Consider the following 57,484-nt stretch of genomic DNA (forward strand, 5'->3'; position numbering starts at 1 on the left):
TGAACGGGCTGAAGGCGACGGTCGCGGAATTCGCGCGGATCGCGGAAGGCTATGACGCCGGGCTCCGCGCCAAGGCCGACCTGATGATCTGCCCGCCCGCCACGCTGCTCTCCACCCTCGCGGTGGTTGCGCTCGGCTCGCATGTCGGCATCGGCGCGCAGGATTGCCATGCCAAGGCGAGCGGGGCCCACACCGGGGATATTTCCGCCGAGATGATCGCCGATACCGGCGCCAGCGCCGTCATTGTCGGGCACTCGGAGCGCCGCGCCGACCATCATGAGAGCGACGCCATGGTGCACGCCAAGGCCGAGGCCGCCTGGCGGGCCGGGCTGCTCGCGGTGATCTGCGTCGGCGAGACCCGCACTGAACGCGAGGCGGGCGCGGCGCTCGACGTGGTGCGCGGCCAGCTCGCCGGCTCGCTGCCCGCCGGCGCCACGGCGGCGAACACCGTCATTGCCTATGAGCCGGTCTGGGCCATCGGCACCGGCCTCACCCCCACCCTTGCCGATATCGCGCAGATGCATGGCGACATGCGCGCCGTGCTGCTCGCGCGGTTCGGCGCGGAAGGGGCGGGGATGCGCCTGCTCTATGGCGGCTCGGTCAAGCCGGACAATGCGCGCGAGATTCTGGGCGTCGCCGATGTGGATGGCGCGCTGGTCGGCGGGGCCAGTCTGACGGCGGATACTTTTCTCCCAATCGCGCGCGCTTATCTGTAAGCGTGAACACGTTGTCCCGCACGGCACGCGCATGGCTGGAAACGCCGGGCGCAATCGTGTAGGAACGCGCCAACATTCGCGGCGGGCCTCTTTGCAGGTCCCGCCGCCGCAGGATTTTTGAAGGCGTCAGATGCAAACGGTACTCATCGTCATCCATCTCATGGTGGTGCTCGCCCTGATCGGCGTGGTGCTGATCCAGCGTTCCGAAGGCGGTGGGCTCGGCATTGGCGGCGGCGGTGGTGGCGGCGGCGGTTTCTTCAGCGCGCGCGGCACCGCCAACGTGCTCACCCGCGCCACGGCGATTCTCGCGGGCCTGTTCTTCGTCACCAGCCTCAGCCTGACCGTTCTGGCCGGCTGGGGTCGCGGCCCGACCACCATCTTCAACGCGCCGGCGACCACGGCTCCGGGCGCGCCCGTGCCGGGCGGCTCGGTGCTCGATCAGCTTCAGGGCGCCCAGCCCGCCCCGTCGGCGCCGGCCGCTCCCGCGGTGCCGCAGGTTCCGCAGTCGCAGTGATCGCCGCTGGCCGCTTCCCATGGGCTTCCATGGGGGCGGCTGACGGTCACTTTCCCGCAGGCGGGAGTTCGTTCGTGAAACGAGCTCTCGTCGAATCGCGTTTTTGCAGCTAGAAACCGAATTCCATGGCGCGCTACATCTTCATCACCGGCGGCGTCGTGTCCTCGCTCGGCAAGGGCCTCGCTTCCGCCGCTCTCGGTGCATTGCTGCAGGCCCGTGGTTACAAGACCCGGCTGCGCAAGCTCGACCCCTATCTGAACGTCGATCCGGGCACGATGAGCCCGTATCAGCACGGCGAAGTCTTCGTCACCGACGACGGGGCCGAGACCGATCTCGACCTCGGCCATTACGAGCGGTTCACCGGTCGTCCGGCCTCGCGGGCCGACAACATCACCACCGGCCGCATCTATCAGGACATCCTCGCCAAGGAGCGGCGCGGTGACTATCTGGGCGCGACCATCCAGGTCATTCCCCACGTCACCAACGCCATCAAGGACTTCGTCCTGACCGGCAATGAGGGCTACGATTTCGTGCTGGTGGAAATCGGCGGCACGGTCGGCGACATCGAGGCGATGCCGTTCCTGGAGGCGATCCGCCAGATCGGCCACGAGCTGCCGCGCAAGCACTGCATCTATGTGCATCTGACGCTGCTGCCCTTCATCCCCTCGGCCGGTGAGCTCAAGACCAAGCCGACCCAGCATTCGGTGAAGGAGCTGCGCTCCATCGGCATCGCGCCGGACATCCTGCTGTGCCGCACCGACCGCGAGATTCCGCGCGAGGAGCGCCGCAAGCTCGGCCTGTTCTGCAATGTGCGCGAGAGCGCCGTGATCGAGGCGCGCGACGCCGACAGCATCTATGCCGTGCCCTCCGCCTATCACGAGGCGGGGCTGGACACGGAAGTGCTGGCCGCCTTCGGCATCGAGCCGGCGCCCGAGCCCGATCTGTCCCGCTGGAAGAAGGTCGAGGCCGGCATCCGCAACCCGGAAGGGGCGGTGACGATCGCCATCGTCGGCAAGTACACGGGCATGAAGGACGCCTACAAGTCCCTCATCGAGGCGCTCACCCATGGCGGCCTCGCCAATAATGTCCGGGTGAATTTCGACTGGATCGAGAGCGAGATCTTCGAGCGCGAGGACCCCTCGCCGTTCCTCGAACATGTCCACGGCATCCTCGTGCCGGGCGGCTTCGGCCAGCGTGGCGCCGAGGGCAAGATTCGTGCGGCGCAATTCGCCCGCGAGCGGCGCGTGCCCTATCTCGGCATCTGCTTCGGCATGCAGATGGCGGTGATCGAGGCGACCCGCAATCTCGCCGGCGTCGGCCATGCCAACTCGACCGAGTTCGGCCCGACCGACGAGCCCGTCGTCGGCCTGCTCACCGAATGGCTGCGTGGCAATGAGCTGGAGCGCCGTGGCATCAATGGCGATCTCGGCGGCACGATGCGCCTCGGCGCCTATCCCGCCGCGCTTGCCGAGGGCAGCCGCGTCGCGGACATCTATGGCGCCAGCACCATCTCCGAGCGCCACCGCCACCGCTACGAGGTGAACCTCGCCTATCGCGAGCGGCTGGAGGCCTGCGGCATGCGCTTCTCGGGCATGTCGCCGGACGGGCTGCTGCCGGAGATCATCGAGTACCCGGACCATCCCTGGTTCGTCGGTGTGCAGTTCCACCCGGAGCTGAAGTCGCGCCCCTTCGAGCCGCACCCGCTATTCGCCTCCTTCATCGGCGCGGCGGCGGTACAAAGCCGGCTGTTCTGATCGCGGTTGCTGCTGCGTCATCTGTTCCGAATTAGTCGCACCCGCCGGGGTAATCACCCCCCGGCGGCATTCGGCTGTGGATCGCGTCGGACCCACGTGCTGTCATGGGCAGGCCATCCGTGCCCGAGCGGGTAGGGTGGTCCCTGGCGCCGCAGCGGTGCCCGCGATGCTGAGAAGGAGTGTGCCGGTGATCCGTGGCCTTGATCATGTCGTCCACGTCGTTCGCGATCTCGAAGCTGCCGGCGAATTCTACGACATGCTCGGATTCACCGTGGGGGCGCGCAACCGCCATCCCTGGGGCACGCATAACCGGCTGATCCAGCTTCCCGGCTTCTTCATCGAGATTCTGGAAGTCGCCGAGCCCGATTCCATCCCGGACTCGGCCGACGGCATTTTTTCGTTCGGCGGCTTCAACCGCGATTTCCTGGCGTCGGTCGGGCAGGGGCTCTCCATGCTGGTGCTGGAGGGCAACGACCCGGCGGCGGAAAAGGCCGAGTTCGATGCCGCCGGCTTTGGCGGGTTCGAGCTGTTCGACTTCTCCCGCGAGGGCAAGCGGCCGGACGGTTCCGATGTCGAGGTCTCCTTCAGCCTTGCCTTTGCCCGCGATCCCGCCTCGTCCCATGCCGGCTTCTTCACCTGCCTTCAGCGCAAGCCGGAGAATTTCTGGGCACCGGATCTCCAGCGGCACATGAATGGCAGCGCCGGGGTCGCCGGCGTCGTCCTGGTGGCGCCCGAGCCCGAGCCGCATCTGGCCTTTCTGGAAACCTTCATCGGCGCGCCGCTGCGCCGGGCGGTGGATGGCTGGTACATCGCCAAGACCCCGCGCGGCGATGTGGACCTGATGAGCCCGGCCCTGTTCACCGAACGCTTCGCCATCGCCCCGCCCACGGATGAGGGGATGCGCATTGCCGCCCTGCGGTTCGGCGTGGCGGATATCGACAAGACCCGCAAGCGGGTCTCCTCGTCCCGCATGTCGGCGGAGGAGATCGAGGGGCTGATCGTGATCGGGCCGGGCGCGGGCCTCGGCGCGACACTGCTGTTCGAGCAGGTCGGCTGATCCGATCAGGCCGAGCGGTCTACTTGAAAACAAAAGCCCCGGAATCACTTCCGGGGCTTTTTTCATGTCGCCCGTGAGGCTGTTCGCTCACAGAATCAAGTTCTGGCGAACAGCATCAGGGATCAGGAACTGGCGTTCTCCGGCAGGGCGCGGCTCTCGGCAACCGTGCGGCCGGGCAGCAGCGCCAGGGCGCGGCTGCGCAGGCTCGCCCAGGTGGCGAAGGCGTTGAGCGTAGAGCCTTCCAGCCAGCCGATGATGGCGGCGGCGAGGAAGGGCAGGCTCTGCACCGCCAGCGCGAAGGCGAACAGGTCGATCTCCAGCACCGCGTGCCAGTTGGTCATGCGCAGGCCGATGGCGGACAGCATCAGCCCGCCGCCGATCACCGCTTCCGGCAGCGCCGGGAAGGCGCGGGCCGCATCGGCCAGCCAGCTTCCCTTGGCGGTGCGGGCGAAGGCGAGGTCCTTGTAGCGGAACCCGTCATAGACCGCCTTGGCGACGGTGAACTGCACCGCCATGGCGGCGATGGCGGCGCCGACCATGCGCAGCGGCGTGGTGGCGACGCGCAGCCGGTACAGGGCGATGAAGTGCAGCACATAGATGCCGAAGCAGAACAGGATCGGCACGGTGAGGATGCGCTGCGGCACGGCGATGCCGAGGCCGAGCACGAAGGGCACGAACAGCAGCGAGAGGATCGCCACCAGCGCGCCGATGCTCTCCGAGCCGAGCCAGCTCACCCAGCCGATGGTGAATTCGCGGCGCTGCGAGGTGGTGAGGCGCGTGCCGCCATTGGGCAGCATGCGGGCCCAGTGCTTCTTGATGATCTGCATGCCGCCATAGGCCCAGCGGTGGCGCTGCTTCTTGAACGAGGCGAAATCGTCCGGCAGCAGGCCCCAGCCATAGCGGGTGTTGGTGTAGTGGCTTTTCCAGCCGCGCTCGACGATGCACAGGCCGAGATCGGTATCCTCGCAGATCGTGTCGCTCGACCAGTCGCCGGCCTCGACCATGGCGGCGCGGCGGATCAGGCACATGGTGCCGTGCACGACGATGGCGTCATGCTCGTTGCGCTGGACCATGCCGATGTCGAAGAAGCCGGCATATTCGGTGTTCATCGCCTCGTGCATGAGGCTGCGATCGGCGTCGCGGTGGTCCTGCGGCGCCTGCACGATGCCGACGGTCGGGTCCTCGAAGGTCGGCACCAGGTCGCGCAGCCAGTTCGGCGCCACGACATAGTCGGCGTCGATCACGCCGATGATCTCGGCGTCCGGCGCGGTCTGCTGCATGGCGACACGCAGCGCGCCGGCCTTGAAGCCCTCGACCTTGGGCAGGTTGATGAACTTGAAACGGTCGCCGAGCTCGCGGCAATAGGCCTCGATCGGCTCCCAGAAGGCCGGGTCCGGCGTGTTGTTGATGATGACCAGGCATTCGAAGTTCGGCCAGTCGAGCCGCGCCACGCTGTCCAGCGTCTCCTTCAGCATCTCCGGCGGCTCTTTATAGGCCGGAATATGGATGGAGACCTTGGGCGTGCGGGCCGGCAGGGCGGTCGGCGCGTCGCGCAGCAGGCGGCGCGGGGTGCGGCCAAATGCAATGGTCGCGAGTTCCTCGACCCGGTACAGCATGACGATGACCAGCGGCACCAGCAGCACGATGCTGATGACGAAGGTCACCTTGTTGCCGCCGACGACATAATGCGTCAGCCAGTGGTCGATCACAGTGGCGAGCCAGGCGCCGACCAGCGCGGCGGCGCCGGTCATGACGCTCGCCTGGGTGAAGGTCAGCCGGCCCATGCGGAAGACGGGGATCGAGAAGGCGATGCCGAGCAGCAGCGCGATCGCCGCCGTCGCGGTGTAGGTCGCCGGGACCAGCGGGCCGGAGAGCGGGAATTTCAGCTCGCGATTGGCGTCGAGCACGCCCCAGTACTGGCCGACGCTGCCCTCGAAGCTTTTCCACGGCGCGTCGAACGCCTCGATCAGATTATATTCGATGCCGAGCGCGTCGGCCCGCGAGGCGAAGCCGCGGATGATCTGCGCCTGCTCCAGCTCGCCGGGCACGGCGCCGTCGCGATTATAGCCGGCGCTGGGCCAGCCGAACTCGGCAACGACGATGCGCTTGCCGGGATAGGCGGCGCGCAGCCGCTCATAGATGCCGATCGAACGCTCGACGACCTGATCGGCCGGAACGCCTTCCCAATAGGGCAGGATATGCGCGGCGATATAGTCCACCGCCGAGACGAGTTCCGGGTGATCGAGCCACACGTCCCAGGTCTCGCCGGTGGTGACCGGAACGCTGGTCTGGCTCTTTACCTTGCGGATGATCTCGATCAGTTCTTCGGGGGTCTTTTCCGCGCGCAGGATCGACTCGTTGCCGACCACAATGCCGACCACGTTCGGGTTCTTGCGCGCCGCGTCGAGCGCGTTGGCGATCTCGCGGGCGTTGCGCTTCTCGTCGGTGTCGATCCATGCGCCGACGGTGGCCTTCAGCCCGTCCTCGGCGGCGATCTTGGCCACCAGTTCAAGCCCGCCGGTCGAGGCGTAGGTACGCACCGCCTTGGTATAGGGCGCCACCGCGTCGACGTCGGCGCGAACCTGCGCCTCCGTCGTCGGCTCGCCCTTATCGGGGTTCGCATCGCGGCCATAAGGCGCGAAGGACATGCTCTGGAATCGATCCGCGACGGAGGGGGCGGATACCTCCTCGCGCATGGCCAACCATACAAAAGCATGCACGGACGTGACTACCGCAAGCGCAGCGGCAGCGACACGAACAGCGGGACGCATGAGACAACCCACGGATGGAGTGAGATACCGGCGATATATAGTCCAAATTTAACGCGGTTGCAGCACATTCGTCGTGGCACTGCGGGAGGCTGATTCGCCTCCCTTTGTGTCAGAGCGCCACTGCAACGCATCGCGTCGTATAATTGTTCCGCTCTATGGCGGCGCCATGTCGCAGCCGGGGCTGCGCCATGATTTTATTGCGCTGCGGCAGGGGCGGCCGGAGCCGCCGGGGCGGGCGCCGGCGCGTCGGGATTGACCCAGCAGGAATGCACGCGCTCGGAGAGGCGCTCGGGCGACTTGGGATCGATATTGCCCTGCCGCACCAGGCAGCGGAACGCAATCTTGAGGTGCTCGGTCGGGCAGCCGAACCGCTCATAGAGGTCCATATGGCGGCGCGCCGTGTCGATGTCGTCGCGCCACAGCAGCATGGTGATGCGCCGGCCGCTCCACACGCATTCGGGCAGGCCGGCATTGCCGGGAAGCTTGGCCGCCTCGGCATATTCCTCGACCGAGCGGCGCTGGGCCTCTTCCTTGGCCTGATCCTCCGGCGACTTCTGTTCGGCCGGCTTCGGCTCGGGCGCGCTGCTCTGCGCCAGTGCTCCGCCATGAAGGGCGGCCGTCAGGATAACGCCGCCAACAAGGGCGGCGGCAAGGGTACGAACTGAGCACAACATGGCGGAAAGTGTCACACCGTAAACGAGAGACTGCGGGAGCCGACGGACAGTAGGTGAAGACGTGGAATTTGTCAGCATGACGACACAGCGCCACCCATGTGACGAACCACGTGACGAATAGGCTTAACGGGCGACTTTTCCCCGCCTCTTGCGAAAGCTACAAAGCCCCGCTACCCGCCTGCCGCAGCTTGCCCATCCGCCCGCCGGAGATTTCCCATGCGTCTTCCCATCGCCCTTGCGCTCGCCGTCGGTGCGGCGATCGTCGCCATCTGGGCCTGGCTGGGGCACCCGGTGCCGGCGCCGTCCTCGCCGCTGGCCGCCGGCGAGAAGCTGCCCTGCGTCTCCTACGCGCCGTTCCGGCCGGGCCAGTCGCCCTTCATGACGGGGCTGGTGATCCCGCCCGAGCAGATCGACGACGATTTCGAGCGCCTCGCCAAGATCACCCACTGCGTGCGCACCTATTCCACCGAGATGGGCCTCGACGTGGTGCCGGAACTCGCCCGCAAGCACGGGCTCACCGTGCTTCAGGGCATCTGGATCGGCCGCAACCCGGCCGACAACCGGATCGAGATCGACGAGGCGGTGAAGGCGGCGCAGCAGAACCCGGACGTCATCAAGGCGGTCATCGTCGGCAATGAAGTGCTGCTGCGCGGCGAGCAGACAGCCATCGACCTCGCGGCGATGATCAAGGAAGTGCGCGCCAAGGTGCCGGCGCAGGTGCAGGTCACCTATGCCGATGTGTGGGAGTTCTGGGAACGCAACCGCGACCTCGCCAACTCGGTCGATTTCGTCACCGTCCACATCCTGCCCTTCTGGGAGGACCTGCCGGTCGCGGCCGAGGAATCCGTCGCCCATCTCGGCGAGATCCGCGAGCATGTCGGGCAGATCTTCGCCGGCAAGGAGATCCTCATCGGCGAGACCGGCTGGCCGAGCGAGGGGCGGATGCGCGAGGGCGCGCTGCCCTCGCCCTCCAATCAGGCCCGCGTCATTCAAGAACTGCTGGCGCTGGCCAAGGCGAAGAACTACCGGCTCAATGTCATCGAAGCGTTCGACCAGCCGTGGAAGCGCGCTTCCGAGGGCACGGTCGGCGGCCATTGGGGCTTCCTCGACGCCTATACGCGCGATTTCAAATTCGCCTGGGGACAGGCGGTGTCGGATCACCCGAACTGGATCGCGCAGGCGCTGGGCGGGGTGATCTTCGCTTTCGCGGTGTTCGGCGCGGCGCTTCAGGGCCGGCGCGCCGCCGGGGTCGCGCCGCCGCACCCGCGTCACTGGTTCGCGGTGGCCGGCATCGCCTTCTTCGGCGGCCTGCTTTATCCGCGCCTCGTCGTCACCGTGCCGGTGGAGAGCCTCGCGGTCGGCGGCTGGGTCCGCGCCATCGCCATGCTGGTTCTGGCGCTCGCCGCCCCGCTCGCCTGCGCCGCCGCCATTGGCGCACGCACCCGCCTCGTCACGCTGGCGGTGGCGCTAAACCCGTCCTCCGTGCCCGGCACGTCGCGGCTGGAAAAGCTGGTCGCCTTCCTGCTTGCCGCCTCGCTGGTGCTGGTGGTGCAGATCGCCTTCGGGCTGGTGTTCGACCCGCGCTACAAGGATTTCCAGTTCGCCGGCCTGACCCCGATCGTCGCCGCCTTCGCCTTCTATGCGCTGGTGGCGCCGGCGCCCCGGCAGGAGAACGGCCGGCAGGCGGAAATGCTGGCGGCGGCCATCCTGTTCGGCAGCGGCCTCTACATCCCGATCAACGAGACCGTCGCCAACTGGCAGGCGCTGTGGACCGGCGGGCTGGTTCTCGCCCTCGCGCTCACGCTGTGGCGCCTCGCCACGGCCGGGCGAACGAGATGAGCAGCAGCCCGGCGGCCAGCGCCGAGAGGTTGTTGTTGTACATCACGACGCCGATCGACGTGGCCATCAGGGCAAGGGTGAAGACCAGCAGCGACGGGCGGATGAACTGGATCACCGCGAGGCTGATCGCGGCGATGCCGAAGACCGAATAGCCATAGAGCGTGATGACCATCTCGCGGGTTTCGCAGGTCATGGTCTCCATGCCCCGGCAGGCGAGGCCGATGGCCGACTGTTCCACCAGCGCGTAGCGCATATAGATCGCCCAGCCGAGCGCGAAGGCGCCCAGGGCAATGATGACATTGGCGGCGCGGGAGCTGGGCAGGAAGTTGCGGTAAGCCACGATCGGTCCTCCTCGAACGGGGATTCCATCGCATGGCGGGCGGCAACGATCAATTCGTCCCGATGGGGACGGCTACCGGGGCGCGCCATGGTGCGCTAAACAGCGGCCCTCTTCAGTCCAGGAGATCCACGCGGATGCGCAGCCTGCTCGTCATCGTCCTTGCCGCCGGGGAGGGCACCCGCATGCGCTCCACCAAGCCGAAGGTGCTGCACGCTGTGGCGAACCGGCCGATGCTGGCCCATGTGCTCGACGCGGCGCTGCACGCGGGCGCCAGCCGGCTCGCCGTGGTGATCGGGCCGGACCATGACGCGGTGGCGGCGCAGGTGCGTCAGGCGGCGCCGCAGGCCGCCACTTTCGTTCAGGCCGAGCGCCGGGGCACCGCCCATGCCGTGCTGGCGGCGCGGCAGGCGCTGGCGGAGGGCGTCGACGATGTCGTCGTCATGTATGGCGACACGCCGCTGGTCCGTCCCGAGACTATCGCCGCCCTGCGCGCGCCCCTTGCCGAGGGCGCGGCCGTGGCTGTGCTCGGATTCCGCCCGGCGGACCCGTTCGGTTATGGGCGGCTGGTGACCGACAAGGGCGAACTCCTCGCCATTCGCGAGGAGAAGGAGGCGAGCGAGGCAGAGCGGCAGATCACCCTGTGCAATGCCGGGCTGATGGCGTTTGACGGGCGCGTGGTGCTCGATCTGCTCGACCGGGTGTCCGACGCCAACGCCAAGAAGGAATTCTACCTCACCGACGCGGTGGAGATCGCCCGCGCGCTGGGCCGTTCCGCCGCTGTCGTCGAGGTGGCCGTCGAAGAGGTCGCCGGTGTGAACAGTCGGGCGCAACTGGCTGAGGCGGAATCGATTCTCCAAGTTCGGCTGCGCGCGCGGGCACTGGAAGGTGGAGCCACGCTGGTCGCGCCCGAGACGGTTTTCCTCAGCGCCGATACGGTGATCGGCCGCGATGTGGTGATCGAGCCCAATGTCGTGTTCGGGCCGGGCGTCACCGTTGAGGACGGCGCCACCATCCGCGCCTTCAGCCATGTCGAGGGTGCCCATGTCGGCGCGGGCGCCATTGTCGGCCCGTTCGCCCGGCTGCGCCCCGGCGCGGTGCTGGGGCAGGGGGTGCATGTCGGCAATTTCGTGGAGATCAAGGCCGCCGACCTCGCGCCGGGCGTGAAGGTCAATCACCTGTCCTATGTCGGGGATGCCAGCGTCGGCGCGAACACCAATGTCGGCGCGGGCACCATCACCTGCAATTATGACGGCTTCCGCAAGCACCGCACCACCATCGGCGCCAATGCCTTCATCGGTACCAACACGCTGCTGGTCGCGCCGGTGAGCGTGGGCGACGGCGCCTATGTCGGCACGGGCTCGGTCATCACCGAGAATGTGCCGGAGGATGCGCTGGCCATCGGCCGGGCGCGGCAGGTCAACAAGCCGGGCTGGGCGGTGCGGCTGCGCGAGCGGCTGTCGGCCGGTCTCGCCCCGAAGAAGTGAGCCGGCGCCGTGCCTTCCGGCGATACGAAGCGACACCGTAAGTGATTTCGGTATCACGGTGACGGGCGGTTAAACCCGAAGCCTCAAGCTGTTGCCTTTCGCGGAGAACGTCCCGCCCATGTGTGGAATTATCGGCATTGTCGGAACGGCGCCGGTCGCCGACCGGCTGATGGAATCGCTCAAGCGTCTGGAATATCGCGGCTATGATTCTGCCGGCATTGCCACGCTGGAATCGAGCCACCTCGTGCGCTGCCGCGCCGAGGGCAAGCTGCGCAATCTCGAAACGGCGCTGACGCAGAGCCCGCTCGCCGGCCATAGCGGCATCGGCCATACGCGCTGGGCGACCCATGGCAAGCCGAGCGTCGCCAATGCCCACCCGCACGCCACCGCCCAGGTCGCGGTGGTCCATAACGGCATCATCGAGAATTACCGCGAGCTGCGCGACGAACTGATCGCCGAGGGCGCCAATTTCGAGAGCGAGACCGACACCGAGGTCGTCGCCCATCTGGTGACGTGCGAGATGCGCAAGGGCGCGGGTCCCGTGGATGCGGTGGCCGCCATCCTGCCCCGCCTCACCGGCGCCTTCGCGCTCGGCTTCCTGTTCGACGGCGAGGACGATCTGATGATCGGCGCCCGCAAGGGCAGCCCGCTCGCCATCGGCTTCGGCAAGGGCGAGATGTATCTGGGTTCCGACGCCATCGCGCTCGCCCCGTTCACCGACACCATCTCCTATCTGGAGGATGGCGACTGGGCGGTGCTGAACAAGCAGGGCGTGGTGATCCACGACGCCGGCAACAAGGTGGTATCCCGCCCGGTGCAGAAGACCTCGGCCTCGGCCTTTCTGGTGGAGAAGGGCAATTTCCGCCACTTCATGGCCAAGGAGATGCACGAGCAGCCGGAAGTGGTCTCGCACACGCTGGCGCATTATCTCGACCTCGCCGCCGAGACGGTGCAACTGCCGGGCAAGCTGCCCTTCGACATCGCCACGCTCGACCGTGTCTCGATCGCCGCCTGTGGCACCGCCTATTATGCGGGTCTGGTCGCGAAATACTGGATCGAGCGCATCGCCCGCATCCCCGTCGAGATCGACGTCGCCTCGGAGTTCCGCTACCGCGAGGCGCCGCTCGCGCCCGGCGGGCTGATGATCGTCATCTCCCAGTCCGGCGAGACCGCCGACACGCTCGCCTCCCTGCGTTACGCCAAGGCGTGCGGCCAGCACGTGCTGGCGGTGGTCAATGTGCCGACCTCGACCATCGCCCGCGAGGCCGATGTGGTGGTGCCGACGCTGGCTGGCCCGGAGATCGGCGTCGCCTCGACCAAGGCCTTCACCTGCCAGCTGGCCACGCTGGCGGCGCTGGCCGTGCTGGCGGGACGTGAGCGCGGCACCATTTCGACGGATGAGGAGCGCCGGCTGGTGCACGCCCTCGTCGAAGTGCCGCGCCTGATGAACGAGGCGCTGAAGCTCGGCCCGCAGATCGAGCAGATCGCCCGCACCTTCGCCAAGGCGCAGGATGTGCTCTATCTCGGCCGGGGCACCAGCTACCCGCTGGCGCTGGAAGGCGCTCTGAAGCTCAAGGAAATCTCCTACATCCATGCCGAGGGCTATGCCGCCGGCGAGCTGAAGCACGGGCCGATCGCGCTGATCGACGAGAAGATGCCGGTCGTCGTCATCGCCCCGCATGATCCGGTGTTCGAGAAGACCATGTCGAACATGCAGGAGGTCGCCGCGCGCGGGGGCCGAATCATCCTGCTGACCGACGAGACCGGCCGTCGCGCCGCTGGCTTCGAGACCGAGGCGACGCTGGTGCTGCCGGACATGGACCCGCTGATCGCGCCGCTGGTCTACGCCATCCCGGTGCAGCTTCTCGCCTATCACACGGCGGTGCAGATGGGCACGGATGTCGACCAGCCGCGCAACCTCGCCAAATCGGTAACGGTGGAATAGCCGGAGCCTCCGGGAAGACAACGCGGCCGCTGTCAAAACCGGCACCCCTTTCGCATGTCATGTGGAGCGGGTAGAAGCGCCCGACAGGTGAGGGCGTGCCGTCTGGGCGCGCAAGGACTGGGGAGAGACCGCATGACCGCCATCGTCGACATCATCGGGCGTGAAATTCTGGACAGCCGCGGCAACCCGACCGTCGAGGTCGATGTCGTGCTGGAAGACGGCTCGCGTGGCCGCGCCGCGGTTCCCTCGGGCGCCTCGACCGGCGCGCATGAGGCCGTCGAGCTGCGTGACGGCGACAAGGGTCGTTATCTCGGCAAGGGCGTGACCAAGGCGGTTGACGCCGTGAATGGCGAGATCTTCGACGCCATCGGCGGCATGGATGCCGAGGAACAGCCGGCTATCGACCAGATTCTGATCGAGCTGGACGGCACCCCGAACAAGGCCCGCCTCGGCGCCAACGCCATTCTCGGCGTGTCGCTGGCCGTCGCCAAGGCGGCCGCCAATGCCCGCGAGCTGCCGCTGTACCGCTATGTCGGCGGCGTCAATGCGCGCGTGCTGCCGGTGCCGATGATGAACATCATCAATGGCGGCGCCCATGCCGACAACCCGATCGACTTCCAGGAATTCATGATCCTGCCGGCGGGCGCGCCGAGCTTCGAGGAAGCCCTGCGCACCGGCGCGGAAATCTTCCACACGCTGAAGAAGGCGCTCAAGGACGCCGGCCACAACACCAATGTCGGCGACGAGGGCGGCTTCGCCCCGAACCTGCCGTCGGCGGATGCGGCGCTTGCCTTCGTGATGAAGGCCATCGAGACCGCCGGCTACAAGCCGGGCGAGGACGTCTATATCGGCCTCGACTGCGCCTCGACCGAGTTCTTCAAGAACGGCAAGTACGATTATGAGGGCGAGGGCGCGGTGCGCGATATCGAGGCACAGGTGAAGTACCTCGCCGATCTCGTCGCCCGCTATCCGATCGTCAGCGTCGAGGACGGCATGGCCGAGGACGACTGGGCGGGCTGGAAGCTGCTCACCGAGACCATCGGCTCCAAGTGCCAGCTGGTCGGCGACGATCTGTTCGTGACCAATGTCACGCGGCTGGAAGCCGGCATCAAGCAGGGCGTCGGCAACTCGATCCTGGTCAAGGTCAACCAGATCGGCTCGCTCACCGAGACGCTGAACGCGGTCGAGATGGCCCACAAGGCCGGCTACACCGCCGTCATGTCGCACCGCTCGGGCGAGACCGAGGACTCGACCATCGCCGATCTCGCGGTGGCCACCAATTGCGGGCAGATCAAGACCGGCTCGCTCGCCCGTTCGGACCGCACCGCCAAGTACAACCAGCTCCTGCGCATCGAGCAGGAACTCGGCCCGCAGGCGATCTATGCCGGCCGCGCGGCGATCAAGTCGCTCGGCTGAGGCGGGCAGGGGACCTCAAGCTCCCGCTTGAGATGCTCCTCATCCCCGGGCTTGACCCGGGGATCCAGCCTTCACGCTCTATTGTGAACGTACCAATGGCCGGGCCCCCAAGCCCGGCCATTGCCGTTTTGGCGCGCCCCCGTTCGCTCCACGTCCCGTCATGCTGAGGTGCTGGCCCACGGCCAGCCTCGAAGCACGCAGGCGGCGTCCTTCCTCTCAGTCCGTTGGGCGGCAGCGTTCTGCGTCCTTCGAGGCCCGGCGGTGCCGGGCACCTCAGGATGACGATGGATGTCGCGCGCATCGTCGTCCCCATTCCCCGCGCCATCCCCCACCATCGCCGACACAGTTAACGGAGCCTCAACCGCTCGCGGCTAGGGTCGCCTCATGATCATACGCACCCGCTGGCGCTCGATTCTCCAGACCGTCACCCTCCATCTCGGAGCGGCGGCGCTCATCGGCTATTTCGCCTTCCAGGGCTATAATGGCCAATATGGCCTGCTGGCCCGCCGCTCCTTCGAGCATCAGCACGCCGAGCTGACGGCCGAGCGCGACAAGATGCGCGCGCAGCGTGAGGCGCTGGAGGCGAAGGTCCTCCTGCTGTCGCCCAGCCGCATCGACGCGGACATGCTGGACGAGGAGGCGCGCTCGCTGCTCAACCTCGTTCACCCCAAGGACCTCGTCCTGCTGCGTCCGCAGCGGGCCGCGGTCCCCGCAAGCGATACCGGCGTCGCGGCCAACTAGTCGGCGCATCGCCTCTTTTTTGCGGAGTCGCAGGCGGTATACGGCATGCCAGAGGCGTTCAAAGGGGAAACCCCGCAATCGCAACAACTTAACTGAATGTGAGTTAAATCATCTGATTAACTCATATTCAGTTAAATGTGAGAAACCATTGCGCGTACAACATGTTGTGCGTTGCAGCATTGCGTTCTGAGCGTAGCGCCGTAACGAAAGCTGCGATATGAAGCTCGTCGAACACGTCGCGAGCTGAGGATGCGCCATGGTAACTGCCGCGAAGAAGTCGGCCGCCAGCACGACCGTTGGAAAAGCCCCCGCCGCCCCGAGGACCTCGGGACGCCGCGTTGAGAAGGCGTCCGCGGTGCTCGAATTCTCCAAGGCAGATGAGATCGAAGCGTATCGCCGGATGCTTGAGATCCGCCGCTTCGAGGAAAAAGCCGGCCAGCTCTATGGCATGGGCCTGATCGGTGGCTTCTGCCATCTCTATATCGGCCAGGAAGCCGTCGTTGTCGGCATGCAGGCTGCGCTCAAGCAGGGCGATCAGGTCATCACCGGCTACCGCGACCATGGCCACATGCTGGCCTGCGGCATGGACCCCAAGGGCGTGATGGCCGAGCTGACCGGCCGCCGTGGCGGTTATTCCAAGGGCAAGGGCGGCTCGATGCACATGTTCAGCATCGAGAAGGGCTTCTTCGGCGGGCATGGCATCGTCGGCGCTCAGGTCTCGCTCGGTACCGGCCTCGCCTTCGCCAATCACTACCGTGACAATGGCAATGTCACCCTGGCCTATTTCGGCGACGGCGCCGCCAATCAGGGCCAGGTCTATGAGAGCTTCAACATGGCGGAGCTGTGGAAGCTGCCGGTCGTCTACGTGATCGAAAACAATCATTACGCCATGGGCACTGCGGTGAACCGCGCCTCCGCCCAGACCGATTTCTCCAAGCGCGGCACCTCCTTCAACATCCCCGGCGAACAGGTCGACGGCATGGATGTGCGGGCCGTGCAGGCCGCCGGCGAGCGCGCGGTCGAGTTTGCCCGCTCCGGCAAGGGTCCCTACATCCTCGAAATGCTCACCTACCGCTATCGCGGCCACTCCATGTCGGACCCGGCGAAGTACCGGTCCAAGGAGGAGGTGCAGAAGATGCGCACCGAGCACGACCCGATCGAGCAGGTGCGCGCCCGTCTTCTGGACAAGAAGTGGGCCACCGAGGACGAGCTGAAGGCGATCGACGCCGAAATCCGCGACGTGATGAACGCCGCGGCGGACTTCGCCAGCCACGATCCCGAGCCGGATCCGTCCGAGCTCTACACCGACATCCTGCGCTGAGCGGCGGCGCGCTGATGCTGGCCGAACTGTTCTGGGTCATGCTCATTGCCGGCAGCGCCTCAGCTGTCGTGCTCTGGGTGTTCGCCGCCCGGCTCGCGGTCAGCCTCGCCACCGCCCGCCGGGCCGGCGTCCTGGCCTATGCCGGGGCGGTGTTCTGGCCCTTCGGCGCCCGCCGTCTGGCCGATGCCTCGCCTGAAAACGCGACCCGTCTGAACAAGATGATGGTCGCCTTCTTCCTTGCCCTACTCGTGGCCATCTCCTCGATGGCCGTCTACAGCAACCTGACGTTCGTTCTGCCCGTACCGCCGCAGTGACGCGCGATCTCGCCTCACGTTCTTTTTGGGGAACGCCGCCATGCCGACCGAAATTCTGATGCCTGCCCTGTCTCCGACCATGGAGAAGGGAAATCTGGCCAAGTGGCTCAAGAAAGAGGGCGATGCGGTCAAGTCCGGCGACGTCATCGCCGAGATCGAGACCGACAAGGCCACGATGGAGGTCGAGGCGATTGACGAGGGCACCCTCGGCAAGATCCTGGTGCCCGAGGGCACGCAGGATGTCGCGGTCAACACCCCCATCGCCGTGATCCTGGCCGATGGCGAGGATGCGAGCGCCATCGGCACCGCGTCGCCGCAGGCCGCCGAATCCGCGCCGCCCGTCGCCGCCGCCCCGCTGGAGCCCTCGCCGGTCGCCAGCGCCGCGCCGGCCGCGCCGGCCATCGTCACTTCGGCGGTCGCCAACCCGCCCCAGCCCGAGGCGGTCCCCGAGCCGGACGTGCCGGAGGGCACCGAGATGGTCAACCAGACCATGCGCGAGGCGCTGCGCGACGCCATGGCCGAGGAGATGCGCCGCGACGGCGACGTCTTCGTCATGGGCGAGGAAGTCGCCGAATATCAGGGCGCCTACAAGATCACGCAGGGCCTGCTCCAGGAATTCGGGCCCAAGCGCGTCATCGATACGCCGATCACCGAGCACGGCTTTGCCGGCGTCGGCGTCGGCGCGGCGATGGCCGGGCTGAAGCCGATCGTCGAGTTCATGACCTTCAACTTCGCCATGCAGGCGATCGACCAGATCATCAACTCCGCCGCCAAGACGCATTACATGTCCGGCGGCCAGATCGGCTGCTCGATCGTGTTCCGTGGGCCGAACGGCGCCGCCGCCCGCGTCGCCGCCCAGCACAGCCAGGACTACACCGCCTGGTACAGCCACATCCCCGGCCTCAAGGTCATCGCCCCCTATACGGCGGCCGATGCCAAGGGCCTGCTCAAGGCGGCGATCCGCGATCCCAACCCGATCATCTTCCTTGAGAACGAGATTCTGTACGGCCACTCCTCGCCGGTGCCGAAGCTCGACGATTTCGTGGTGCCGATCGGCAAGGCGAAGGTCGCCCGCGCCGGCAAGGACGTCACGCTGGTGGCCTGGTCCATCGGCATGAACTACGCGCTGAAGGCGGCCGAGGAACTCTCCAAGCTCGGCATCGAGGCGGAAGTCATCGACCTGCGCACCATCCGCCCGATGGATGTCGACACCATCCTCGCCTCGGTGAAGAAGACCGGCCGCTGCGTCACGGTGGAGGAGGGCTGGCACCAGTCCGGCGTCGGCGCCGAGATCGTCGCCCAGCTCATGGAAAAGGCGTTCGACTATCTCGACGCCCCCGTGCTGCGCGTCACCGGCAAGGACGTGCCGATGCCCTACGCCGCCAACCTCGAAAAGCTTGCGCTCCCCACGGTGCAGGACGTCATCGACGCCGCCCGCGCGGTCACCTATCGCTGAGGCCGGAGTTCGCCATGCCCATCGACATCCTGATGCCGGCCCTGTCTCCGACCATGGAGAAGGGCAACCTCGCCAAATGGCTGAAGAAGGAAGGCGACAAGGTCGCGCCCGGTGACGTGATCGCCGAAATCGAGACCGACAAGGCCACGATGGAAGTCGAGGCGATCGACGAGGGCGTGCTGGCCAAGATCCTGGTGCCGGAAGGCACGCAGGACGTGCCGGTGAACCAGCTCATCGCCGTGCTCGCCACCGAGGGCGAGGATGCGAAGGCCATCGCCGCCGGTGGCGCCGCGCCCAAGGTCGAAGCCCCCAAGGCGGAAACTCCGAAGGCTGAGGCCCCGAAGGCGGCCGAACCGGCTGCGGCTCCCGCGCCCGTGGCCGCCGCTCCTGCGGCGCCCGCTCCCGCCGCTTCGGGCGAGCGCGTGTTCGCCTCGCCGCTGGCCCGCCGTCTGGCCAAGGAGAAGGGCGTCGACCTCGCCTCTGTGAAGGGTTCCGGCCCGCGCGGACGCATCGTCGCCGCCGATGTCGCCACCGCCACGCCCGGCGCCGCCAAGCCCGCGACGTCGTCCGCTCCGGCCCCGTCCGCCGCCGCTCCCGCTGCGGCGCCGGTGGCACCCGCCGCGCCGTCCAACGCCGCGATCCTCGAACAGGCCAAGGCCTATTACGAGCCGGGCACCTATGAGGAGATCCCGCTCGACGGGATGCGCCGCGTCATCGCCCAGCGCATGACCGAGGCCCGCCAGGCGGTGCCGACCTTCTACCTCACGGTGGATTGCGACATGGACGCGCTGCTGAAGCTGCGCGAGGAACTGAACAAGGCCGCGCCCGAGAAGGACGGCAAGCCGTCCTACAAGCTCTCGGTCAACGACTTCGTCATCAAGGCCTATGCGCTCGCCTTCCAGCAGGTGCCGGATGCCAACATGGTGTGGGGCGGCGATCGCTACCTCAAGCTGAAGCACTCCGACATCGGCGTTGCCGTGGCGATCGACGGCGGCAAGGGGCTGCTCACCCCGATCATCCGCAAGGCCGAGACCAAGACCCTGTCGGCGATCTCCAACGAGACCCGCGATCTCGCCGGCCGCGCCCGCAACAAGAAGCTGGCGCCTAACGAGTATCAGGGCGGCTCCTCGGCGATCTCCAATCTCGGCATGTTCGGGATGAAGAACTTCACCGCCATCATCAACCCGCCGCACGCGACCATTCTCGCGGTCGGCGCGAGCGAGCAGCGCGCCGTGGTGAAGAAGGGCGAGCTGGCGGTTGCCACCGTGATGACCGTCACCATCTCCTGCGATCATCGCGTCATGGACGGCGCCATGGGCGCCCAGCTTCTCAGCGCCTTCAAGGCGATCATCGAGAAGCCGATGTCGATGCTGGTCTGAGGAACGATCATGGCGAACACCTACGACGTTCTGTTCATCGGCTCGGGCCCCGGCGGCTATGTCGGGGCCATCCGCGCCGCCCAGCTCGGCCTCAAGGTCGGCGTCATCGAGCGGCAATATGTCGGCGGCATCTGCCCGAACTGGGGCTGCATCCCGGCCAAGGCGCTGCTGCGCTCGGCCGAGATCTTCCACTATATCGAGCACGCCAAGGATTACGGCCTCGTCGCCGAGAAGTTCGGCGTCGACATTGCCGGCGTGGTGAAGCGTTCGCGCGGCATCGCCGCCCAGATGAGCAATGGCGTCGGCTTCCTCTTGAAGAAGAACAAGGTCGACGTGATCTGGGGGCAGGCGACGCTGACCGCCCCCGGCAAGGTCACGGTCGCCCCCTCCGCTGAACCCGCGCCCAAGGGCGCGCTGGCGGCGGGCGAGTACACGGCGAAGAACATCGTCATTGCCACCGGCGCCCGCCCGCGCGCGCTGCCCGGCATCGAGCCGGACAAGAAGCTGATCTGGACCTATTTCGAGGCGCTGGCCCCGGCCAGCGTGCCGAAGTCGCTGCTGATCATGGGCTCGGGCGCCATCGGCGTCGAATTCGCCTCCTTCTACAAGGCGATGGGTTCGGACGTGACCATTGTCGAACTCCTGCCGCAGATCCTCCCGGTCGAGGATGAGGAGATCGCCGAGCACGCCCGCAAGCGTTTCGAGAAGCAGGGCATCAAGATCCTCACCGGCGCCAAGGTCTCCAAGGTGGTGAAGGGCGCGGACAGCGTCACCGCCACCGTCGAGACGGCGGACGGCAAGAGCCAGACGATCACCGCCGACCGGCTGATTTCCGCTGTCGGCGTGGTCGGCAACATCGAGAATCTCGGCCTTGAGGCGCTCGGCGTGAAGACCGACCGTGGCTGCGTGGTGGTGGACGGCCTGTGCCGCACCAACATTCCCGGCCTCTGGGCCATTGGCGATGTCGCCGGCCCGCCCATGCTGGCCCACAAGGCCGAGCATGAGGGCGTGATCGCGGCGGAAGCCATCGCCGGCAAGCATGCCCATCCGATGGACAAGCTGATGATCCCCGGCTGCACCTATTGCATGCCGCAGATCGCCTCCGTCGGCCTCACCGAGAAGCGGGCGAAGGAAGCCGGCTTCGAGATCAAGGTCGGCCGCTTTCCCTTCATCGGCAATGGCAAGGCCGTGGCGCTCGGCGAATCCGAGGGAATGGTCAAGACCATCTTCGACGCCAAGACCGGTCGCCTGCTCGGCGCGCATCTGGTCGGCGCGGAAGTCACCGAGATGATTCAGGGCTTCGTTCTGGCGATGAATCTCGAGACCACCGAGGAAGAACTGATCAACGCGGTGTTCCCGCACCCGACCGTGTCCGAGACCATGCATGAAAGCGTGCTGGCCGCGTTCGGGCGCGCCATCCACATGTGATGTGCCGGCGGCAGGGCGTGGCTGACTGACAGTCACGCTCCCGTCACCCGCCTGATCTTGCCTTGGAACAGACGCAACGCCACATTCGGCGCTGTATCGCAGGAGGTAACATGACGGGTGTCGGTATTTTCGGCGCGATCATCATCGGCATCTTCGCCGGCTGGATCGCGGAGAAGGCGTTGGGGCGCAGCCACGGGCTGTTCGTCAATCTCATCGTCGGGCTGGTCGGTTCGCTGCTCGGCGCGGTTCTGTTCTCCACGCTGAACATCAATGTGCAGGCCGGCTGGATCGGTAGCCTGATCGTTTCCTCGGTGGGCGCGGTCGTTCTGCTGTTTCTGCTGGGCCTGTTGCGGCGCTGACGCAGGGGCGTTCTGCGTCCCTATCGGTCGACGCCAGCCGCGCGCTCGACTAGGAATGAAGGGATGGCGCCCTTGGCGCGCCATCGCCCGGAAGGTCGCCCATGGTCGTCGTCCTCAATACGCTGAACCGAGCCCTCGAAAAGCCGCGTCACCCGGAAAAGGTGAAGCGCGCCGAGACGCCGATCCTCAAGAAGCCGGACTGGATTCGTGTCCGCGCCCCCGGCACGCCCGGATGGCAGGAAACGGCGGACATTGTCCGCGCCAATGGCCTCGTGACCGTGTGCGAGGAGGCGAGTTGCCCGAATATCGGCGAGTGCTGGCAGAAGAAGCACGCCACCTTCATGATCATGGGCGACACCTGCACGCGCGCCTGTGCCTTCTGCAATGTGCGCACCGGCATGCCCGGCCCGCTCGATCAGGACGAGCCGCAAAAGGTGGCGGATGCCGTCGCCCGTCTCGGCCTTGAGCACGTCGTCATCACCTCGGTGGACCGCGACGATCTCGCCGATGGCGGCGCCGAGCATTTCGCCCGCACCATTCGCGCCATTCGCGCCACCAGCCCGAAGACCACCATCGAAATCCTCACCCCCGATTTCCTGCGCAAGGACGGGGCGCTGGAAGTGGTGGTGGCGGCTCGGCCGGACGTGTTCAACCACAATCTGGAATGCGTGCCCTCGCTCTATCTGAAGGTGCGGCCCGGCGCGCGCTACTTCCACTCGCTGCGCCTGCTGCAGCGGGTGAAGGAACTGGACCCGACCATCTTCACCAAGTCCGGCATCATGGTCGGGCTGGGTGAGGTGCGTAACGAGGTGCTCCAGCTGATGGACGATCTGCGCTCGGCGGAGATCGACTTCATGACCATCGGCCAGTATCTCCAGCCGACCCGCAAGCACCACCCGGTCATGGCCTTCATCACGCCGGAGGACTTCAAGTCCTACGAGACCATCGCCTATGCCAAGGGTTTTCTGATGGTCTCGTCGAGCCCGCTGACGCGCTCCTCCCACCATGCCGGCGAGGATTTCGCCCGGCTGCGCGCCGCCCGCGCCGCCAAGCTCGGGACCGACGCCGTCGCCACCGCGCGCCCCGGCGTGGCGCATATGGCGACCGCCTGAGCCATGCCGTCCTTCCGCAACAAGCGGCGCGTCGCCCATTCCGCCACGCACATGTTCGATCTGGTGGCGGATGTGGATCGCTACCCGGAATTCGTGCCGCTGTGCGAGAGCCTGTCGGTGCGGCGCCGGGTGGCCAGCGGGGAGGGCGTCGACATCCTCGTCGCCGACATGACCGTCGCCTACAAGGTGTTCCGCGAGAGCTTCACCAGCCGCGTCACGCTGGACCGGCCGCGCCTCGTCATCGTGGTGGAATATCTCGACGGGCCGTTCAGCCGGCTGGAGAATCGCTGGAGCTTCAAGCCGGACGGCGAGCACGCCTGCGAGGTGGAGTTCTACATTTCCTATGAGTTCCGCTCGCGCACCCTCGGCCTGCTGATGGGCGCGATGTTCGACGCCGCGTTCCGCCGCTTCGCCGATGCCTTCGAAAAGCGGGCCGATGCGGTTTATGGCCGTCAGGGCGTGACAGGTTCCTGAGCCGCCAGCTCGGCCAGCATCGCCAGCGCCGTCAGCACGGAGAGCCGGCGCACCCCGGAGCGGTCCTCACCCGCGAACACCTCCCGCCGCTCGACCATCCGCCCGCTGGCGCTGGCGGCGGCGAAATGGACGAGGCCGACCGGCTTTGAAGCCGAACCGCCGCCGGGCCCGGCAATGCCGGTGATCGACACGCCAAGCGAGGTGCCGGCGACGCGCAGCAGACCGCTCACCATCTCCCGCGCCGTCTGCGCACTCACCGCGCCATGGGCCTTGAGCGAGGCGGGGGAGACGCCGAGCATCTGCTGCTTGGCCGTGTTCGAATAGGTGACATAGCCCCGGTCGACCACATCGGAGGAACCGGCGATCTCGGTCAGGGCGCCGGCGACGAGGCCCCCGGTGCAGGATTCGGCGGTCGCGACGGTGAGGCCGCGCGCGCGGCACAGGTCGAGCACGCGGATCGCCTGTAGGATGACGGCGTCGACGTGATCCTGATCGGTCATGGCGTGATCCTCATTGGCCTGACTGTTCACCTCACTGCACTCACCTGCTAGTCGAGCCAGGGCAGCCGCACCGTCGCCGCCGCCAGCGCCGCGATGCCTTCGCCGCGCCCGGTGAACCCCAGCCGCTCGCTGGTCGTGGCCTTGACGGAAACCCGCGCCGGAGAGATTTCCACAATCTCCGCAATAGCCTGGCGCATGGCGTCGCGATGCGGGCCGATCTTCGGCGCTTCACATATTACCGTCGCGTCGAGATGGGTGATCAACCCGCCCGCCTGCCGCACCAGAGCCGCCGCATGGGCCAGAAAACGGTCGGACGAGGCGCCTTTCCATTGTGGATCAGAAGGCGGAAAATGCGAGCCAATATCGGCACTTGCGACCGTTCCCAGAAGTGCGTCGGTAAGGGCGTGAAGCACCACGTCAGCATCCGAATGGCCGGCAAGCCCCTGCGTGAAAGGTATTTTTACACCTCCAAGCACGACATGATCGCCCTCGCCAAAGGCATGGACGTCAAAGCCGGTGGCGGTGCGGACATCGAGGAGGTCGGCGGCGGCGCGTCGTTCGGCGGTCACGAAATCCTCTTGGGTGGTCAGTTTGATATTCGCGGGATCGCCGGCAAAGGCAAAGACGCGGTGCCCGGCGGCCTCGGCCACCGCCGCGTCATCGGTCAGCGTGTCGACGGGCGCGGCCCGATGGGCGTGCAAAATCAACGCGTAACGAAAGGCTTGCGGGGTCTGCACGCTGCGCAGGCGGTCGCGATCCGGGCCGGTGGAGAGGCTGTCATCGGCGCCCAGCGCCTTGATCGTGTCGACCAGTTTGAGGGCGGGAATGGCCGCCCCATGGTCGCGCGCGGCCGCGATGGCCTCCGCGATGAGCCGGTCGCTGACAAAGGGGCGGGCGGCATCATGGATCAGCACGAGGTCCGGCGGGTCGCCTGCGAGGGCCTCAAGGCCCGCCCGGACCGACGCCTGCCGGGTCTCGCCGCCCGTCACCGGTGTTTTTATACCTCTGACGTCCCGCATCGATTCGGCGCACAGTGCGGCGTGGTCCGGGTGGATGACGGGGAGGATATGGCGGATCCCGGGATGGCCGGCAAAGCGTTGCAATGTCTGGCGCAGCACGGTCTGCCCGCCAATGGTGCGGAACTGCTTGGGCAATCCCTCGCCCGCTCTTTGGCCGCGCCCTGCCGCCACCACGATCACGTCCGTGCGCATCGCCGCCGTCACCACCTCATTGGCTGATCTCACCGTCATCAGCCCCGCTTGCCCTCGCCGTCCGTTTAGCGCAAAAGCGCAGAGGGTTTGCAAATCATTTGACATAAGTCACTCGGAAGGGTTGATGGCAGGCGCGGCATGGCTATTATGTAGGCATAGCCAGCCGGGCTCATTTCCTGTGCATCGAGTGATCAAGGTTTGACCCTTTCCGTCTCCGCCAATACCAAATTACCGATCGGGCCGGTTTCGGTGCCGAATCGCGTGGTGCTGGCGCCCATGGCCGGCATTACCGATGCCCCGCTGCGGCGCATGGCGCTGCGCTATGGCGCGGGTCTGGTCGTGTCGGAAATGGTGGCATCCGATGCGCTGGCGCGCGGTCACGAGGAGACCGTGCTGCGGGCGGAAGGCGAGGGCGTCGCGATTCACGCCGTGCAGCTTGCCGGCAACCAGCCGGGCTCCATGGCCCATGCCGCGCGGATCGCCGAAGGCGCGGGCGCGGCGATCATCGACATCAATATGGGCTGTCCGGCCAAGCGCGTGACCACCGGTCTCGCAGGTTCGGCGCTGCTGCGCGACCTCGATCTCGCCACCCGCATCATCGAGGCCGTGGTGTCCGCCGTGAAGGTGCCGGTGACACTTAAAACCCGTCTTGGGTGGGATGATACCGCAACCGTGGCCCCGGAGCTTGCCCGCCGCGCCGAGGCGATCGGCGTTCAGCTCATCACCATTCACGGCCGCACGCGCTGCCAGTTCTACACCGGCCGCGCGGACTGGAGTGCCATCCGGGCGATTTCCGAGGCGGTTTCGATTCCCGTTCTGGCCAATGGGGATCTGGTGGATGCCGAGGACGCCCCCGCCATGCTGGCGGCCTCCGGCGCCACCGGCCTGATGGTCGGGCGCGGCGCGCAGGGCCGCCCCTGGTTTCCTGGCCAGGTCGCAGCCCGTCTCGCCACTGGCCACGTGCCGGCCGATCCGGCGCTGGCCGAGCAGCGCGACGTTCTGCTGGAACTGTATGATGGCTGGCTCGCCCATTATGGCCGGGAGCTTGGCCTGCGCTGCGCGCGCAAGCATATCGGCTGGGCGCTCGCGGCCGCCGCGCACAGCGCCGGTCGCCCGCCCGAAACCGCTCGCCTCTGGCGCCAGCGCCTGCTGACATTGGATGAGCCGGCTCATGTCGCCGCCGGCATTCGCGATGCCTATGACGACCTCGCCTGGAGACACGCGGCATGACGTTGGCGCCTTCGGACCAAGCCTCCACGCCTGCGGCCCGTATCAATGCGGAAGCCGTGGTCAATGCCTTGCCGCATCCGGTGATCACGGTGGCGGAGGATGGGCGGCTGGTGGACGCCAATGTCGCGGCCGAGGCCTTCTTCGAGGCCTCGCTGGCGGTGCTCGTCCGGCATCGGCTGCAAGACTTCGTGCCGTTCGGAAGCCCGATCCTATCGCTGGTCGATCAGGTGCGCGCCCGAGGGGCGGCGGTTAATGAATACCGCGTTGATCTCGGCACGCCACGCAATGGCGGCGAGCGCATCGTCGACATCCATGTCGCGCCCTTGTCGGAGGTTGCCGGGCAGGTGGTCATCATGCTCCAGGAGCGGACCATTGCCGACAAGATGGACCGCCAGCTCACCCATCGCGGCGCCGCCCGCTCGGTGACGGCGCTGGCCGCCATGCTCGCCCATGAGATCAAGAATCCGCTGTCCGGCATTCGCGGCGCGGCGCAACTGCTTGAATTGTCGGCCAGCGATGACGACAGGTCGCTCACCCGGCTGATCACCGATGAGGCCGACCGGATCGTCAAGCTGGTCGACCGGATGGAGGTGTTCTCCGACGAGCGCCCCATCGAGCGCGAGCCGGTCAACATCCACGCGGTGCTGGAGCATGTGCGCACGCTGGCCAGCTCGGGTTTCGCGCGGCACATCCGCTTCGTCGAGGAGTATGATCCCTCGCTGCCGCCGGTATTCGCCAACCGTGACCAGCTTGTGCAGGTGTTCCTGAATCTCGTGAAGAACGCTGCCGAAGCCATTGGCGAATCATCAGATGGTGAGATTCAACTCACCACGGCGTTCCGTCCCGGCGTGCGCCTCATGGTGCCGGGCGCACCGGCGCGGGTGAGCCTGCCGCTGGAATTCTGCGTGAAGGACAACGGTCCCGGAGTACCGGAAGACCTGATGCCTCACCTGTTCGATCCCTTCGTCACCACCAAGCCGACCGGCACCGGGCTGGGCCTTGCTCTGGTGGCGAAGATCGTCGGCGACCATGGCGGTATCATCGAGTGCGACAGCCAGCCGCGCCGTACCACCTTCCGTGTCCTCATGCCCATGTACCGCGCCAGCCGCGGTAGCGAGAACAGTTGAGAACGCTAATGCCCACGGGAAGTATCCTGGTTGCCGATGACGACGCCGCCATCCGCACCGTTCTCAATCAGGCGCTGTCTCGGGCGGGCTATGAGGTGCGCTCCTGCGGAAACGCTGCCACGCTCTGGCGCTGGGTGAGCCAGGGCGACGGCGATCTCGTCATTACCGATGTGGTGATGCCGGATGAGAACGCCTTCGATCTGCTGCCGAGGATCAAGAAGGTGCGCCCCGACCTGCCGGTCATCGTCATGAGCGCGCAGAACACCTTCATGACGGCGATCCGCGCCTCCGAGAAGGGTGCCTATGAGTATCTGCCCAAGCCCTTCGATCTGAAGGAGCTTATTGCCATCGTCGGCCGTGCCCTGTCCGAGCCGAAGAAGCCCGAGGCCGCCCTGCGGGCCGGCGGCGACGAGGTGGACAACATCCCGCTGGTCGGCCGCTCGCCCGCCATGCAGGATATCTACCGCGTGCTGGCGCGCCTGATGCAGACGGACCTCACCGTCATGATCGCGGGCGAGAGCGGCACCGGCAAGGAACTGGTGGCCCGCGCGTTGCACGATTATGGCAAGCGCCGCAACGGGCCGTTCGTGGCCATCAACATGGCCGCCATTCCACGCGACCTGATCGAATCCGAGCTGTTCGGCCATGAGAAGGGCGCCTTCACCGGCGCCAATTCGCGCTCGGCCGGCCGCTTCGAGCAGGCCGAAGGCGGCACGCTGTTCCTCGACGAGATCGGCGACATGCCGATGGAGGCGCAGACCCGGCTGCTTCGCGTGCTTCAGCAGGGCGAATACACCACCGTGGGCGGACGCACGGCCATCAAGACCGATGTCCGTATCGTCGCCGCGACCAACAAGGATCTGCGGATTCTGATCCAGCAGGGCCTGTTCCGCGAGGATCTGTTCTTCCGGCTGAATGTCGTGCCGCTGCGTCTGCCGCCGCTGCGCGAGCGCGCCGAGGACGTGCCGGATCTTGCCCGCCACTTCTTCCTTCAGGCGGAGCGTGAAGGCCTGCCGCGCAAGCAGATCGATGCGGCGGCGCTGGACCGGCTGAAGCGTTATCGCTGGCCGGGCAATGTGCGCGAGCTGGAAAACCTGATTCGCCGCCTCTCCGCGCTCTACCCGCAGGAGATCATCACCGGCTCGATCATCGAGGCAGAACTCTCCACCCCTATCTCGACCGCGTCGCCGGAAGAGTCCGGGCAGGACGAGACGCTGTCGGCTTCAGTTGAGAGGCATCTTAATACCTACTTCGGCGGATTCGGCGAGAATTTGCCGCCACCCGGTCTCTATCACCGCATTCTGAAGGATGTGGAGTATCCGTTGCTCTCGGCGGCCCTGGCGGCCACGCGAGGCAATCAGATCAAGGCGGCGGAACTGCTCGGCCTCAACCGCAACACGCTGCGCAAGAAGATCCGGGATCTCGACATCCAGATAATCCGCACGAGCCGGTAAAATGGTGCGACTTCCGCGAATAAATCGCGGGAGTGCCCTTCTCTGTCACATTTTTGCACCAGTGTCGTCTCACTGCATCACTTGAGCCGGCCGAATCCCGCCCGCCGGCAGGGTGATGAATGAACGACGCCTCGATACGAGAAAGCGACCGCCGCGACAGTGAGCGGCAGGAAGCTCCCGACTTCGGCGGGATGGGCTTCCGCTTTTCGCTGTGGGGCCTGCCGCCGCTTCTGGTCCTGCTGGCGCTGATTACGGCTCTCACGAGCTTCATCATCCTCATCGGTATAACCCCGCTGGTGCCCTCGCAAGAGGTCGTCATCATCGTGCTGTGCCTGAACGGCGTGATGTCGCTGGTGCTGGTCGGCATCATCGGCCGTGAGGTCTGGCGCGTCGTGAAGGCGCGGCGGCGGGGCAGGGCGGCGGCGCGCTTGCATGTGCGGGTTGTGGGCCTGTTCGGCATCGTCGCTGTGGTACCGGCGTTGCTGGTGGCGCTGCTGGCCAGCATTACGCTGGATCGCGGCCTCGACCGCTGGTTCTCGGTGCGCACCCGCGCCATTGTCGATAATGCCGTGTCCGTCGCGCAGACCTATGTGCGCGAGCATGCCTATTCGATCCGCGGCGACATTATGGGCATGGCCCGCGATCTCCAGCGCATCCGGCCTCTGTGGGATCAGGACCGCAGCCGGTTCCGTCAGGCAATGACGGCGCAGGCCGTGGTGCGCGGTCTTCCAGCGGCGATGGTGATCCAGCGCGATCTTGCCATTGTCGAGCGCGCGCCCATCCGGGTGGGGCGCGAATTTGTGGTGCCATCCAACCTCGCAGTGCAGGACGCCACCGAGGAGCAGCCCCTCATCTATCTGCCGAACGATGCCGATTTCGTCGGCGCGGTCATACCGTTGAAGGACTTTGGCGACCTGTTTCTTTATGTCGCCCGCCCGGTGGATCCTCGCGTCATTCAGTATCTCAAGGAGACCCAGGCGGCGGTTGCCGATTACCGCCTTCTGGAGCAGCAGCGTTTCGGCGTGCAGGTCGCTTTCGCATTGCTCTATGCGGTCATTTCGCTGACCGTCCTATTGTGCGCGGTCTGGCTCGGCATCCACTTCGCCAATCGCCTCGTGGCGCCGATCCGTCGGCTGATCGGCGCCGCCGATCTGGTGGCGGCGGGCAATCTCTATGTGCAGGTGCCTGTGCACCGCGGGGAGGGCGATCTCTCCAGCCTCGCCGAGACCTTCAACAAGATGACGCAGGAGTTGCGCACGCAGCGCGACGACCTCGTCCATGCCCGCGACCAGATCGACAGCCGGCGGCGTTTTACCGAAGCGGTGCTCTCTGGCGTCGGCGCGGGCGTGATTGGCCTCGATTCCACCGGCCGCATTTCCATCCTCAACCGTCCGGCAGAGAAGCTGCTTGGCGTGACCGAGGCCGAGGTGCTGGGCCAGGAACTCGGGGCCGTGCTGCCCGAAATGGGCCCCTTGCTGGCGGAAGCGATGCAGGCGGCCGAGCAGCGCAGCGTGCAGGCCAACATCACGCTCACCCGCAATGGTCGGGATCGGGTGATTGCGGTGCGTGTCACGACCGAACAGTCGCGTGAGGCCGAGCATGGTTGGGTGGTGACGCTGGACGACATCACCGAACTGGTGCTGGCCCAGCGTTCCTCCGCCTGGGCGGACGTGGCGCGGCGCATTGCGCATGAGATCAAGAACCCTCTGACCCCCATCCAACTCTCCGCGGAGCGGCTGCGGCGGCGCTATGGCAAGGTGATCGGTGAGGATCGTGAGGTGTTCGATCAGTGCACTGAGACCATCATCCGGCAGGTTGGTGACATCGGACGCATGGTGGACGAGTTCTCGTCCTTCGCCCGCATGCCGAAGCCGGTCGCCGAGGCGCAGGACGTGGCGGAGACGGCGCGGCAGGTCGTGTTCCTGATGCGGGTCGGCAATCCCGATATTGCCATCGAGTTCGACGTGCCGGACGCGCCCGTGGTGGCCCGGTTCGACCGGCGGCTGATCTCGCAGGCGCTGACCAATATCGTGAAGAACGCCACGGAGGCGCTGGCCGCGGTGCCGCCGGACGAGCGCACCGAGCCGCCCCGCATCAGGGTCGATCTCAGCGCGGATGAGCGCCGCATCATCATCGACGTCATTGATAACGGTAAGGGATTGCCGTCCGAGAACCGCGCGCGGTTGCTCGAGCCCTATGTAACGACACGCGAGAAGGGCACCGGCCTCGGCCTCGCCATTGTCGGAAAGATCATGGAGGAGCACGGCGGCGGCATCGAGCTGCTGGATGCTCCGAGCGGAAGGGGGGCCTGGATCAGGCTCACCTTCTCCCGCGATGGCGGTTCCGCCTCGCTCAACAATAATGGTGCGGGTGAGACATCCCCCACCAGTGAACACGCTGGCTGAAGGAGAACGGACTCATGGCGACCGATATTCTGATCGTCGACGACGAGGCCGATATTCGAGGTCTGGTAGCCGGTATTCTCGAGGATGAAGGCTATAGCGCCCGCACCGCGAAAGACAGCGACGAGGCACTCGCGGCCATCGAGGCGCGTCGTCCGCATCTGATCTTCCTCGATATCTGGATCGAGCGCAGCAAGCTCGACGGGCTCCAGCTTCTGGAAATCATCAAGAAGAACCACCCGGAATTGCCGGTCGTGATGATCTCCGGCCACGGCACCATCGAGACGGCCGTCGCCGCGATCCGGCAGGGCGCCTACGACTTCATCGAGAAGCCGTTCAACTCGGATCGACTGATTCTGGTGGCGGAGCGGGCGCTGGAGACGCTGCGGCTCAAGCGCGAGGTGCGGGACCTCAAGCAGCGCGCCTCGGTCGCCCAGCAGCTTGTGGGCCACTCATCGGTCATCAACCAGCTGCGTCAGGCCATTGAGCGTGTGGCTCCGACCAATAGCCGCATCATGATTGTCGGCCCGTCCGGGTCGGGCAAGGAACTCGCGGCACGGATGATTCATGCCGCCTCCGGCCGGGCGAACGGTCCCTTCGTCGTCATCAACGCCGCCGCGATCACCCCGGAACGCATGGAAGTCGAGCTGTTCGGCGTGGAGACGGCGGACGGGCAGGGGCGCCAGACCGGGGCGTTGGAGGAGGCGCATGGCGGCACGCTGTTCATCGACGAGATCGCCGATATGCCGCGTGAGACGCAGAACCGCATTCTCCGGGTTCTGGTCGATCAGAACTTCCTGCGCGTCGGCGGTGCTACGCGTGTCGCGGTGGATGTGCGGATCATTTCCTCCACCGGCCGGAATCTGGAGAAGGAGATCGCGGAGGGGCGCTTCCGCGAGGATCTCTATCATCGCCTCGGCGTGGTGCCGATCCGTGTCCCCCCGCTGGCCGAGCGGCGCGACGATGTGCCGGAACTGGTCGAGTTCTTCCTGGACCAGATATCGCAGGCAACCGGCCTGCCGCGTCGACGCATCGCCGATGATGCACTCGCGGTGCTCCAGTCGCATGACTGGCCGGGCAATGTGCGCCAGCTCCGCAACAATATCGAACGGCTGCTGATCCTTGCGTCCGGCGATGTCGATGTGCCGGTCACTGCTGACATGCTGCCGCCGGATGTCGGCTCGCTGGTGCCGAGCCTGCCGAATGGCAGCGGTGGGGAGCATCTGATGGGTCTGCCGCTTCGGGATGCCCGCGAGGTGTTCGAGCGCGAATATCTGATCGCCCAGATCAGCCGCTTTGGCGGCAACATCTCACGCACGGCCGAGTTTGTCGGCATGGAGCGTTCGGCCCTCCACCGCAAGCTCAAGGCCCTGGGGATTGGCTGAACCGGCCGGTACCTCAACTCGCTGATCTGTGGCCTCGCGCCGAACCTGCTATAGAGTGAATCGGTAACGCAGCCCCGCGTCGCAGGGGCGGCGTGGGAGGTTCGAGCGAGGGGTTCATGAAGGTCGTCATTTGCGGCGCGGGCCAGGTCGGCTTCGGCATCGCGGAACGGCTCGCCGCCGAACAGAACGACGTTTCGATCATCGATACGTCGCCTCGCCTTATTCAGGCTGTGACCGATTCGCTCGATGTGCGCGGCTTCGTCGGGCACGGATCGCATCCCGATGTGCTCGCGCGCGCTGGCCTTGATGCGGCAGACATGCTCATTGCCGTCACACTGCATGACGAGGTGAACATGATCGCGTGCCAGGTAGGGCACGCGCTGTTCGATGTGCCGACCAAGATCGCGCGGGTGAGAGCGCAGACCTACCTTCAGGGACACTGGCGCGACCTGTTCTCCCGCGATCATCTGCCGATCGACGTGGTGATTTCGCCGGAAATCGAAGTCGGCGAGATGGTGCTGCGGCGCCTCTCGCTGCCCGGCGCCGTCGATACGGTAAGCTTCGCCGAAGGCAACGTCGTCGTAGTGGGCGTGCGCTGTCTTGATGACTGCCCGGTCCTCGATACGCCGTTGCGCCAGCTTACGGATCTATTCCCGGATCTGCAGGCGGTGGTGGTCGCGGTGAACCGCCGCGGCAAGGTGTTCGTGCCGCACAGCACGGATGCTCTGCTTGCCGGCGATATCGCCTATTTCGTCGCGCAGAGCGACCAGGTGACGCGCACCCTCTCCATTTTCGGCCATGACGAACCGCCGGCACAGCGCATCGTGGTCGCTGGCGGCGGCAATATCGGGCTCTACGTCGCTCGCGAACTTGAACTGCGCAATCCGCGCGCCCGCATCAAGATCATCGAGGATAACGCCGCTCGATCGGAGGTCATCGCGCAGGAACTCACCCGCTGCGTCGTCCTGCGTGGCAGCGCGCTCGACCGCGCCATTCTTGAGGAAGCGAGCGTCGGCGACGCGGACACGGTCATCGCCGTGACCAATGACGACCGGGTGAACATCCTCTCCTGTCTTCTGTCCAAGGAACTGGGGGCGAAGCGCATGCTCTCGCTGCTCAATGATCCGAACTATCCCGCCTTTGCCCGCGGGCTGGGTATCGACGCCTATGTGAATCCGCGTCAGATCACCGTCTCGAAGATTCTCCAGCATGTCCGTAAGGGCCGTATTCGCGGCGTCCACTCCCTGCTCAATGGGGCAGGGGAGGTGATCGAGGCCGAGGCGCTGGAGACGTCCCCGCTGGTCGGCAAGCCGCTGAAGCAGCTCGACCTGTTCGATGGCATGCGTATCGGTGCCGTCGTCCGCGCCGGGCGGGTGATCCTCCCGCGTGGCGATACCATCATTCAGGCCCGCGATCGGGTCGTGATGTTCGCGCTCGCCGAGCGGGTGAAGCGCGTGGAGCAGTTGTTCCGCGTCAGCCTCGAATTCTTCTGAGAGCCGCCGATGACCGCCGTCGCTCGTCACAGCGCCTTCGCTGCGGCTGTCATGGCCGGCTTCATGCTGGTGGCTGCCCTGGTGGCGCTGTTTCGCAATGAGAGCGGTGCCGACGTCTTTCTTGCGACGGCGCTGCTGACGATCTTCGGGGCCGGAGCCGTGTTTCTGGCTGTCCGCAACCGCCCGGCGAGGCTCGACCGGCGGTCCGCCTTTGCCTTGCTGGTCATTCTCTGGGGCGGGGTTCCACTCTTGGCGGCGCTGCCTGTCGCCGCGACCACCTCGCTTGGTCCTATGGGCGCCTGGCTGGAGGCGGCTTCTGCCTTCACCACGACGGGTCCCGTGCAGATCCACGATATTGACGGCGTCCCGCGGGCTACATTGGCGTGGTTGCTGACGCTGCAATGGGGCGGTGGTCTTCTTACCCTGATCGGCTTTGTTGCCGTGCTCGGGCCTGCGGGTATTGGGGGCTTGCCGGACCGTAGCGCCCGCGCGACCCTGCTCGGGGCAAGCGAGACGTCGGCACTGGAGGATGCGTTGCGGGTCGTGCTGCCGATCTATCTCGGCGCGACGGTAATCTGCACCTTCCTGCTGTTCGCCGCCGGGGAGCGCATGTTCGACGCGCTCGGCCTTGCTGGCGCAGCCCTGTCGACGGGTGGATTGCTGCCGGATGAAGACGGCATGGCCGCGCATGGGCATTCCATCGTCAAGCTCATCTTCATGGTCTTCATGCTCGTCGGTGCGACCAGCATTCTCTGGCAGCGCCTGTTGCTCACCCGGCGTTTCAATCTCGCTTTGGGGCAGCAGGAGAACATTGCGTTGCTCATGCTCGTGGTGGTGCTGGGCATCATCGCGGCCGCCATCGACTATAACAGTGCCGCGAGCCCTCTCTTCCTGCCGCTGGCGCTGGAGGATGGTCTCTTCACGGCCGTGTCACTCGTGACAACGACCGGGGTCGAGCCGCATGGCGGCGCCTTCGCCAGCCTGCCGATCGTCCTGGTTGCGGCGGTGGTTTTCGTCGGCGGAGCGAGCTTCTCCACGGCCGGGGGCATCAAATTGTACCGTGCGGGTATTATGGGCCTGCAGGGTTATCTCGAACTGGAGCGCCTGATTCATCCGCACGCGGTCCGGCCGCGGCGGCTCGGGCAGCAGCACATCACGCTTCAGATGATGAAGGCCATCTGGATCATGTTTGGTGTTGCCTGCACCAGCGTTGCCGTTCTCACCATTACGCTGGCACCGGCGATGCCCAGTTTTGAGGCGTCCTTCATGGCCGCGCTCTCTGCGCTGTGGAATGTCGGACCTATCTACGGGGCGGGCTGGGAGACCAGCAGCGTCTGGCCGGTCTGGACCGGTCTGCCGGTCTACGCGCAGGTGATATTGATTATTGCCATGACCATGGGGCGGTTGGAGATTCTTCTCGTCCTTGGTCTCGCCAACTTTGCTTTCTGGCGGCGTTGATGCCGCCGTCGATCTATGGGTGAGTCATGTCGCGCATCGCTTATGTGAACGGACAATATGTGCCGCACGGTCAGGCCTATGTGCACATCGAGGATCGCGGCTACCAGTTCGCCGACGGGGTCTATGAGGTGTGCGAGGTGCGCGCCGGGCGGATGATCGACGAGCGGCGCCACATGGAACGGCTGGAGCGGTCCCTGCGCGAGATGCGCATGGCCATGCCGATGCCGCTGAAGGCGCTCGGCATCGTGCTGCGGGAGACGATCCGCCGGAACCGGGTTCGCGACGGGTTCGTCTATCTGCAGGTGACGCGGGGCGTCGCGCCGCGCGATCATTATTTCCCCGCGCCGGGCACGCCTCCGTCCATCGTGGTGACGGCCCGCCATGTCGACCCCGCCAAGGGGGACGCACTGGCCCTTCAGGGCATGGCCGTCATCACCGTGCCAGAGAACCGCTGGGAGCGGGTGGACATCAAGACCGTCGGGCTGCTGCCCAACGTTCTCGCCAAGCAGGCGGCGAAGGAAGCGGGCGCACGCGAAGCCTGGTTCGTGGATGCGGAGGGTAGGGTAACGGAAGGTGGCTCGACCAACGCCTGGATCGTCACCCGCGACGGCAAGCTGGTCACCCGCCCCGCCGAGAGCGGCATCCTGCGCGGAATTACACGCACCGTGATGATGGATGTCGCGGAGAAACTGCAGATCCGCGTCGAGGAACGTCCCTTCACCGTGGTCGAGGCGTTGGCGGCAAGGGAGGCCTTCGTCACCTCGGCGACCAATTTCGCCATGCCCGTGGTGCGAATCGACGGGCAGGTCATTGGTGATGGGATACCGGGTCCGGTGACACGCGCGCTGCGCGAGAACTTCCATCACCATGCGGAAATCGCAGATTAATGCTGCTTAACCGCTTGCCAGACGAAAGCATCTTGCGCGATAGGCATGGTGTGCCATGCTTGTCACGCACATCTTCCTAGCGAAGGCTCCCCGGACGGGGGCGTTCTCCTCCGAAGATGGCCGCGCCGACACGACGAGCAACAACAAACAAACGGATCAAAAAAACCATGGCCGCGGAACGTTCACAGAACCTCCAGGACACCTTTCTCAACCACGTCCGCAAGAACAAGACCCCCCTCACGATCTTCCTCGTCAACGGCGTCAAGCTGCAGGGCGTCGTGACCTGGTTCGACAATTTCTGCGTGCTGCTGCGCCGGGATGGTCATTCCCAGCTTGTCTACAAGCACGCCATCTCGACCATCATGCCGGGTCACCCTGTCCAGCTCTTCGAGCCGGACGAGACGGCGGAGAAGGGCTGAGTTGGAACTGAAGGGTACGCGTCAGGCTTCGGAAGCTCGCTCGGCGGGACCGGAGTCGGGCGGCCCGCGGGGCGATACCACCAAGGTCGTGGTGCTGGTTCCCTTCCTCACGCGCCGCGCCGAAGCGGATGCGGTGCCCCGCCGCTCGCTCGAAGCCCGCGTCGACGAGGCGGTGGGGCTGGCGCTTGCCATTGATCTCGATGTCGTGGCCGCGCTGCCCATCGGACTTGGACAAATCCGCCCCGCTACCTATCTCGGCTCCGGCAAGGTCGAGGAGATTGCCGGCATCGTCGCGGCCGAGGATGCCGGCCTTGTGTTCGTCGACGCGCCGCTCAGTCCGGTGCAGCAGCGCAATCTCGAAAAAGCGTTTTCCGCCAAGGTCATCGACCGGACAGCTCTTATCTTGGAGATATTCGGGCAGCGCGCCCGTACCAAGGAGGGTGTGTTGCAGGTCGAGCTGGCGCATCTGAATTATCAGCGCAGCCGGCTGGTTCGCTCGTGGACCCATCTGGAGCGGCAGCGCGGTGGTTTCGGCTTTCTCGGTGGACCGGGCGAGACGCAGATCGAAGCCGACCGTCGCCTCATCGGCGAGCGCATCGTCAAGATCGAGCGCGAACTGGAGCAGGTGAAGCGCACCCGTGCGCTGCATCGCGCCAGCCGCAAGAAGGTGCCTTACCCGGTGGTGGCACTGGTCGGCTACACCAATGCCGGCAAGTCGACCCTGTTCAACCGGCTCACCCAGGCGGAGGTGATGGCGCAGGATCTGTTGTTTGCCACGCTGGACCCTACCTTGCGGGCGGTCCAGCTCCCGAGCGGTGAGCGGATCATCCTGTCCGATACGGTGGGGTTCATTTCCGAGCTGCCGACCCAACTCGTCGCCGCCTTCCGCGCAACTCTGGAAGAGGTGATCGAGGCGGATGTCATTCTGCATGTGCGCGACATGTCGCATGAGGATGCGCAGGCGCAGGCTTCTGACGTCGAGGGCGTGCTGGGTGATCTGGATATCGACCCTCAGGACCATCAGCGGGTGATCGAAGTCTGGAACAAGATCGACCGGCTCAGCGAAGACGATCGGACCAGCCTGTTCAACACCGTAGAGCGCCGTGAAGGCGATGAGCGGCCGGTTCCCGTGTCGGCGCTGACAGGGGAGGGCGTTGAAGGGCTTCTCCTTGCGATTTCAAGGCGTCTCGCCCGTGACCGGGTCAGTCTCAAGGTCGACCTTGAAGCGTCCGATGGCGAGGGGCTCAGCTGGCTGTACCGGCACACCGAGGTGATGGAGCGGCGGCAGGACGAAGAGGGCCATCTGCATCTGGCGGTCCGCGTGCCGCCCGACCGTGCAGAACATATCGAGCGCCGCTTCGGGGGCCGGCGGCTTCCCGCCAGCCGGCGCGGATAATACGCGTCAGGTTGTGGGGGTCTTGTCGGGGGCAGGGGGCGTCGCCCTCCCCTTGGCCTCCTGCCACAGCGCCTCCATCTCATCGAGACTTGCCTCAGTGGGCGTGCGGCCGGCTTCTGCCAGCCTGTCCTCGATGAAGGAGAAGCGGCTGACGAATTTCTGGTTGGTGCCTCTCAGAGCGGCCTCGGGATCGACCCCCAGATGCCGCGCCAGATTGGCGAGGGCAAACAGAAGATCGCCGACCTCGCCCGCTGCGGCCGCCTCACGGTCGCCGGCCGCGATCTCGACTTCGACCTCGTCGATTTCCTCACGGATCTTGTCGAGCACCATCCGGGTATCCGGCCAATCGAAGCCGACCGTGGCCGCTTTGGCCTGGAGCTTAACGGCGCGGGTGAGGGCGGGTGTCGCCACCGGAACGCTTGCCAGAAGACGCGGCTGATCCGGCTCCGCCGCTTCGCCCCGCAGGCGCCGCCGTTCGGCCCGTGTGACTTTCTCCTCGGCCTTGATCGCGTCCCACGCGGCATTCACGGCGCCGACATCGCGGGTGCCGGCCGCCCCGAAGACATGGGGATGCCGACGGATCATCTTGGCCGTGATGGCCCCGACGACGTCGCCGAAATCGAAGGCGCCTTCTTCCTCGGCGATACGGGCATGAAACACGACCTGAAGAAGAAGGTCGCCCAGTTCGTCGCACAGATCATCGGTGTCGCCGCGCGCGATCGCATCTGCGACCTCGTAGGCTTCTTCGATCGTGTAGGGGGCGATGGTGGCGAAGCTCTGCTCTAGATCCCACGGACAGCCCGTGCCCGGTGTCCGCAGCGCCACCATGATCTCAAGGAGGCGACGAATGTCGCGGGAAGGCGTCATTTCCATCGATCAGTGACTCGCAGAAGACATATTATGGAAAACAAAACAGTATGGTGGCCGGGTGAACGTGTTCAATAATGGTCGTAACCACCTGTCAGAGCGTGATTTTCAGTCCATCGTGAGCCGCGATCACGCCTTCTGGCAGTTCGCTCATGAGCGTCCGGTAGTCCAGATCGGTGTGCATGTTGGTCAGCACCGCGCGCCCTGGCTTGACCCGGGCTATCCATTCCAGCGCCTCGCCCAGCGAGAAATGCGTGGGATGCGGCCGCGGCCGCAGCGCGTCTACGATCCACAGGTCGAGGTTCTCCAGGAACGGCAGGCTCTCATCCGGCAGGTCGTGCAGGTCGCTGGAATAAGCTAGCCCGCCGATACGAAAGCCGAAGGAGATGATGTTGCCGTGGAACTGGCGGAAGGCTGTCGCTTCGATCGGGCCGCCGGGGCCGTCGACGTGGATCGTATCGCCGTGCCCGTACCGGTGTTCGTTGAGGATCGGCGGGTAATCGCTGCCCGGCGGCGTCTCGAAGCAGTAACCGAAACGCTGATGCATGATGGCCGAGGTTTCCGCATCCAACCACAGATCCATCCGCCGCCGGTGCTGGATGGTCAGCGGACGTACATCGTCGATGCCGTGGGTGTGGTCGGCATGCTCATGGGTGATGAGAATGCCGTCCAGATGGTCGACGTCGGCGTCGAGCAACTGCTCGCGCAGATCCGGCGAGGTGTCGATAAGGACGCGGGTCGGGGAGGCGACGCCTTCCGCGAACCGCTCCACCAGCATGGAACAGCGGCGCCGCCGGTTGCGTGGTTCATTGGGGTCGCATGCACCCCACCCCTGCCCCACTCGCGGCACTCCGCCCGACGAGCCGCAGCCGAGGATGGTGAAGGTCAAAGCCATGCGTCAGCGTCGCTCGCTCTAGTGCGCCCTAGCGAACAGGCGGAAGAAGTTCTGCGTGGTGAGCGTGGCGATCTCATCGACCGACAGCCCCCGCGCCTCGGCGAGTATACGGGCCGTCTCGACCACATAGGAAGGCTCGTTGCGCTTTCCGCGCCAGGGATTGGGCGCGAGATAGGGCGCGTCGGTTTCGACGAGAAGGCGGTCGGCGGGCAGTTCGGCGGCGATCTCCCTCAAGGGCATCCCAGTCTTGAAGGTCAGGATCCCCGAGAAAGATACATAGCCGCCGAGCGCGACGGCACGATGGGCGAGGTCGGGTCCTGCCGTGAAGCAGTGCAGGACGAAGCCGAAGGCGCCCTTCCCGCTTTCCTCTTCGAGAATGGTCGCCACATCCTCATCCGCGCTCCGTGCGTGGATGACCAGCGGCAGGCCGGTGCGGCGCGCGGCCTCGATGTGCAGGCGAAAGCTCGCTGCCTGAGCGTCGCGGGGCGCGGTGTCGTAATGATAGTCGAGGCCCGCCTCGCCAATGGCGACCACCTTGGGATGGTCCGCCGCGCGCAGCAACTCGTCCAGGGACACATCGGCCTCTTCGGCCGCATTGTGCGGATGCGTCCCGACCGAACAGAACACGTCCTCGAAACGCTCGGCGATGGCCTGCACCTGCGCCGAGCGGCGGACGCGCGTGCCGATCGTCACCATGCGGCCGACTCCGGCGGCGCGGGCGCGCGCCACCACGTCGTCGAGTTCCGCCGCGAAGTCCGGGAAGTCGAGATGGCAGTGGCTGTCGACGATCATGATGCCGTCGGCGCCTCGGGCTCGACATAGCGCGGGAAAACGCCGACTGGCGGAGGGAGAGCGGTTCCACCCACGAGCCGACCGGCCTCGCCCAGCCGGTCGAATGTCCGCGCCTCGGCCGGCACGGCGAGCAGGTCCAGCAGCTTGGAGGCGCTGGCGGGGATGAAGGGCTGGGCGAGCATCGCCACCTGCCGTACCACCTCGGCTGTGGTCCACAGAACGGTGCCGAATCGCTCGGGATCGGTCTTGCGCAGTTCCCAGGGCGCCGCACCGGCAAAATAGCGGTTGGCTTCGGCGACGACCGACCAGATCGCGCCGAGTGCCTGATGGATCTGCTGGATTTCCATCGCCTCGCGCACCTTGGAAGCCATGGCGTCGGCCATGGCCAGGATCGCGGCATCATCCGGCGCTGGGGTGCCCGATGCCGGCAGCGTGCCGCCGAGGTTTTTGGCGATCATCGACAGCGAACGCTGCGCGAGATTGCCGAGGTCGTTGGCGAGATCGGCATTGGTGCGCGCGACGATGGCCTCATGGCTGTAGGAGCCGTCCTGCCCGAATGGGATTTCGCGCAGCAGGAAATAGCGCAGCGCGTCGACGCCATAGGCATTGGCGAGGTCGAACGGGTCGATGACGTTGCCGACCGATTTCGACATCTTCTCCCCGCGATTATGGATGAAGCCGTGCGCGAACACGGTCTTCGGCGGCTCCAGGCCGGCGGAGAGCAGGAAGGCGGGCCAGTACACCGCGTGGAAGCGGATGATGTCCTTGCCGATAATGTGCAGGTTCGCCGGCCAGAAGCGCTTGAAGCTCTCGCTCGCCAGGTCGGGATAGCCGACGCCGGTGATGTAGTTGGTCAGCGCGTCGACCCACACATACATCACATGTTCTTCGTCACCGGGGACCGGGATGCCCCAGGAGAAGGTCGTGCGGCTGATCGACAGATCCTGCAGGCCGCCCTTGACGAAACTCACCACCTCATTGCGCCGGCTCTCCGGGCGGATGAAGTCGGGATGGGTCTCGTAATAGGCGAGCAGGCGATCCTGATAGGCCGAGAGGCGGAAGAAATAGCTCTTTTCCTCGGTCCATTCCACGGGCGTGCCCTGCGGCCCGAGGCGGACGCCATCGGCATTCACCGTGGTCTCTTCCTCGGCGTAGTAGGCCTCGTCGCGCACGGAGTACCAGCCGGAATAGGCATCCAGATAGATATCGCCGGCCTCGACCATGCGCTGCCAGATCGCCTGCGAGGAGACGACGTGATCCTGATCCGTGGTGCGGATGAAGCGGTCATATTCGACGCCCAGCAGGGCATCCATCTGCTTGAAGCGCGTGGAGTTTTTCGTCGCCCATTCGAGAGGCGTCAGTCCCTGCTTCTCGGCGGTCTGGGCCATCTTCAGGCCGTGCTCATCCGTGCCGGTGAGGAAGAATACCTCATAGCCGTCGAGCTTCTTGAAGCGCGCCAGGGCATCGGCGGCGATCTTCTCATAGGCGTGGCCGATATGCGGCACGCCATTGGGATAGTCGATGGCCGTGGTGATGTAGAAGGCAGGTTTCACGCGGTCACTTCCTGCGGCAAAACCGGCTGCGGCGCGCTCAGGGGCGCACGGCCTCGTCGAGCGTCGCGAAAATCCGGAAGACGAGTGTTTTGCGGTCGAGATTATAGGTATCGGCGTCGACCGCGGCGCGGCGAACCTTCTCCCACACCTCCGGCAGCCGTGCAAGGCGCAGGCTGGGGCGCTGGCGGCGGCCTGTGGCATGATCGGAGATCCAGCCTTCCACCGTACCGACAAAGTTCTCGAAAGCCCCTCCCCGGTCGCCCTGCAGCCGCTCACCGAGCGCGTGCAGTGCCTTGGGGTCGACGGCGGGGAGGGCATCCAGGAGTTCCGCCGTCGCCTTGCGCACCGCCAGCCCGTCGCCGGAGAGCAAGGCCAATGCTTCGCGCACGCTTCCACCCGCCGCCATCGCGGCTTCCTCGAAGCGGGATCGATCAAGTTCCATGGACTGGCTCAATATCTCAAGGCAGGCGATGACCTCTTCCGTGGGAAGCGAGCGCAGGTGCACCATGCGACAACGCGAGCGGATGGTCGGCAGAAGCCGTCCGGGCGCGTGGCTCACCAGCAGGAAGAGGGAGCGCGACGGCGGTTCCTCCAGTGTCTTCAGCAGCGCATTGGCGCCCTGCGCGTTCATCTCGTCCAGCGTATCGACCACGCAGACCCGCCAGCCTCCGAGCGCGGGCGTTGAACCGAAGAAGCTCCTGACCTTTCGCACGGTCTCGGCCGGAATCATCGTCGGCAGCTTGCCGGCATCGTTCGGCGTGCGCCGCAGGACCAGCAGATCGGGATGCGATAGCGCAGCGACCTGCCGCGCGACAGAATGTGCGGGATCAATCGCTAGCGCGTGCGCAGGCGCGGCGCCATTGGAGAGCACGAAGCGCGCGACCTGATAGGCGAAGGTTGCCTTGCCGATGCCCTCAGGCCCGCCAATCAGCAGCGCGTGGGGCAGGCGCCCAGCGTCCCATGCCTCCCGGACCATGGCCTGAGCCTCGATATGACCGACCAGGTTGTGGGTGTCGCGTGGCGTCGGCGCTGTGCCGAAGCGGTCGGCTTCAAGGACCGCATCGCTCATGAGGGTGTACTCCGTCGTCGCGGCTTCACAGGGCTTAGTCGCTGCTCGACGACACTCCAGACTGTCTCCGACACGCTGCTCGGATCCTCGCGGGCATCGACGACGACGCAGCGTTCGGGCTCTCGCGCGGCAATGGCAAGAAACCCGTCACGCAGCGTGCGATGAAAGGAGATGTCTTCGCTTTCGAAGCGATCTGCCCCGGGGCCGGAACGGGCGGCGGCGCGGGCGAGGCCTTGCTCGGCGGGAATGTCCAGAATGAAGGTCAGGTTCGGCCGCGTCTCACCGACCGTGAGGCGCTCCAGTGACTCGATCAATTCGGCATCGACCCGCCCGCTGGCGCCCTGATAAGCGCGGGTCGAGTCCGCGAAACGGTCCGAAATAACCCAGGCTCCGCGCGCCAGCGCCGGGCGGATGGTGGCCTCCAGATGATCCGCCCGAGCCGCCGCGAACAACGCGGTCTCCGCCAGCGCGCCTAGCGGCTTGGCGGCGCCGGCAAGCAGCACATGACGGATGGCCTCGGCCCCCGGCGAACCGCCCGGTTCCCGTGTCACGACCACAGCGATGCCCAACTGCCTCAGACGATCGGCAAGTCTGTGCACCTGCGTCGACTTGCCGGCGCCCTCCCCGCCTTCAAACGTGATGAAGCATCCGCGCCGGCTTTTTTGAGACCGCGATGGTGGCGTGTCAGGTGCGTCGGGTGAGCGCATCGGCATGTCAGCTGGTCAGCTTTACCTTGCGCATGACTTCCTCATAGCCCTGCCGCAACAACCCGACTACGAGTTCATAGGCGCCGTCGAGCGCGCGCCGCCACAAGGGCCCGGCCTCCACGCTGTCGGCGGCATAAAGCGGTACCTCAAGCGCAATCTGATCGCCGCGCGAGACCTCCAGCCGGGCGATCTGCGCCCCTTTCTCCACCGGGGCGGGGATTGGCCCTTCGTAACGGATTCGCGCGGCAATGCGCTCGTCGCCGTTGCGCGGCACCAGCACCTTGATCGCGCCGCTTCCGACCAGCGGCACGGCGCCCTGTACGCCGCCATAGAGGGTCGCCTCGCCGACGCTGTCTCCCTGACCGAACAGCAGCCGGGACTCGAAGGATCGGAAACCCCACTCCAGCAGCTTTCTCGCGTCTTCCGCCCTCTCCTTTTCGGTCTTGGCGCCCATGATGACGACGATCAGGCGCTGCCCGTCCTGGGTGGCGGATCCAACGAGATTGAAGCCGGATTCTTTCAGATAGCCCGTCATGAAACCGTCCGCGCCGAGGCTCATGCCCAGCAGCGGATTGCGATTGTTCTGGCGAATCTTGCTCCAGGTGAAGTCCGGCTCGCTGTAGATTCGATACAGGTCCGGGTACTCGCGGATGATATGGGCCGCCAGACGTGCCAGGTCGCGGGCGGTCGTCTTCTGATCGGGGTCGGAAAGGCCATTCGCGTTGTGGAAGCTCGAAGAGGTGAGCCCGAGGCGCTTGGCTTCTTCGTTCATCCGCACCGAAAAGGCGAGTTCATTGCCCGCGATACCTTCCGCGAGAATGATCGCCGCGTCGTTGCCGGAGGGAATGATGGCGCCCCGCATCAGGTCGCTCACCTTGATCGAGCTGTTCAAGGCCGCGAACATGGTCGCCCCGCCGGACGGAGCGCCACCGCGGCGCCAGGCATACTCGCTGACCTTGATTTCCTTGTCGGGCGAGAGTCGCCCCTCGGCCACCTCCCGGAAGACGACCGCCATGGTCATGAGCTTGGCAAGGCTTGCCGGATAATTCTGCGTGTCCGCGGCACGCTCATAGAGCACGGTGCCGCTGTCGAAATCGACGAGGATGGCCTGCGGGGAAGCAATCGTCGGCGCCTGTTGGGCGATTGCGGGGCTGAACAGCGCGAACAGGAGCCCGCACATCAGAAGGCCGCGCAGCGGGGTGAGGAAACCGATCCTTGGGCGCATCTTTAGTGCGGGTGCCATGCTCGTTCCTCTCCCATGTTGGGCAGAGTTAGCAGCCAGCGGCACGTCCAGCAATGCAGGTAGCGCTTCCTCTGGCCTCAGTAGAGACCGCGACCCGTTCCAACCGGCGTTGTGACGCCGGAGGCTGCATAGCCCATTGCCGGCTGGGCGCCGACAATCCAGCCCGTCGGCGCCTGATCCGCCTCGGCAACCAGAGGATCGATGGCGGGTGCCGTCCGGACGGGAGCAGTACGAACCGGCGCCGGCTGGGCGGCGGCTACCTGAACATGGCGCGGTGCCGGAGGCGCGGCAAAGGTCGGCGCCGCGCGGCTCGGTGCCGTCTGCGCGGCGACAAGGCCCGCGCGCGGTTGCGGCTTGCTGGCGACGCGCACCGGCGCAATCACGGGTGCTTCCTCAAGAGCTTCCGCAACCTGCTGGTCGGGGGCGTCGCCGAGATCGAACGGACGTGCCGGCGGGAGCGGCACATTCGCCGCGACCGTGGCCGAGCCCATGCGCATCGGTACCGGAGCCGCCGAAGCGAGCATCACGTTGGGAGCGGGAGCCGAACCATTCTGGCGCAACGTCGCGGCGAGTTGGATGTCGTCGGATCCCTCAAGAGGAGCGCGGCCGACATATTCGACCTTCACGCGTGCGGTACCGCGGCTCTTGAAGCCGAGAAGATCAGCCGCACGCTGTGAGACGTCGATCACACGATTGCCATGATAGGGGCCGCGGTCGTTCACGCGGACCACCATCGACCGGCCATTGTCCTTGTTGGTGATGCGGACATAGGACGGCATGGGCAGCGTGGGATGCGCGGCCGCGATCGAATGCATGTCGAACACTTCGCCATTGGCCGTCAGCCGGCCATGGAAGTCGTCGCCATACCAGGAAGCCAGACCTTCGGCGTTGTAGCTCGCGGGTTCCTGCGGAACATAGGTCTTGCCGGCAACGACATAGGGCTTGCCGACGCGATAGGCGCCGCCACCCTTCGGCACCGGCTGGCCCATCGCGACCACGCGCGGGCTGGCGGAGACCCCGTATTTCGGATCGATCTTGCTGGAGAGCTTCTGTGAGCCACTGCAATTGGCGACGAGGAGGCCGACGCCGCACAGGGCGACAATCCGACCGATACCGGCGACACGCAGGCGCACCGAATTTTCGGTTGCGCGCGTAAGAGCTGGATTCGTCCCCATTCACCCCGACCGCTTTGTGAGCGCCCTACCCTCGTCGCACCGAAATGATGCAGCAAAGGGCGACCGCACCTCACCCGAGTTCGCCGGCAGTCTAGCCGTCGATCCCATATCTGTCTGCCAAGAGGCGTTTGGACTGAGGCGAAAATGGGGCGCACATTACATTATGGTAAAGGAAGGGTAAGCGTCGCGATTCCAATACCTTGTGCCTTGACAGGCGGCGTCGGCGTCCTGCCTAGCCACGCAGCGCCGCCGCGGGCGATTGGCGATAGGCAAACAGCGCGGGCAGCGCCGAGGCGAGAGCTGTCAGTGCCAGCAGCGCGCCGAGGCGGGCCAGATCGGCGGCGGTGAACCCGACCGGCATCATCATGCCACTGGCCTCGGTGACGACTATCGACAGCAGCCGAGCCCCCGCATAGCCGAGCGCGAAGCCGGCAACCAGACCGGAGCCGGCGATCAGCAGCACTTCGCCCCACACGATGGCGAACACCGCCGGGCGTGGGGCGCCAAGCGCGCGCAGCGCCCCGATCTGCCGGCGCCGCTGCACGACATGGACGCTGACGACAAGGAGGATGGCGAAGCCGACCAGAGCCTGCGCGCCACCCGCGATCAGCGTAAGGATGAGCCGCACATCGCCAAGGGTGGAATAGAGACGGGTGAGCACTTCGCCAGGAAACACAGCGACTGTGTGATCGCTGCGATATTGCTGCCGGAGCTTGTAGGCATCGGCAATGCTGCGCGGCTTGACCACGATTGCGGGGACGCCGGGGGCATGTGGATCCGCCACCGTCTGGTCGGAGAGCGGGGTGTCGAGGACGCTGCCCGACTGATCCGGGCGAGTGGTTCCGGGCAGAAACGGGTTGCCGGGCGGTGAACTGGCGCCGGCAGCCGGAACCGCGTGATCCGCACTTTGATCGTGATCATGGTCGGCATCGTGACCGTCTTGCGCGTGAGCATCCTCTTCACCAGCGGCCCGGTCGTGTCCCCCATGATCGTGATCATGCGCCAGCCAGACGGTCTCGATCGGCACGAGCACTGCGCGATCCCACGGGGTGCCGGTCGCGGCAAGGCGGCCCACGACCTCGTAGGTGATCTCGGTGTGGACACCGGTGGGTTCGCCAACGCGGCCATGCTGGGGATGGAAATGATCGCCGATCCGCAGGTCCGTGGCGGCGCCAATGACGGCCTCGCCCAACCGGGCAAAACCCCGCCCCTGCCCCATCGAGGCAATGCCGCCAACGAGAGCCGGGGTGGTGCCGACAATCGGATAGTTTTCGACAAAATCACCGAAGCCGACAGGCGCCGCCCAGGCAACGCGGGGATCGGCAATGAGGCCAGCGAGAACCGAACCCGGCATCAGCGGCAGGGGCGCGGGCTGCAGAAATACCGAAGAAAGCACAAGCTGCGTTTCGCTTCCGGGAGCGCCGACCACCAGATCGAAGGCGTTGGCGGAGCGGGCGCTGCCCAGCCGCAGTGCCCGCTCTTGCAGGGTGACGAGCACGCCGAGGGCTGTCGCCAATGCGACGATCAGCATGATGGCGAGAGCGCCGATCCAGTGACGGCGCAGATCGGCGGCGATGAAACGCAGCATCGTCCTAGTCCTTCAGCCGCCCGGACTCGAGGCGCAGCAACCGGTGGAGGCGCGGCACGAGGTGAGGATCGTGAGTGGCGACAATCAGCGTCGCGCCGGCCTCGTGGGTGAGTTCGAGAAGAAGGGCGGCCACGCTCTCCCCCGCGTCCGCATCCAGGCTCGCAGTCGGCTCGTCGGCGACGATCACGCCCGGCCGTGCGGCCAGCGCGCGCGCCACCGCCACGCGCTGCATCTGCCCGCGCGACATCGTCTCGACGGGCTGATCGAGCCTGTCGATGCCGACGCGGCGCAGCAGGCGCTCGGCCTCGGGTTTGGCACCATCAGTCAATCGAAAATGGGCGAGGCGCTGCGGCAGCAGGACATTTTCAAGCGCCGAAAGGCCGGGAAACAGGTGAAATTCCTGCATCACCAACCCGATATGGCGCGCCCGCCAGCGGTCGCGCGCGCCCTGCGACAGGCGGGTGATGTCCGTGCCCGACCAGTCCACGGATCCCCGTTGCGGCACTTCCAGCCCGGTCAGAATGTTGATCAGGCTGGTTTTGCCGCATCCCGAAGGACCAACCAGGGCAACCGTTTCGCCTGGGGCGATGGTCAAGGACGCAAGGGCGAGCGCGGGCTGCTCGAGGCCGGGAAAGCGGAGCTCGACGTCTGCGAGTACCAGCGCGGGAACCGCCTCAGATGGCATGGAAATCAGCGCCTACAATGCGCAGAAGGCTGACGAAGCCGGTCGCTGGATCGGTCCACGAACCGACCTCGAGCGTGCCGCGGACCTCGATGAGCGCGTTGGCCTGTTCAAAGGTTTGGGCGGAACGAAGCCGCACCACGACGATGTTGTCCGGCCAGTCCGCGTCCGAGGAGCAGAACGGGCAGATCGACATCGGGATTTCCGTGAGCACGAAGAAATCGGCTTCGGCCTTGAGCGGAGGGGCCATATAGCCGCGCATCCTCACATCCTTGCCGGCGAGTGCCTTCACCTTGTCGGAGAAGGAGAGGCCAAGCACGCTGACCTTGCCGTACAGCTCATCGAAATCGAGGCTGGCGGAAGACGCGGCCCGTGCCGGAGTGCTGACGGCACCGATCGCCGTTCCTAGAAGGCCGAGCACTGTGCGGCGGTTGAACGGCAGGTCGGACATGAGGAACTCCTCGCAGGCTTTTCCGGCCCGGCGCGTACGCCGGACCGGAGCTTGACGGTAGCGGATCGGCTCAGTTCTGGGCCGGAGACAGCGCGAAAGCGTCGACCAGCACGCGGTAGACGTCGCTCTGCTCCATATAGCCGCGGAAGCCTTCCGAGCCGGGGCCTACGGCCTGAAGCACGACGTCATCGACGGCGTGAACGGCGGTGTCGGCGTTGCGCGGGAGGTTGCCGACGCGCAGCACGGCGCCGGGAACACCCTTATAGGCTTCGTTCGCCACGTATTCCTTCTTCTCGTTCTGCACGGCCGGCTCGAAGGGGCCGTCCAGCTTCGGGCGGAAGGTCTCGTAATAGTCAGGGAAGTTGCTGGAGAAGACGGCTAGGCGGCGGGAGACGTCGACCCGGTCGGGATAGCCGTCGGCATTCTCGTCAGTGTAGTTCGGGAAGCCGGCGCTGGCGTAAACGCCGACCTTCTCGCGCATCTCGGTGCCGGGCTTGTCGTCATCGATGGTGCCGATGATGGAAACCCCGTGCGTGTGGTCGCCGGTCACCACGATCAGCGTGTCCGGATGGGTCTTGGCGAACTCGACGGCGAGGCCGACGGCCTTGTCGAATTCGATAGTGTCGACCAGGGCGCGATCCCAATCCATCGGGTGGGACATCTTGTCGACATTGCCGCCCTCAACCATCAGGAAGAAGCCTTCCGGGTTCTTGGAGAGCTGGCCGAGCGCGGCCTTGGTCATGTCGACGAGGCCGGGCTGGTTGGGGAACTTGGCCACCGTGCCCTTCTTGAGGAATTCGCGGTCGAGCGTGGTGTCCAGATTGCCGGTGTTGAACAGGCCGAGGATCTTGCCGGTGTTGGTGCCGGCGGTGGCAGCGAGTTCGGTCTTGTCGGTCGCGAGGGAGTAGCCTGCATCGCGGAACATCGCGATATAGTCCTTCTCATCCTTACGCTTTGAGCCGGGCGTGGTCTTGGGCAGGAAATAAGCCGAGCCACCGCCGAGGATCACGTCCGGCTTGACCTCGAAGATCATGCCGACAATGTCGGCCTTGTCGGCGCGCAAGCGGGTGTGGGCCACCACGGCCGCGGGGGTCGCGTCCTCGATCTCGGTGTTGGAGACGATGCCGATGGATTTTTTGGTGGTCCGGCGCAGTGCCTCGGCGATGGTCTCGACGCGGGGGTCGTCGAGGCTGTCCTTGGTGCGGTCGGCATAGACGCCGATCGCGTTGACCGCCGTCTTGTGACCGGTCATGTAGGCCGACATGGTGTTGGCGCTATCGGTAGCCACCGCATTCGTCGCCGAGGTGCCGATGAATGCCACCGGCGGAATGTCGTCGAGAGTCAGGCGGCCATTGGCCTTGCCTTCGGTCATGCCCTTCGACATCAGGCGGGCGCCGGTGCGGTGGGCGACCGAGAGGCCATCGGCCAGGAAGAAGATCACGTTCTTCGCCTTGGCGGTGGCCGGGGTGGCGAACACTTCCCAGTTCACGGTCTTGGTGTCGTTACCGGCCTTGGCTTCGACCTTGTAAGTGCCGGGTTTGGCGATGGAGCCGGCGCGGATGATCACCGCGGAAGCCTCGACGCCTTTTTCCTTTTCGACGAACTCGACCGCCTTGCCGAGCACCTTTTCGGCGGGCTCGCCATTGATCGTGACGGTGACGTCCTGCGGCTTCACGACGCCGTCGAACTCGACTTTCATGTCGAACGGCGAGGCGACGAGAATCGTTGCGCGGTCAAGCGGATAGACCGTGGCAGCATCGGCTGCAGAAATCAGGCAGGTGGTAGCGGCGAGGGCCGCGAGCAGGCTGCGCATCCCAGTATCTCCCCAGGTGACAGGATGCGCCCTCGGTAGGGTGTGGTCGTGTCACCCGGATGACTGACGTTAGGGAATATTGTTGCCTGCGGTGAAGCTTTCCATCATGCGTGGTCCTGCCGGCAGGGGAACGCGCCACCGGCACGGGGCGCCCGGTTCCGGGATGGTGATGCACAGCTCGTCATCGGCCCAGTTGGTCGCGACGACGCGGCCATCGGACAGGGTCAGAACGCCCTCGGGATATTCGCCGATGCGGGTCTCTGCCCGTACGCGCAGGCTCACCGCGTCGAGCCAGGCAAGCTTGCCGCTCTGCTGGTTGGTGACGATGACCTGCCTGCCATCCGCCGTCACCGCGACGCCATAGGGCATAAGACCGATGCGCGGCCGGGCGATCTCGCGCACGGTTTCAATGTCGATGACCGACAGATCGTTGCTGCGGACATTGGCGACGTAGAGCCGCCGGCCGTCTGGCGAAAGTGCGAGGACGAATGGCGCCCGCCCGACCGGGATGACGCTGATCCGCTCCATGCGGGCGAGGTCGATCACGCTGACTGTGTCGCTCTCGCGGTCCGCCACATAGGCGCGCGATGTGCGGGCATCCACCACCAGCCCGGCCGGCGAGCGCCCCACCGCGACGCGGGCGATCTCGCGACCGGTGGCGCCATCGAGATGGATCAGCGCATCCGCGCTCCAGTCTGTCACGAGAACGGACACACCGTCCGGCGCGATCGCGATGCCGAAGGGCTCGGCACCGACCTTGAGGTGCAATGACACCGATGTGGTGGCGAGATCGACCCGCGACAGGGCGCCGAGGTCGGGATGGGTGATGAAGGCAGTCCGGCCATCGGCGCTGACGGCGATGCCGGCCGGTACGGCGGCGAGGGCGACGCTGGCGACGACGGCCGGCACGGCGGGATCGACGATCGACAACTGCCCGGCCTGCTGCGAGACGACGGCCACCAGCTCGCGCGCCGCGGCCGGAGACGGCCCCGCCCCGATGAGAGCCGTCAGAAGCGCCGCCGCCGTGGCTTTCATTGCCCGCCGGCCTTCGCTTTCAACCCTTCGAGGCCCTGCTTGACGAAATCGGTCATGGCCGCCACAGCCGCCTCGTCATTCAGCTCATCCGGCGGGAAATTGCTGGTGTCGCCACGGTAAAATCGCGCGCTCCAGGCCACCTCGCTGCCGCCGGCCGCCGGCTTCACCTCGATCGTCGCGGTGTAGAAGCTGACCGGAAGGGCCTCGATGTTCTCCTGGGAAAGCCGGTAGGCCAGGCGCATGGCGCCCGCGTCTGCCTCATCAAGTCCCTCCTTTACCTCGCCTTTCTCCAGCGTCAGGACGCGCTCGGCGCCGGCCTCGTTCCCGGTCGCTGTGGCCTTCTTCACCAGCGGATGCCAGCCGGCGATGCCGCCGAAATCGGCCAATATCTTCCACACCGCCTCGGGCGGAGCCGAGATCATGATGGTCTCGTCGGCTTTTTGCGGGGTTGGTCCATGCGCAGAGAGCGGCGCGAGGCCCATGAGGATGAGCGCGAGGGTAACCGGGGCAAGAGCAAATCGGGCAAGGGCAAAGCGGGGAAGGGCAAATCGGGCGAGGCCAGGGCGGTGCAGCATAGGGGCTTCCTTCATCAGGCGGGCAGGCGTTCCGGCCGCCGCGAGGTGAGTGCGGCGGCGGCGAAGAGGATGGAGAGCAGGCCAAGCGCGGCGGCGGCAGGCAGGGGGGCGGTGTCGACCGCCACCTCGACCAGACGCGGACGGGTGTTCTGCGTGACGGCAGTGCTGAGCGCGATCGGACCCTCCAAGGGCACGAAAGCCAGTCCGGTCTGGCTTGCAAGGGACTGCAGATGCTCGGCTTTCATCGAACTGAGATGCTCGGTTCCGCCGGCCACCTCGTCGCCCCAGGGCGCGTTGCGCGGGTTCCAGCCGGCGCGCGTGGGCGCATCTTCCGGCGGCGGGCCCATGCGGTTTTCCTGCGGCACATCCGACTCGGCATAGAAGCCGGTCTCGCGGCCATCCTCGTTATATTTGGGAATGGGCACAGGCTCGGTTCCGCCAATCCCTACCAAAACACCTTCGGTCCGACCGGGTTCCCCATCGAATGGTGGCATAGTACCGGCGGCGAGCGGCGGGGCCTCGTGGCCATCGGTCATGAAAACCAGATCGGCATCGAGCGAGCTCGCGATGGCGAGGGCGGAATGCACCCCGCGCGCGACATAGCTGTCGCCTTCCCAGGCCATGCGCCAATCCAGCCCATCAATGGCGCCATCAATGGCGGCGAAGTTCTCGCATACCTCCGCCGGCTCGAAGAGGAGGAAGGTCCGCCGCTCCGTGAAGATGCCCAGACCGAGGCGCGACTGGCAGGGCAGCGCGGCGAGAAGCGCCTGTGCGGCCTCCTTGGCGGCCGCAAGCCGCGAGCGGCCGTCCATGTCGCGCACATTCATGCTGCCGGTGACGTCGACCACCAGCAGCAGGTCGCGCGCCTCGCGTTGCTGGACAATCTGCGGCGCGGCGAGGGCGGCGAGTGTGGCCAGCAGGGCACCGGCGGTGAGGGTCAGGCGCCAGTCGCGCAGGAGGCGAGCCAGAAGCGTCATGGCAGGCCCCTTGGGAGGCCGGGAAGATCGGTCCACAGGCGCTTGGCGGCTTCGGGAGGTATCTCCTCGCCGGAGAGTTCGACCTGCGGGAAGTCGCGCACCAGCCGCATGGCGATGTCGAGATTATATTTAGCGTCCCAGAAATCCGGTTGTATCACAAGGGCTTGGCGGTAGTTTTGCTTGGCGAGGCGGACCAGCGGCGTCGCCGGGTCGATGCGGTTGACGCCGAGGTGGTCGATGGCCAGCCGCAGTCGGGCATTGCCGATCGTGTACAGCGCCATAGCGGCAAGGCGCGGATCCTCGCCATGGGCGAGCTGATTGGCCAGCGGCTGCGCTTCCTCCAGCCGGTCGCGGGTGGCGAGGAAGAACAGGCGGGCGAAGATCACCGGGGCCGGGTCGTCGGCGCTGGTGGCGATGTCCTGCCCGGCCACCAGCGCCGCGATGAAGCCATTGTCGCGCTTGTCCAACAGCAGGCGCCCACCGAAATAGCCCGTCGCCCCGAGGCCGAGAAGAAGTAATAAAATACCGCTGATGAGGGTGAGACGTCCGGTTCTCATGCCGCCCTCCTCTGCCCGTCGCGCGCGATCACCGGCGCCGCCTGCGGCGGACGGGTGGCCTCGCGGGCGAAACCCGTCCGCCGCAGCGGGCGCTCAGCGAGTTTCGCCAGCAAAATCAGGAAGATGCAGAGCGCCGCCACGGCGAAGGCGGGGCGCGCGACGTCGTGCCGCGGAATGCGCTCGCTATAGGTGAGCGGGCGTGTCTCCTGCCGGTTGATCTCGGCGATGGCTTGGGCCACCGCCTGCGGGCTGGTCGCCTCGAACGCCCGGTAGGGCACGCCAAAGCTTTGAAGAAACAGGTGAAGATGGCGCTCGGGATTGGCCTGCGGGGTGTCCTCGCCCGGTGGCGGCACGTCGAAAATGCTCTTGGCGCCGCGTGAGCGCAGGAACAGCCAGTATAAATGTACTGGCGTGCGCGTTACCGCGTCGCGCAGGGCGTCCTGCACCCGGCGGTCGATCAGTGCGGCGCCGTCGGAGACCAGCAGCACGGCGCGCGAGGCTTCCGCCGTATCGTCGGCAAAGCTTGACAGGGCAAGGGCGAGGCCCCGGCCGACATCGGTGAAGGCGAGGCCGGGGCGGTCGATGGCGGCGATGGCGGCCTGCACGACGTCGTGGTGGTCGGTGAGCGGCAACACCGGCATCGGCGATGTCGAAAAAGCGGCGACGCCGATCCGGTCATGCGGCCGGCCGGCCACGAACTCCCCCAGCAAGTGCTTGGCCGCGCTCGATTTTGACTGTTCGTCGCCGCTGGGCGCGCGGTCGGCGAAGCTGTTGTCCATGCTGGAGGATCGGTCGAGCAGCAGGACGAGATGAGCGCCCGTCCCCTCCCTTAATACCGTCTGCGCGCGCCGGTGCAGGCCGGCGAGGCCGGCGACGAGGGCGAGGATGGCGAGCGCGCTGACGAGGCGCAGGCCGCCCCCCAGAACGCGCGAAAGCGGGTCCGGCGGGAAGGCGGCGATGGCAGGAATTCCGTTACGTATGAAGACGTTAGCGAACAGGGGCAGCAGCGCGAGCAGGCCCAGCGCGAGCACCAGGGGATGATCGACGCCCCAGCTGCGGGTCATGACGGAGGCTTCATGATACCACGCGTTCATGCCGATCCCCGCTCGATGGCGCGCAGGCGCCCGGCCAGGGCGGCAAGCTCGGCGGGAGGAAAAACCGCTTCTGCGCCAAGCACATCGCCCCCGAAGAAGGCGCGGCGGGAGGCCTCGAACAGGTGCCGGATCTCGGTCTCGGCGGCGCTAAAGGAGGCATGATCGGCGAAAAAGCCCGCCAGATCCTCGGCGAAAACGCCCCTCCCCGCCGTCGCGTCAAAGGCGCGGTGCAGGGTCTGGAGCGCCTGTTTGTAACCGGCGTGTCGGTGCAGTGAGGTGGACGATGGGGCCGATGAGACCGATCCGTGTCGCATCGCGCCGATCGCGGCCCGCACCTGACGGGCGGCACGGGCGAAGGGGCGGGCGCGGCGGCGGCCGAACGGTCCCCACCCCATCTGCCAGGCGATGACCAGCAGACCGGCCAGCGCCACGCCGGCACTGGCGGCGAGCGCGAGGGTGGTGCCGCGCGTCGGGATCGGGCGCGGGACGATGTCGGGGCGCAGCGCCATCACCGCCCCCTGCCCGGTCGAGACGATCTCGCGCAGCGGCGACATGAGGAAGGACCAGGCGGGCACCGCAACGGACACGCGGTGGTCGCCGTCGCGGGCCGACAGTGTGAAGGCGGGGATGTCGAGGCGCTTGGGCTCCAGCGCGGCGTAGAAGCTCTGATAGACGAGATCCAGCCGGTAGCGATGCACCCCCTCGCTCACGCCCTGATCGTCGAGCCGGACCTCGCGCAGGTCGAGCCAGTAATCGACGCTGCGGGGCTGCGGCAGCGAGGCGGGGTCGAGGGTGAAGGGGGCGTCGAGCGCGATCTCCACCGTATGGCCGATCGTGTCGCCGATGAGATAGCCGAAGGGGCGCGGGGCGTAGAGCTCGACCGAGCGCAGCTGCGCCTGCGCCACACCGGGTGCGACGCCCGGCACCACGCATGGCGCGGCCAGCAGGGCGAGCAGCAGCGCGGACAATTGAGGGCGGGCGCGGCGGGGTATCCCCATCTATCCCTCCATCAGCCGGCGGGTGAGCGCCTCGGTGTCGAGCCGGTCGCGCAGATGGAAGGGACGCAGGCCGCGCCGGACGAACGCCTCGTCGAGGGCCCGGCGGCTGGCGGCGGCGGCGGCGCGCCAGCGGGCGCGCAGGCGCGGGCGCATGAAGACAAGGCGGGCCGCCCCGCTCTCCAGATCGCCCATCTCGATGAAGCCCCAGCGCGGCAGGCCCTCCTCCAGCGTGGCGTCGCTTACCACTACCGGCACCACGTCATGGCGCCAGAGCGCATCGAGCAGGGCCTCGCGCTCCGCCTCCGGCATCAGGAAATCCGAGACCAGGAACACCAGCGCGCGACGGCCGGGCAGGCTGCCGGCGGCTTCGATCAGCCCGGCGCTGCCCGCCCCCTGCGGGCGCAGGCCGGTGAGCCGCCGGCGCACCTCGTCGTCGAGGCCCCGGCGACGGCTGAACGGCAGAAAGGCATCCGCGCGCAGATGGGCGTCGCAGCCGAACAGGGCGAAGCTGTCACCGGCGCGCACCGCCGAGAGCGCGATCAGCGCGGCGAACTCGGCCACCCTCCCCGCCACCGCCTCGCCGAAGCGCATCGAGCCGGACAGGTCGACCAGCGCGGCGACCGGCACCGCCCGGCGCGGCGAGAACTGGCGCACATGAAGCTGGCCATGCGGATCGCGCAGCGAGACGCGCAGATCGATGCGGCGGGGATCGGGATGGCGCAGCAGGTCGACATGACGACGGAACTCGCCCTCCGCCCCCTCGCCCCGTCCGGGATGGGCGCCGGGGATGATGCCCTCGGGCCGCCAGCGCAAGCGGTAGGCGATGGGCTGGGGCGAGAGGCTGTCGTCGCCGACCTTCACGGTGCCGGCACCCGTTCGAACACGCCGGCGATGAGATCGCCGACCACGCGCTCGCGGCGCAGCTCATAGACCGGGTCGATGAAGATGCGGTGCGCCATCACTTCGGGGAAGACGGCGCGCAGATCCTCCGGCACGACGATGTCGCGCCCTTCCAGCCAGGCGCGCACGCGGGCGGCGCGCAGCAGGTAGCTCATGCCGCGCGGGCTCGCCCCGCCCTGCACCAGCCGGCGGATATCGACGCCGTCAATCTCGATGCCGAGCGCCTCGGGCCGGCGCACCGCGTCCCACAGAGCCAGCGTATAGGCCTCCAGCGCCTCGCTGGAGCGCACGCCGGACTGGATGGCGCGCGCCACCGTCTCCAGCGCGTCCGGGTCGAGCACGCCGGTCTCCACCTCGGTCAGCAGCGTATCGACATTGTGGAAGCGCGGATCGAACACCAGCTGGCGCCGGGAGGCGTCGTCGGCGGGCATGCCGACCTGCACCTCCATGAGGAAGC

52 protein-coding genes (2 of these 52 only partly in view) are annotated in these 57,484 nt (G+C 66.5%); 27 read left to right on the forward strand and 25 right to left on the reverse strand.

Annotated elements, in window-relative coordinates; all coding sequences use genetic code 11:
• The 4 genes from tpiA to KIP89_RS04280 all read left to right on the forward strand — a co-directional run.
• Positions 1-716, forward strand: partial view of a triose-phosphate isomerase gene (tpiA, locus tag KIP89_RS04265; RefSeq protein WP_213754168.1) — the 3' portion only. Its footprint begins 40 nt before the window's first position; 716 of the gene's 756 nt are visible here — the last part of the coding sequence; the start codon falls outside the window, past its left edge; its stop codon occupies positions 714-716.
• A gap of 130 nt (positions 717-846) precedes the next feature.
• Positions 847-1,230 (forward strand): preprotein translocase subunit SecG, encoded by a 384-nt coding sequence (gene secG, locus KIP89_RS04270; protein WP_213754169.1) that lies wholly within the window; start codon positions 847-849, stop codon positions 1,228-1,230.
• A 125-nt stretch (positions 1,231-1,355) separates the two neighbouring features.
• Positions 1,356-2,984: a CTP synthase gene (pyrG, locus tag KIP89_RS04275; RefSeq protein WP_213754170.1), complete on the forward strand. Its 1,629-nt coding sequence runs from the start codon at positions 1,356-1,358 to the stop codon at positions 2,982-2,984.
• Positions 2,985-3,171: 187 nt separating this feature from the next.
• Positions 3,172-4,041 (forward strand): VOC family protein, encoded by an 870-nt coding sequence (locus KIP89_RS04280; RefSeq protein WP_369807044.1) that lies wholly within the window; start codon positions 3,172-3,174, stop codon positions 4,039-4,041.
• A gap of 122 nt (positions 4,042-4,163) precedes the next feature.
• On the opposite strand, the gene KIP89_RS04285 is transcribed toward KIP89_RS04280, so the two are convergent.
• Entirely contained in the window at positions 4,164-6,689 is a 2,526-nt protein-coding gene (locus KIP89_RS04285) for a glycosyltransferase (protein WP_250152184.1), read from the reverse strand.
• 317 nt (positions 6,690-7,006) lie between these two features.
• The gene (locus KIP89_RS04290; RefSeq protein ID WP_213754173.1) at positions 7,007-7,486 is read right to left on the reverse strand and encodes a hypothetical protein; all 480 of its coding nucleotides are present in this window, start codon (positions 7,484-7,486) and stop codon (positions 7,007-7,009) included.
• 216 nt (positions 7,487-7,702) lie between these two features.
• Between KIP89_RS04290 and KIP89_RS04295 the strand changes: the two genes are divergently transcribed.
• Positions 7,703-9,325, forward strand: a complete 1,623-nt coding sequence (locus tag KIP89_RS04295) for a glycoside hydrolase family 17 protein (RefSeq protein WP_213754174.1) — start codon at positions 7,703-7,705, stop codon at positions 9,323-9,325.
• Here KIP89_RS04295 and KIP89_RS04300 read toward each other — a convergent pair.
• The gene (locus KIP89_RS04300; protein WP_213754175.1) at positions 9,285-9,665 is read right to left on the reverse strand and encodes a hypothetical protein; all 381 of its coding nucleotides are present in this window, start codon (positions 9,663-9,665) and stop codon (positions 9,285-9,287) included. The two genes, KIP89_RS04295 and KIP89_RS04300, sit on opposite strands and share 41 nt — an antisense overlap.
• A 134-nt stretch (positions 9,666-9,799) precedes the next feature.
• Between KIP89_RS04300 and glmU the strand changes: the two genes are divergently transcribed.
• From glmU to KIP89_RS04360, 12 genes are all read left to right on the forward strand, one after another.
• Positions 9,800-11,149, forward strand: coding sequence for a bifunctional UDP-N-acetylglucosamine diphosphorylase/glucosamine-1-phosphate N-acetyltransferase GlmU (gene glmU, locus KIP89_RS04305; protein ID WP_213754176.1), 1,350 nt, complete (start codon positions 9,800-9,802; stop codon positions 11,147-11,149).
• Positions 11,150-11,267: 118 nt separating this feature from the next.
• Complete coding sequence (gene glmS, locus KIP89_RS04310) at positions 11,268-13,094, forward strand: glutamine--fructose-6-phosphate transaminase (isomerizing) (RefSeq protein WP_213754177.1); 1,827 nt, start codon at positions 11,268-11,270, stop codon at positions 13,092-13,094.
• Between the two features lie 132 nt (positions 13,095-13,226).
• A complete protein-coding gene (gene eno / locus KIP89_RS04315; RefSeq protein WP_213754178.1) occupies positions 13,227-14,510 on the forward strand; it encodes a phosphopyruvate hydratase in 1,284 nt (427 codons plus the stop codon).
• Between the two features lie 384 nt (positions 14,511-14,894).
• Entirely contained in the window at positions 14,895-15,251 is a 357-nt protein-coding gene (locus KIP89_RS04320; protein ID WP_213754179.1) for an FtsB family cell division protein, read from the forward strand.
• A gap of 256 nt (positions 15,252-15,507) precedes the next feature.
• Positions 15,508-16,572 (forward strand): pyruvate dehydrogenase (acetyl-transferring) E1 component subunit alpha, encoded by a 1,065-nt coding sequence (gene pdhA / locus KIP89_RS04325; RefSeq protein WP_213754180.1) that lies wholly within the window; start codon positions 15,508-15,510, stop codon positions 16,570-16,572.
• Between the two features lie 14 nt (positions 16,573-16,586).
• The gene (locus tag KIP89_RS04330) at positions 16,587-16,886 is read left to right on the forward strand and encodes a hypothetical protein (protein ID WP_213754181.1); all 300 of its coding nucleotides are present in this window, start codon (positions 16,587-16,589) and stop codon (positions 16,884-16,886) included.
• Between the two features lie 40 nt (positions 16,887-16,926).
• Complete coding sequence (locus KIP89_RS04335; RefSeq protein ID WP_213754182.1) at positions 16,927-18,342, forward strand: pyruvate dehydrogenase complex E1 component subunit beta; 1,416 nt, start codon at positions 16,927-16,929, stop codon at positions 18,340-18,342.
• Between the two features lie 14 nt (positions 18,343-18,356).
• Complete coding sequence (locus KIP89_RS04340; RefSeq protein ID WP_213754183.1) at positions 18,357-19,721, forward strand: pyruvate dehydrogenase complex dihydrolipoamide acetyltransferase; 1,365 nt, start codon at positions 18,357-18,359, stop codon at positions 19,719-19,721.
• A gap of 9 nt (positions 19,722-19,730) precedes the next feature.
• Entirely contained in the window at positions 19,731-21,149 is a 1,419-nt protein-coding gene (gene lpdA / locus KIP89_RS04345; protein WP_213754184.1) for a dihydrolipoyl dehydrogenase, read from the forward strand.
• A 110-nt stretch (positions 21,150-21,259) separates the two neighbouring features.
• Positions 21,260-21,508 (forward strand): GlsB/YeaQ/YmgE family stress response membrane protein, encoded by a 249-nt coding sequence (locus tag KIP89_RS04350; RefSeq protein WP_213754185.1) that lies wholly within the window; start codon positions 21,260-21,262, stop codon positions 21,506-21,508.
• A gap of 101 nt (positions 21,509-21,609) precedes the next feature.
• The gene (lipA, locus tag KIP89_RS04355; protein ID WP_213754186.1) at positions 21,610-22,620 is read left to right on the forward strand and encodes a lipoyl synthase; all 1,011 of its coding nucleotides are present in this window, start codon (positions 21,610-21,612) and stop codon (positions 22,618-22,620) included.
• Between the two features lie 3 nt (positions 22,621-22,623).
• A complete protein-coding gene (locus KIP89_RS04360; protein ID WP_213754187.1) occupies positions 22,624-23,094 on the forward strand; it encodes a type II toxin-antitoxin system RatA family toxin in 471 nt (156 codons plus the stop codon).
• Here KIP89_RS04360 and KIP89_RS04365 read toward each other — a convergent pair.
• Positions 23,073-23,594 (reverse strand): CinA family protein, encoded by a 522-nt coding sequence (locus KIP89_RS04365; RefSeq protein WP_213754188.1) that lies wholly within the window; start codon positions 23,592-23,594, stop codon positions 23,073-23,075. The two genes, KIP89_RS04360 and KIP89_RS04365, sit on opposite strands and share 22 nt — an antisense overlap.
• A 47-nt stretch (positions 23,595-23,641) precedes the next feature.
• A complete protein-coding gene (locus KIP89_RS04370) occupies positions 23,642-24,817 on the reverse strand; it encodes a bifunctional 2-C-methyl-D-erythritol 4-phosphate cytidylyltransferase/2-C-methyl-D-erythritol 2,4-cyclodiphosphate synthase (protein ID WP_369807056.1) in 1,176 nt (391 codons plus the stop codon).
• A 186-nt stretch (positions 24,818-25,003) separates the two neighbouring features.
• On the opposite strand from KIP89_RS04370, the gene dusB reads away from it, so the two are divergent.
• The 10 genes from dusB to hflX all read left to right on the forward strand — a co-directional run bounded on the left by dusB (position 25,004) and on the right by hflX (position 38,056).
• On the forward strand, positions 25,004-26,035 hold the full coding sequence (dusB, locus tag KIP89_RS04375) for a tRNA dihydrouridine synthase DusB (protein WP_213754189.1): 1,032 nt from the start codon (positions 25,004-25,006) through the stop codon (positions 26,033-26,035).
• Entirely contained in the window at positions 26,032-27,162 is a 1,131-nt protein-coding gene (locus tag KIP89_RS04380) for a two-component system sensor histidine kinase NtrB (protein WP_213754190.1), read from the forward strand. Before dusB ends, KIP89_RS04380 begins: the two co-directional genes overlap by 4 nt.
• An 8-nt stretch (positions 27,163-27,170) precedes the next feature.
• Positions 27,171-28,616, forward strand: a complete 1,446-nt coding sequence (ntrC, locus tag KIP89_RS04385; protein WP_213754191.1) for a nitrogen regulation protein NR(I) — start codon at positions 27,171-27,173, stop codon at positions 28,614-28,616.
• A gap of 119 nt (positions 28,617-28,735) precedes the next feature.
• A complete protein-coding gene (locus tag KIP89_RS04390) occupies positions 28,736-31,021 on the forward strand; it encodes a sensor histidine kinase NtrY-like (protein ID WP_213754192.1) in 2,286 nt (761 codons plus the stop codon).
• Between the two features lie 14 nt (positions 31,022-31,035).
• Positions 31,036-32,403 (forward strand): nitrogen assimilation response regulator NtrX, encoded by a 1,368-nt coding sequence (ntrX, locus tag KIP89_RS04395; RefSeq protein WP_213754193.1) that lies wholly within the window; start codon positions 31,036-31,038, stop codon positions 32,401-32,403.
• Positions 32,404-32,519: 116 nt separating this feature from the next.
• Positions 32,520-33,896 (forward strand): Trk system potassium transporter TrkA, encoded by a 1,377-nt coding sequence (gene trkA, locus KIP89_RS04400; RefSeq protein WP_213754194.1) that lies wholly within the window; start codon positions 32,520-32,522, stop codon positions 33,894-33,896.
• A gap of 9 nt (positions 33,897-33,905) precedes the next feature.
• The gene (locus KIP89_RS04405) at positions 33,906-35,354 is read left to right on the forward strand and encodes a TrkH family potassium uptake protein (RefSeq protein WP_213754195.1); all 1,449 of its coding nucleotides are present in this window, start codon (positions 33,906-33,908) and stop codon (positions 35,352-35,354) included.
• A gap of 26 nt (positions 35,355-35,380) precedes the next feature.
• Positions 35,381-36,241 carry a D-amino-acid transaminase gene (locus tag KIP89_RS04410; protein WP_213754196.1) on the forward strand — a complete coding sequence of 287 codons (861 nt, stop codon included), beginning with the start codon at positions 35,381-35,383 and terminating at the stop codon, positions 36,239-36,241.
• 167 nt (positions 36,242-36,408) lie between these two features.
• Positions 36,409-36,660 (forward strand): RNA chaperone Hfq, encoded by a 252-nt coding sequence (gene hfq, locus KIP89_RS04415; protein WP_192638390.1) that lies wholly within the window; start codon positions 36,409-36,411, stop codon positions 36,658-36,660.
• A gap of 1 nt (position 36,661) precedes the next feature.
• Complete coding sequence (gene hflX / locus KIP89_RS04420; protein ID WP_250152186.1) at positions 36,662-38,056, forward strand: GTPase HflX; 1,395 nt, start codon at positions 36,662-36,664, stop codon at positions 38,054-38,056.
• 6 nt (positions 38,057-38,062) lie between these two features.
• Here the strand turns inward: hflX and mazG are convergent, their stop codons facing one another.
• The 20 genes from mazG to KIP89_RS04520 all read right to left on the reverse strand — a co-directional run.
• The gene (gene mazG, locus KIP89_RS04425) at positions 38,063-38,923 is read right to left on the reverse strand and encodes a nucleoside triphosphate pyrophosphohydrolase (protein ID WP_213754198.1); all 861 of its coding nucleotides are present in this window, start codon (positions 38,921-38,923) and stop codon (positions 38,063-38,065) included.
• A 94-nt stretch (positions 38,924-39,017) separates the two neighbouring features.
• Positions 39,018-39,818, reverse strand: coding sequence for an MBL fold metallo-hydrolase (locus tag KIP89_RS04430; RefSeq protein ID WP_213754199.1), 801 nt, complete (start codon positions 39,816-39,818; stop codon positions 39,018-39,020).
• An 18-nt stretch (positions 39,819-39,836) separates the two neighbouring features.
• Positions 39,837-40,610, reverse strand: coding sequence for a TatD family hydrolase (locus tag KIP89_RS04435; RefSeq protein WP_213754200.1), 774 nt, complete (start codon positions 40,608-40,610; stop codon positions 39,837-39,839).
• Positions 40,607-42,163 carry a methionine--tRNA ligase gene (gene metG, locus KIP89_RS04440; RefSeq protein ID WP_213754201.1) on the reverse strand — a complete coding sequence of 519 codons (1,557 nt, stop codon included), beginning with the start codon at positions 42,161-42,163 and terminating at the stop codon, positions 40,607-40,609. The genes KIP89_RS04435 and metG overlap by 4 nt, the downstream gene beginning before the upstream one ends.
• Positions 42,164-42,200: 37 nt before the next feature.
• Complete coding sequence (locus KIP89_RS04445; protein WP_213754202.1) at positions 42,201-43,232, reverse strand: DNA polymerase III subunit delta'; 1,032 nt, start codon at positions 43,230-43,232, stop codon at positions 42,201-42,203.
• Positions 43,229-43,939, reverse strand: a complete 711-nt coding sequence (gene tmk, locus KIP89_RS04450) for a dTMP kinase (RefSeq protein WP_213754203.1) — start codon at positions 43,937-43,939, stop codon at positions 43,229-43,231. The genes KIP89_RS04445 and tmk overlap by 4 nt, the downstream gene beginning before the upstream one ends.
• A gap of 7 nt (positions 43,940-43,946) precedes the next feature.
• Positions 43,947-45,119, reverse strand: coding sequence for a D-alanyl-D-alanine carboxypeptidase family protein (locus KIP89_RS04455; protein ID WP_501981775.1), 1,173 nt, complete (start codon positions 45,117-45,119; stop codon positions 43,947-43,949).
• Between the two features lie 140 nt (positions 45,120-45,259).
• Positions 45,260-46,357, reverse strand: coding sequence for a septal ring lytic transglycosylase RlpA family protein (locus KIP89_RS04460; RefSeq protein WP_213754204.1), 1,098 nt, complete (start codon positions 46,355-46,357; stop codon positions 45,260-45,262).
• Positions 46,358-46,589: 232 nt separating this feature from the next.
• Positions 46,590-47,945 carry an ABC transporter permease gene (locus KIP89_RS04465; protein WP_213754205.1) on the reverse strand — a complete coding sequence of 452 codons (1,356 nt, stop codon included), beginning with the start codon at positions 47,943-47,945 and terminating at the stop codon, positions 46,590-46,592.
• A gap of 4 nt (positions 47,946-47,949) precedes the next feature.
• Entirely contained in the window at positions 47,950-48,630 is a 681-nt protein-coding gene (locus KIP89_RS04470) for an ABC transporter ATP-binding protein (protein WP_213754206.1), read from the reverse strand.
• Entirely contained in the window at positions 48,620-49,078 is a 459-nt protein-coding gene (locus KIP89_RS04475) for a hypothetical protein (RefSeq protein ID WP_213754207.1), read from the reverse strand. The genes KIP89_RS04470 and KIP89_RS04475 overlap by 11 nt, the downstream gene beginning before the upstream one ends.
• A gap of 70 nt (positions 49,079-49,148) precedes the next feature.
• Positions 49,149-50,891, reverse strand: coding sequence for an alkaline phosphatase (locus KIP89_RS04480; RefSeq protein WP_213754208.1), 1,743 nt, complete (start codon positions 50,889-50,891; stop codon positions 49,149-49,151).
• Between the two features lie 69 nt (positions 50,892-50,960).
• Positions 50,961-51,926: a YncE family protein gene (locus KIP89_RS04485; protein WP_213754209.1), complete on the reverse strand. Its 966-nt coding sequence runs from the start codon at positions 51,924-51,926 to the stop codon at positions 50,961-50,963.
• Positions 51,923-52,408, reverse strand: coding sequence for an SRPBCC family protein (locus KIP89_RS04490; protein WP_250152189.1), 486 nt, complete (start codon positions 52,406-52,408; stop codon positions 51,923-51,925). Before KIP89_RS04490 ends, KIP89_RS04485 begins: the two co-directional genes overlap by 4 nt.
• Positions 52,409-52,515: 107 nt before the next feature.
• Positions 52,516-53,478, reverse strand: coding sequence for a VWA domain-containing protein (locus KIP89_RS04495; protein ID WP_213754211.1), 963 nt, complete (start codon positions 53,476-53,478; stop codon positions 52,516-52,518).
• Entirely contained in the window at positions 53,475-54,035 is a 561-nt protein-coding gene (locus KIP89_RS04500; RefSeq protein ID WP_213754212.1) for a hypothetical protein, read from the reverse strand. Before KIP89_RS04500 ends, KIP89_RS04495 begins: the two co-directional genes overlap by 4 nt.
• On the reverse strand, positions 54,032-55,099 hold the full coding sequence (locus KIP89_RS04505; protein WP_250152190.1) for a vWA domain-containing protein: 1,068 nt from the start codon (positions 55,097-55,099) through the stop codon (positions 54,032-54,034). Before KIP89_RS04505 ends, KIP89_RS04500 begins: the two co-directional genes overlap by 4 nt.
• A gap of 26 nt (positions 55,100-55,125) precedes the next feature.
• On the reverse strand, positions 55,126-56,127 hold the full coding sequence (locus KIP89_RS04510) for a nonribosomal peptide synthetase MxaA (protein WP_213754214.1): 1,002 nt from the start codon (positions 56,125-56,127) through the stop codon (positions 55,126-55,128).
• Positions 56,128-56,988 carry a DUF58 domain-containing protein gene (locus KIP89_RS04515; RefSeq protein ID WP_213754215.1) on the reverse strand — a complete coding sequence of 287 codons (861 nt, stop codon included), beginning with the start codon at positions 56,986-56,988 and terminating at the stop codon, positions 56,128-56,130.
• Positions 56,985-57,484, reverse strand: the 3' portion of a protein-coding gene (locus KIP89_RS04520; RefSeq protein WP_213754216.1) for an AAA family ATPase. It continues 532 nt past the right edge of the window; the window shows 500 of its 1,032 coding nt (coding positions 533-1,032); the start codon falls outside the window, past its right edge; it ends in the stop codon at positions 56,985-56,987. The genes KIP89_RS04515 and KIP89_RS04520 overlap by 4 nt, the downstream gene beginning before the upstream one ends.

Source organism: Ancylobacter radicis (genome assembly GCF_018449475.1).
Lineage (GTDB): Bacteria > Pseudomonadota > Alphaproteobacteria > Rhizobiales > Xanthobacteraceae > Ancylobacter > Ancylobacter radicis.

Bases quoted from the DNA above. Each gene is read 5' to 3' on its own strand.
- secG (WP_213754169.1), top strand. From the start codon at position 847: ATGCAAACGGTACTCATCGTCATCCATCTCATGGTGGTGCTCGCCCTG.
- pyrG (WP_213754170.1), top strand. From the start codon at position 1,356: ATGGCGCGCTACATCTTCATCACCGGCGGCGTCGTGTCCTCGCTCGGC.
- KIP89_RS04285 (WP_250152184.1), bottom strand. From the start codon at position 6,689: ATGTCCTTCGCGCCTTATGGCCGCGATGCGAACCCCGATAAGGGCGAG.
- KIP89_RS04290 (WP_213754173.1), bottom strand. From the start codon at position 7,486: ATGTTGTGCTCAGTTCGTACCCTTGCCGCCGCCCTTGTTGGCGGCGTT.
- KIP89_RS04295 (WP_213754174.1), top strand. From the start codon at position 7,703: ATGCGTCTTCCCATCGCCCTTGCGCTCGCCGTCGGTGCGGCGATCGTC.
- glmU (WP_213754176.1), top strand. From the start codon at position 9,800: ATGCGCAGCCTGCTCGTCATCGTCCTTGCCGCCGGGGAGGGCACCCGC.
- glmS (WP_213754177.1), top strand. From the start codon at position 11,268: ATGTGTGGAATTATCGGCATTGTCGGAACGGCGCCGGTCGCCGACCGG.
- eno (WP_213754178.1), top strand. From the start codon at position 13,227: ATGACCGCCATCGTCGACATCATCGGGCGTGAAATTCTGGACAGCCGC.
- KIP89_RS04320 (WP_213754179.1), top strand. From the start codon at position 14,895: ATGATCATACGCACCCGCTGGCGCTCGATTCTCCAGACCGTCACCCTC.
- pdhA (WP_213754180.1), top strand. From the start codon at position 15,508: ATGGTAACTGCCGCGAAGAAGTCGGCCGCCAGCACGACCGTTGGAAAA.
- KIP89_RS04330 (WP_213754181.1), top strand. From the start codon at position 16,587: ATGCTGGCCGAACTGTTCTGGGTCATGCTCATTGCCGGCAGCGCCTCA.
- KIP89_RS04335 (WP_213754182.1), top strand. From the start codon at position 16,927: ATGCCGACCGAAATTCTGATGCCTGCCCTGTCTCCGACCATGGAGAAG.
- KIP89_RS04340 (WP_213754183.1), top strand. From the start codon at position 18,357: ATGCCCATCGACATCCTGATGCCGGCCCTGTCTCCGACCATGGAGAAG.
- lpdA (WP_213754184.1), top strand. From the start codon at position 19,731: ATGGCGAACACCTACGACGTTCTGTTCATCGGCTCGGGCCCCGGCGGC.
- KIP89_RS04350 (WP_213754185.1), top strand. From the start codon at position 21,260: ATGACGGGTGTCGGTATTTTCGGCGCGATCATCATCGGCATCTTCGCC.
- lipA (WP_213754186.1), top strand. From the start codon at position 21,610: ATGGTCGTCGTCCTCAATACGCTGAACCGAGCCCTCGAAAAGCCGCGT.
- KIP89_RS04360 (WP_213754187.1), top strand. From the start codon at position 22,624: ATGCCGTCCTTCCGCAACAAGCGGCGCGTCGCCCATTCCGCCACGCAC.
- KIP89_RS04365 (WP_213754188.1), bottom strand. From the start codon at position 23,594: ATGACCGATCAGGATCACGTCGACGCCGTCATCCTACAGGCGATCCGC.
- KIP89_RS04380 (WP_213754190.1), top strand. From the start codon at position 26,032: ATGACGTTGGCGCCTTCGGACCAAGCCTCCACGCCTGCGGCCCGTATC.
- ntrC (WP_213754191.1), top strand. From the start codon at position 27,171: ATGCCCACGGGAAGTATCCTGGTTGCCGATGACGACGCCGCCATCCGC.
- KIP89_RS04390 (WP_213754192.1), top strand. From the start codon at position 28,736: ATGAACGACGCCTCGATACGAGAAAGCGACCGCCGCGACAGTGAGCGG.
- ntrX (WP_213754193.1), top strand. From the start codon at position 31,036: ATGGCGACCGATATTCTGATCGTCGACGACGAGGCCGATATTCGAGGT.
- trkA (WP_213754194.1), top strand. From the start codon at position 32,520: ATGAAGGTCGTCATTTGCGGCGCGGGCCAGGTCGGCTTCGGCATCGCG.
- KIP89_RS04405 (WP_213754195.1), top strand. From the start codon at position 33,906: ATGACCGCCGTCGCTCGTCACAGCGCCTTCGCTGCGGCTGTCATGGCC.
- KIP89_RS04410 (WP_213754196.1), top strand. From the start codon at position 35,381: ATGTCGCGCATCGCTTATGTGAACGGACAATATGTGCCGCACGGTCAG.
- hfq (WP_192638390.1), top strand. From the start codon at position 36,409: ATGGCCGCGGAACGTTCACAGAACCTCCAGGACACCTTTCTCAACCAC.
- mazG (WP_213754198.1), bottom strand. From the start codon at position 38,923: ATGACGCCTTCCCGCGACATTCGTCGCCTCCTTGAGATCATGGTGGCG.
- KIP89_RS04430 (WP_213754199.1), bottom strand. From the start codon at position 39,818: ATGGCTTTGACCTTCACCATCCTCGGCTGCGGCTCGTCGGGCGGAGTG.
- KIP89_RS04435 (WP_213754200.1), bottom strand. From the start codon at position 40,610: ATGATCGTCGACAGCCACTGCCATCTCGACTTCCCGGACTTCGCGGCG.
- KIP89_RS04445 (WP_213754202.1), bottom strand. From the start codon at position 43,232: ATGAGCGATGCGGTCCTTGAAGCCGACCGCTTCGGCACAGCGCCGACG.
- tmk (WP_213754203.1), bottom strand. From the start codon at position 43,939: ATGCGCTCACCCGACGCACCTGACACGCCACCATCGCGGTCTCAAAAA.
- KIP89_RS04455 (WP_501981775.1), bottom strand. From the start codon at position 45,119: ATGTGCGGGCTCCTGTTCGCGCTGTTCAGCCCCGCAATCGCCCAACAG.
- KIP89_RS04460 (WP_213754204.1), bottom strand. From the start codon at position 46,357: ATGGGGACGAATCCAGCTCTTACGCGCGCAACCGAAAATTCGGTGCGC.
- KIP89_RS04465 (WP_213754205.1), bottom strand. From the start codon at position 47,945: ATGCTGCGTTTCATCGCCGCCGATCTGCGCCGTCACTGGATCGGCGCT.
- KIP89_RS04470 (WP_213754206.1), bottom strand. From the start codon at position 48,630: ATGCCATCTGAGGCGGTTCCCGCGCTGGTACTCGCAGACGTCGAGCTC.
- KIP89_RS04475 (WP_213754207.1), bottom strand. From the start codon at position 49,078: ATGTCCGACCTGCCGTTCAACCGCCGCACAGTGCTCGGCCTTCTAGGA.
- KIP89_RS04480 (WP_213754208.1), bottom strand. From the start codon at position 50,891: ATGCGCAGCCTGCTCGCGGCCCTCGCCGCTACCACCTGCCTGATTTCT.
- KIP89_RS04485 (WP_213754209.1), bottom strand. From the start codon at position 51,926: ATGAAAGCCACGGCGGCGGCGCTTCTGACGGCTCTCATCGGGGCGGGG.
- KIP89_RS04490 (WP_250152189.1), bottom strand. From the start codon at position 52,408: ATGGGCCTCGCGCCGCTCTCTGCGCATGGACCAACCCCGCAAAAAGCC.
- KIP89_RS04495 (WP_213754211.1), bottom strand. From the start codon at position 53,478: ATGACGCTTCTGGCTCGCCTCCTGCGCGACTGGCGCCTGACCCTCACC.
- KIP89_RS04500 (WP_213754212.1), bottom strand. From the start codon at position 54,035: ATGAGAACCGGACGTCTCACCCTCATCAGCGGTATTTTATTACTTCTT.
- KIP89_RS04505 (WP_250152190.1), bottom strand. From the start codon at position 55,099: ATGACCCGCAGCTGGGGCGTCGATCATCCCCTGGTGCTCGCGCTGGGC.
- KIP89_RS04510 (WP_213754214.1), bottom strand. From the start codon at position 56,127: ATGGGGATACCCCGCCGCGCCCGCCCTCAATTGTCCGCGCTGCTGCTC.